This window comes from Bacillus sp. UNC125MFCrub1.1 (assembly GCF_000701305.1).
GTDB classification, from domain to species: domain Bacteria; phylum Bacillota; class Bacilli; order Bacillales; family Bacillaceae; genus Bacillus; species Bacillus altitudinis.
The window spans coordinates 1,117,451-1,175,121 of sequence record NZ_KL370769.1 but is presented as its reverse complement, the minus strand read 5'-3'; the positions used below and the strand labels follow the sequence as shown (position 1 = coordinate 1,175,121).

57 protein-coding genes (2 of these 57 running past the window's edge) are annotated in these 57,671 nt (G+C 40.5%); 37 read left to right on the top strand and 20 right to left on the bottom strand.

Features of this window, described 5'->3' with window-relative positions; all coding sequences use genetic code 11:
• The 3 genes in view from N521_RS18720 to N521_RS18710 are tightly spaced (at most 17 nt apart) and all read left to right on the top strand, a layout consistent with a single transcriptional unit that may run on beyond the window.
• On the top strand, window positions 1-31 hold the end of the coding sequence (locus N521_RS18720) for a DHA2 family efflux MFS transporter permease subunit (RefSeq protein ID WP_035392594.1). The gene continues 1,589 nt to the left of window position 1, outside the view; 31 of the gene's 1,620 nt are visible here — the last part of the coding sequence; its start codon lies beyond the left edge, outside the window; the stop codon is at window positions 29-31.
• 17 nt (window positions 32-48) lie between these two features.
• Window positions 49-573, top strand: a complete 525-nt coding sequence (locus N521_RS18715; RefSeq protein ID WP_017366904.1) for a flavodoxin family protein — start codon at window positions 49-51, stop codon at window positions 571-573.
• A 13-nt stretch (window positions 574-586) separates the two neighbouring features.
• Window positions 587-946 carry a hypothetical protein gene (locus N521_RS18710; RefSeq protein WP_017360371.1) on the top strand — a complete coding sequence of 120 codons (360 nt, stop codon included), beginning with the start codon at window positions 587-589 and terminating at the stop codon, window positions 944-946.
• 112 nt (window positions 947-1,058) lie between these two features.
• On the opposite strand, the gene cspB is transcribed toward N521_RS18710, so the two are convergent.
• Together cspB and N521_RS18700 are read right to left on the bottom strand one after the other, a co-directional pair.
• Window positions 1,059-1,259 carry a cold shock-like protein CspB gene (gene cspB, locus N521_RS18705; RefSeq protein ID WP_008349061.1) on the bottom strand — a complete coding sequence of 67 codons (201 nt, stop codon included), beginning with the start codon at window positions 1,257-1,259 and terminating at the stop codon, window positions 1,059-1,061.
• Between the two features lie 211 nt (window positions 1,260-1,470).
• Window positions 1,471-2,562 carry a GGDEF domain-containing protein gene (locus tag N521_RS18700; RefSeq protein WP_007497045.1) on the bottom strand — a complete coding sequence of 364 codons (1,092 nt, stop codon included), beginning with the start codon at window positions 2,560-2,562 and terminating at the stop codon, window positions 1,471-1,473.
• A gap of 94 nt (window positions 2,563-2,656) precedes the next feature.
• Between N521_RS18700 and N521_RS18695 the strand changes: the two genes are divergently transcribed.
• Window positions 2,657-3,037, top strand: a complete 381-nt coding sequence (locus N521_RS18695; RefSeq protein ID WP_017366906.1) for a hypothetical protein — start codon at window positions 2,657-2,659, stop codon at window positions 3,035-3,037.
• A gap of 35 nt (window positions 3,038-3,072) precedes the next feature.
• Here the strand turns inward: N521_RS18695 and N521_RS18690 are convergent, their stop codons facing one another.
• Window positions 3,073-3,489 carry a hypothetical protein gene (locus N521_RS18690; protein ID WP_035392592.1) on the bottom strand — a complete coding sequence of 139 codons (417 nt, stop codon included), beginning with the start codon at window positions 3,487-3,489 and terminating at the stop codon, window positions 3,073-3,075.
• Window positions 3,490-3,642: 153 nt separating this feature from the next.
• On the opposite strand from N521_RS18690, the gene N521_RS18685 reads away from it, so the two are divergent.
• Window positions 3,643-4,149, top strand: coding sequence for a YhcN/YlaJ family sporulation lipoprotein (locus tag N521_RS18685; RefSeq protein ID WP_008349054.1), 507 nt, complete (start codon window positions 3,643-3,645; stop codon window positions 4,147-4,149).
• Between the two features lie 156 nt (window positions 4,150-4,305).
• A complete protein-coding gene (locus N521_RS18680; RefSeq protein WP_035392590.1) occupies window positions 4,306-5,181 on the top strand; it encodes a hypothetical protein in 876 nt (291 codons plus the stop codon).
• 28 nt (window positions 5,182-5,209) lie between these two features.
• On the opposite strand, the gene N521_RS18675 is transcribed toward N521_RS18680, so the two are convergent.
• A complete protein-coding gene (locus tag N521_RS18675) occupies window positions 5,210-5,854 on the bottom strand; it encodes a spore coat protein (RefSeq protein WP_035392588.1) in 645 nt (214 codons plus the stop codon).
• Window positions 5,855-5,997: 143 nt separating this feature from the next.
• Here N521_RS18675 and N521_RS18670 point away from each other — a divergent pair, with 143 nt between their 5' ends.
• From N521_RS18670 to N521_RS18660, 3 genes are all read left to right on the top strand, one after another.
• Window positions 5,998-9,360, top strand: a complete 3,363-nt coding sequence (locus tag N521_RS18670) for a CheR family methyltransferase (RefSeq protein ID WP_035392586.1) — start codon at window positions 5,998-6,000, stop codon at window positions 9,358-9,360.
• A gap of 82 nt (window positions 9,361-9,442) precedes the next feature.
• Window positions 9,443-12,349 carry a 5'-nucleotidase C-terminal domain-containing protein gene (locus N521_RS18665; protein WP_035392584.1) on the top strand — a complete coding sequence of 969 codons (2,907 nt, stop codon included), beginning with the start codon at window positions 9,443-9,445 and terminating at the stop codon, window positions 12,347-12,349.
• Between the two features lie 32 nt (window positions 12,350-12,381).
• A complete protein-coding gene (locus N521_RS18660) occupies window positions 12,382-12,948 on the top strand; it encodes a class D sortase (protein WP_025207002.1) in 567 nt (188 codons plus the stop codon).
• Between the two features lie 31 nt (window positions 12,949-12,979).
• Here the strand turns inward: N521_RS18660 and N521_RS18655 are convergent, their stop codons facing one another.
• Window positions 12,980-13,882, bottom strand: a complete 903-nt coding sequence (locus N521_RS18655; RefSeq protein ID WP_035392582.1) for an RluA family pseudouridine synthase — start codon at window positions 13,880-13,882, stop codon at window positions 12,980-12,982.
• 108 nt (window positions 13,883-13,990) lie between these two features.
• On the opposite strand from N521_RS18655, the gene N521_RS18650 reads away from it, so the two are divergent.
• From N521_RS18650 to N521_RS18640, 3 genes are all read left to right on the top strand, one after another.
• Entirely contained in the window at window positions 13,991-14,332 is a 342-nt protein-coding gene (locus tag N521_RS18650; RefSeq protein WP_035392580.1) for a DUF5365 family protein, read from the top strand.
• A gap of 307 nt (window positions 14,333-14,639) precedes the next feature.
• Window positions 14,640-15,305 (top strand): HAD family hydrolase, encoded by a 666-nt coding sequence (locus N521_RS18645; RefSeq protein WP_008349038.1) that lies wholly within the window; start codon window positions 14,640-14,642, stop codon window positions 15,303-15,305.
• A gap of 14 nt (window positions 15,306-15,319) precedes the next feature.
• Complete coding sequence (locus N521_RS18640; protein WP_007497061.1) at window positions 15,320-16,858, top strand: bifunctional GNAT family N-acetyltransferase/carbon-nitrogen hydrolase family protein; 1,539 nt, start codon at window positions 15,320-15,322, stop codon at window positions 16,856-16,858.
• A gap of 45 nt (window positions 16,859-16,903) precedes the next feature.
• Here N521_RS18640 and N521_RS18635 read toward each other — a convergent pair whose 3' ends face one another.
• Entirely contained in the window at window positions 16,904-17,320 is a 417-nt protein-coding gene (locus N521_RS18635) for a hypothetical protein (RefSeq protein WP_007497062.1), read from the bottom strand.
• A 166-nt stretch (window positions 17,321-17,486) separates the two neighbouring features.
• On the opposite strand from N521_RS18635, the gene N521_RS18630 reads away from it, so the two are divergent.
• The 11 genes from N521_RS18630 to N521_RS18580 all read left to right on the top strand — a co-directional run bounded on the left by N521_RS18630 (window position 17,487) and on the right by N521_RS18580 (window position 31,200).
• The gene (locus N521_RS18630; RefSeq protein WP_035392578.1) at window positions 17,487-17,903 is read left to right on the top strand and encodes a VOC family protein; all 417 of its coding nucleotides are present in this window, start codon (window positions 17,487-17,489) and stop codon (window positions 17,901-17,903) included.
• Window positions 17,904-17,986: 83 nt separating this feature from the next.
• Window positions 17,987-18,904: an AEC family transporter gene (locus tag N521_RS18625; protein ID WP_007497064.1), complete on the top strand. Its 918-nt coding sequence runs from the start codon at window positions 17,987-17,989 to the stop codon at window positions 18,902-18,904.
• A gap of 28 nt (window positions 18,905-18,932) precedes the next feature.
• On the top strand, window positions 18,933-20,525 hold the full coding sequence (locus tag N521_RS18620) for a PucR family transcriptional regulator (protein WP_035392576.1): 1,593 nt from the start codon (window positions 18,933-18,935) through the stop codon (window positions 20,523-20,525).
• A 242-nt stretch (window positions 20,526-20,767) separates the two neighbouring features.
• Entirely contained in the window at window positions 20,768-22,105 is a 1,338-nt protein-coding gene (locus tag N521_RS18615) for an aspartate aminotransferase family protein (protein ID WP_035392574.1), read from the top strand.
• A 359-nt stretch (window positions 22,106-22,464) separates the two neighbouring features.
• A complete protein-coding gene (locus N521_RS18610; protein WP_017360356.1) occupies window positions 22,465-23,022 on the top strand; it encodes a glycerol-3-phosphate responsive antiterminator in 558 nt (185 codons plus the stop codon).
• A gap of 215 nt (window positions 23,023-23,237) precedes the next feature.
• Complete coding sequence (locus N521_RS18605) at window positions 23,238-24,053, top strand: MIP/aquaporin family protein (protein WP_008349011.1); 816 nt, start codon at window positions 23,238-23,240, stop codon at window positions 24,051-24,053.
• 15 nt (window positions 24,054-24,068) lie between these two features.
• Window positions 24,069-25,565, top strand: a complete 1,497-nt coding sequence (gene glpK / locus N521_RS18600; protein WP_007497075.1) for a glycerol kinase GlpK — start codon at window positions 24,069-24,071, stop codon at window positions 25,563-25,565.
• Between the two features lie 139 nt (window positions 25,566-25,704).
• Complete coding sequence (gene glpD, locus N521_RS18595; protein WP_035392572.1) at window positions 25,705-27,366, top strand: glycerol-3-phosphate dehydrogenase; 1,662 nt, start codon at window positions 25,705-25,707, stop codon at window positions 27,364-27,366.
• 144 nt (window positions 27,367-27,510) lie between these two features.
• Entirely contained in the window at window positions 27,511-29,256 is a 1,746-nt protein-coding gene (locus tag N521_RS18590; RefSeq protein ID WP_035392569.1) for a phospho-sugar mutase, read from the top strand.
• Between the two features lie 151 nt (window positions 29,257-29,407).
• Entirely contained in the window at window positions 29,408-30,553 is a 1,146-nt protein-coding gene (locus N521_RS18585) for a GAF domain-containing sensor histidine kinase (protein WP_035392567.1), read from the top strand.
• Window positions 30,550-31,200 (top strand): response regulator, encoded by a 651-nt coding sequence (locus N521_RS18580; RefSeq protein ID WP_035392565.1) that lies wholly within the window; start codon window positions 30,550-30,552, stop codon window positions 31,198-31,200. The genes N521_RS18585 and N521_RS18580 overlap by 4 nt, the downstream gene beginning before the upstream one ends.
• Before the next feature lie 159 nt (window positions 31,201-31,359).
• Here N521_RS18580 and N521_RS18575 read toward each other — a convergent pair whose 3' ends face one another.
• Complete coding sequence (locus N521_RS18575; RefSeq protein WP_008349000.1) at window positions 31,360-31,608, bottom strand: YhdB family protein; 249 nt, start codon at window positions 31,606-31,608, stop codon at window positions 31,360-31,362.
• Between the two features lie 128 nt (window positions 31,609-31,736).
• Here N521_RS18575 and N521_RS18570 point away from each other — a divergent pair, with 128 nt between their 5' ends.
• Window positions 31,737-32,120 (top strand): YqzG/YhdC family protein, encoded by a 384-nt coding sequence (locus N521_RS18570; protein WP_008348999.1) that lies wholly within the window; start codon window positions 31,737-31,739, stop codon window positions 32,118-32,120.
• 45 nt (window positions 32,121-32,165) lie between these two features.
• Here N521_RS18570 and N521_RS18565 read toward each other — a convergent pair whose 3' ends face one another.
• Together N521_RS18565 and N521_RS18560 are read right to left on the bottom strand one after the other, a co-directional pair.
• On the bottom strand, window positions 32,166-33,641 hold the full coding sequence (locus N521_RS18565) for a catalase (protein ID WP_008348997.1): 1,476 nt from the start codon (window positions 33,639-33,641) through the stop codon (window positions 32,166-32,168).
• 160 nt (window positions 33,642-33,801) lie between these two features.
• The gene (locus tag N521_RS18560) at window positions 33,802-34,233 is read right to left on the bottom strand and encodes an Rrf2 family transcriptional regulator (RefSeq protein WP_035392563.1); all 432 of its coding nucleotides are present in this window, start codon (window positions 34,231-34,233) and stop codon (window positions 33,802-33,804) included.
• Between the two features lie 183 nt (window positions 34,234-34,416).
• Between N521_RS18560 and N521_RS18555 the strand changes: the two genes are divergently transcribed.
• Window positions 34,417-35,616: a globin domain-containing protein gene (locus N521_RS18555; protein WP_035392561.1), complete on the top strand. Its 1,200-nt coding sequence runs from the start codon at window positions 34,417-34,419 to the stop codon at window positions 35,614-35,616.
• 67 nt (window positions 35,617-35,683) lie between these two features.
• The gene (locus tag N521_RS18550; RefSeq protein WP_374998525.1) at window positions 35,684-37,108 is read left to right on the top strand and encodes a SpoVR family protein; all 1,425 of its coding nucleotides are present in this window, start codon (window positions 35,684-35,686) and stop codon (window positions 37,106-37,108) included.
• Window positions 37,109-37,158: 50 nt separating this feature from the next.
• Here the strand turns inward: N521_RS18550 and N521_RS18545 are convergent, their stop codons facing one another.
• On the bottom strand, window positions 37,159-38,523 hold the full coding sequence (locus N521_RS18545) for an alkaline phosphatase (protein ID WP_035392556.1): 1,365 nt from the start codon (window positions 38,521-38,523) through the stop codon (window positions 37,159-37,161).
• A 354-nt stretch (window positions 38,524-38,877) separates the two neighbouring features.
• On the opposite strand from N521_RS18545, the gene N521_RS18540 reads away from it, so the two are divergent.
• Window positions 38,878-39,708, top strand: coding sequence for a C40 family peptidase (locus N521_RS18540; protein ID WP_035392554.1), 831 nt, complete (start codon window positions 38,878-38,880; stop codon window positions 39,706-39,708).
• Window positions 39,709-40,164: 456 nt separating this feature from the next.
• The gene (locus N521_RS18535; RefSeq protein WP_024719963.1) at window positions 40,165-41,565 is read left to right on the top strand and encodes a branched-chain amino acid transporter BcaP; all 1,401 of its coding nucleotides are present in this window, start codon (window positions 40,165-40,167) and stop codon (window positions 41,563-41,565) included.
• Window positions 41,566-41,804: 239 nt separating this feature from the next.
• Here the strand turns inward: N521_RS18535 and N521_RS18530 are convergent, their stop codons facing one another.
• The 3 genes from N521_RS18530 to N521_RS18520 are packed head-to-tail and all read right to left on the bottom strand — an operon-like array spanning window position 41,805 to window position 43,625.
• Complete coding sequence (locus N521_RS18530) at window positions 41,805-42,095, bottom strand: hypothetical protein (RefSeq protein ID WP_008348984.1); 291 nt, start codon at window positions 42,093-42,095, stop codon at window positions 41,805-41,807.
• Window positions 42,083-43,141 (bottom strand): anti-sigma factor, encoded by a 1,059-nt coding sequence (locus N521_RS18525; RefSeq protein ID WP_024719964.1) that lies wholly within the window; start codon window positions 43,139-43,141, stop codon window positions 42,083-42,085. The genes N521_RS18530 and N521_RS18525 overlap by 13 nt, the downstream gene beginning before the upstream one ends.
• The gene (locus N521_RS18520) at window positions 43,134-43,625 is read right to left on the bottom strand and encodes a sigma-70 family RNA polymerase sigma factor (protein ID WP_008348979.1); all 492 of its coding nucleotides are present in this window, start codon (window positions 43,623-43,625) and stop codon (window positions 43,134-43,136) included. Before N521_RS18520 ends, N521_RS18525 begins: the two co-directional genes overlap by 8 nt.
• 386 nt (window positions 43,626-44,011) lie before the next feature.
• Between N521_RS18520 and N521_RS18515 the strand changes: the two genes are divergently transcribed.
• Entirely contained in the window at window positions 44,012-44,614 is a 603-nt protein-coding gene (locus N521_RS18515) for a lysophospholipid acyltransferase family protein (protein ID WP_017360344.1), read from the top strand.
• A gap of 39 nt (window positions 44,615-44,653) precedes the next feature.
• Here the strand turns inward: N521_RS18515 and N521_RS18510 are convergent, their stop codons facing one another.
• Both N521_RS18510 and N521_RS19500 read right to left on the bottom strand, forming a co-directional pair.
• Window positions 44,654-45,985 carry a hemolysin family protein gene (locus N521_RS18510; protein WP_007497105.1) on the bottom strand — a complete coding sequence of 444 codons (1,332 nt, stop codon included), beginning with the start codon at window positions 45,983-45,985 and terminating at the stop codon, window positions 44,654-44,656.
• Window positions 45,986-46,043: 58 nt separating this feature from the next.
• Window positions 46,044-46,484 carry a MerR family transcriptional regulator gene (locus N521_RS19500; RefSeq protein WP_076821966.1) on the bottom strand — a complete coding sequence of 147 codons (441 nt, stop codon included), beginning with the start codon at window positions 46,482-46,484 and terminating at the stop codon, window positions 46,044-46,046.
• 335 nt (window positions 46,485-46,819) lie between these two features.
• Here N521_RS19500 and N521_RS18500 point away from each other — a divergent pair, with 335 nt between their 5' ends.
• Both N521_RS18500 and N521_RS18495 read left to right on the top strand, forming a co-directional pair.
• Window positions 46,820-48,202 carry a hemolysin family protein gene (locus tag N521_RS18500; RefSeq protein WP_017360343.1) on the top strand — a complete coding sequence of 461 codons (1,383 nt, stop codon included), beginning with the start codon at window positions 46,820-46,822 and terminating at the stop codon, window positions 48,200-48,202.
• Between the two features lie 89 nt (window positions 48,203-48,291).
• Window positions 48,292-48,684 carry a hypothetical protein gene (locus tag N521_RS18495; protein WP_017360342.1) on the top strand — a complete coding sequence of 131 codons (393 nt, stop codon included), beginning with the start codon at window positions 48,292-48,294 and terminating at the stop codon, window positions 48,682-48,684.
• On the opposite strand, the gene N521_RS18490 is transcribed toward N521_RS18495, so the two are convergent.
• Genes N521_RS18490 through N521_RS18480 form a run of 3 tightly spaced genes read right to left on the bottom strand, consistent with a single transcriptional unit; the run spans window position 48,681 to window position 50,164 of the window.
• Window positions 48,681-49,046, bottom strand: a complete 366-nt coding sequence (locus N521_RS18490; RefSeq protein WP_017360341.1) for a CrcB family protein — start codon at window positions 49,044-49,046, stop codon at window positions 48,681-48,683. The genes N521_RS18495 and N521_RS18490 overlap by 4 nt on opposite strands.
• Window positions 49,047-49,448 carry a fluoride efflux transporter CrcB gene (gene crcB / locus N521_RS18485; RefSeq protein ID WP_017360340.1) on the bottom strand — a complete coding sequence of 134 codons (402 nt, stop codon included), beginning with the start codon at window positions 49,446-49,448 and terminating at the stop codon, window positions 49,047-49,049.
• Window positions 49,448-50,164 (bottom strand): glycerophosphodiester phosphodiesterase, encoded by a 717-nt coding sequence (locus N521_RS18480; RefSeq protein ID WP_035392551.1) that lies wholly within the window; start codon window positions 50,162-50,164, stop codon window positions 49,448-49,450. Before N521_RS18480 ends, crcB begins: the two co-directional genes overlap by 1 nt.
• Before the next feature lie 306 nt (window positions 50,165-50,470).
• Between N521_RS18480 and N521_RS19585 the strand changes: the two genes are divergently transcribed.
• The 3 genes from N521_RS19585 to N521_RS18470 all read left to right on the top strand — a co-directional run bounded on the left by N521_RS19585 (window position 50,471) and on the right by N521_RS18470 (window position 52,586).
• Complete coding sequence (locus N521_RS19585; protein WP_017360338.1) at window positions 50,471-50,572, top strand: YhdX family protein; 102 nt, start codon at window positions 50,471-50,473, stop codon at window positions 50,570-50,572.
• A gap of 164 nt (window positions 50,573-50,736) precedes the next feature.
• On the top strand, window positions 50,737-51,825 hold the full coding sequence (locus N521_RS18475; RefSeq protein ID WP_017360337.1) for a mechanosensitive ion channel family protein: 1,089 nt from the start codon (window positions 50,737-50,739) through the stop codon (window positions 51,823-51,825).
• Between the two features lie 29 nt (window positions 51,826-51,854).
• Entirely contained in the window at window positions 51,855-52,586 is a 732-nt protein-coding gene (locus N521_RS18470; protein ID WP_026050067.1) for an NAD-dependent protein deacylase, read from the top strand.
• A 38-nt stretch (window positions 52,587-52,624) separates the two neighbouring features.
• Here the strand turns inward: N521_RS18470 and N521_RS18465 are convergent, their stop codons facing one another.
• A complete protein-coding gene (locus tag N521_RS18465) occupies window positions 52,625-53,479 on the bottom strand; it encodes a polysaccharide deacetylase family protein (RefSeq protein ID WP_035392549.1) in 855 nt (284 codons plus the stop codon).
• Between the two features lie 295 nt (window positions 53,480-53,774).
• On the opposite strand from N521_RS18465, the gene dat reads away from it, so the two are divergent.
• Window positions 53,775-54,629: a D-amino-acid transaminase gene (gene dat / locus N521_RS18460; RefSeq protein ID WP_035392546.1), complete on the top strand. Its 855-nt coding sequence runs from the start codon at window positions 53,775-53,777 to the stop codon at window positions 54,627-54,629.
• A gap of 47 nt (window positions 54,630-54,676) precedes the next feature.
• Here the strand turns inward: dat and N521_RS18455 are convergent, their stop codons facing one another.
• The gene (locus N521_RS18455) at window positions 54,677-55,183 is read right to left on the bottom strand and encodes a universal stress protein (RefSeq protein ID WP_035392544.1); all 507 of its coding nucleotides are present in this window, start codon (window positions 55,181-55,183) and stop codon (window positions 54,677-54,679) included.
• A gap of 559 nt (window positions 55,184-55,742) precedes the next feature.
• Between N521_RS18455 and N521_RS18450 the strand changes: the two genes are divergently transcribed.
• Both N521_RS18450 and N521_RS18445 read left to right on the top strand, forming a co-directional pair.
• A complete protein-coding gene (locus tag N521_RS18450) occupies window positions 55,743-57,500 on the top strand; it encodes a multidrug ABC transporter ATP-binding protein BmrC (protein WP_035392543.1) in 1,758 nt (585 codons plus the stop codon).
• Window positions 57,497-57,671: the beginning of an ABC transporter ATP-binding protein gene (locus N521_RS18445; protein WP_008348945.1), read on the top strand. The gene runs 1,841 nt beyond the window's last position; only the first 175 of its 2,016 coding nucleotides appear in the window; the start codon lies at window positions 57,497-57,499; its stop codon lies beyond the right edge, outside the window. The genes N521_RS18450 and N521_RS18445 overlap by 4 nt, the downstream gene beginning before the upstream one ends.

The window sequence follows — 57,671 nt, the reverse complement described above, 5'->3', positions numbered from 1 at the left end:
ACCTAAGGAAGCAAACCAAGATGCAAGATAAGTGTGGAGGGACCGTACATGAAAATTTATGTCGTATACGATAGTGAAGGTGACCATACAAAAGCACTTGCAGAAGCGATTGCAGCTGGCGCAGGTGAAACAGAGCAAGCTGAAGTGTTCATTGATCATGTGAAAGATGCGGATATCCGCAAGCTTGATCAAATGGATGCAATCATTTGGGGCTGCCCTGGTCACTTTGGTACCATTAGTTCTGGATTAAAGACATGGATTGACCGTCTTGGGTATTTATGGGCAGAAGGAAAACTTATCGATAAAGTCGGTGCCGTTTTCTGTACCACTGCAACAACACATGGCGGATTAGAAATGACGATGCATAATTTGATTACGCCAATGTTCCATCAAGGGATGCTTGTGGTCGGCCTTCCTGGAAATGTTCCAGAAAATGCGTTATACGGCTCTTATTATGGAGCAGGTGTGACGTGCCCGATTGATTCTGATGAAGTGATTTCTACAGAAGGCATTGAGCTAGGGAAAGCATTAGGAAGACGTGTAGCATCAGTCACTGCGTCATTTAAGCGATAAGGAGAGGGTTCTTTTGGCGACGATTATTGTAGCGTTAGTAGCTGCTGTTCTAGTCATTATCGGATTAGTAGCGTTCAATGTCAGACACGCTTCGGCCGAGAAGGAAGAGATCAAAGAAGATGTATCGAATCATCCTGACGTGCCGCATAGCGAGCCAGAAGTTGCGGCGAGACCTGTAGAGCCTGAAGTGGAAGAAAAAGCGTCAGAGCCTTCTCAGACAGATGATGCTCCGTCAGGTGATGATTTCTATAGACAGGCGCTTCAAAAGTTTAAGCAGCCAGAACCACCTGTCAAAGAAGAAGAACCAGAGACGAAAATGAATGATGATATGTATCGTTCCGCTTTACAGAAACTAAAGCAGAAGGACAAATAAAAAGAGAACCTCTCGTCAGGTTCTCTTTTTTTATTACACAAAAAAACCGCCGGCATAAGCCGAGCGGTTTTCCTTCACTCTATAAAGTGCTAAAAGAGCAGATGCTCTTAAATTACGCTTTGTTAACGTTAGCAGCTTGTGGTCCACGGTTACCTTCAACGATTTCGAAAGAAACTGATTGACCTTCTTCTAAAGTTTTGAAGCCTTCGCCTTGGATAGCAGAGAAGTGAACGAATACATCGTCTTGACCTTCTACTTCGATGAATCCGAAACCTTTTTCAGAGTTGAACCATTTTACTTTACCTTCTAACATGAAATTTCCTCCTAAAGCGATCTTAACGCTTAAATTCACTATTCTTGCTCTTACACAAACTTCAAAGACGAAAACTCTTTCAAAACTTTCTTCTTAAAGATGATACGAACAAAAATAATTACCTTTACTTTACCAGTGTTTGCGGGAAAAAACAACTGTTATACGAAAACTTTTTTAAAAATAATTAGCGCTAACAAATTGAGGAAAAAGCCTATGTTAAGTGTTCTCTTTTTCGTCCAGAAAAGCTCACTTTGTTTCTGCCTGACTGCTTCGCTTTATAGAGCTCCTGGTCTGCAATAATCGGTAATTGTTTCATGTTTTCACTTGTTCCTGCATCATAAGCACATCCAATTGACACCGTAATGTGAATCGATGTTCCGTTTTGTAAATAAATTGGCTGATCCGCCATTTTTTTTCGTAAACGTTCCGCAATTTGCCATGTTTTTTCAACGGAACAATTCGGTAAAAGCACAGCAAATTCTTCACCGCCGATCCGCCCAATATAATCAGAGCTTCTTGTGTTCTTAATCAGCCTTGTTCCGATTTCTTTTAAAACGATATCTCCCTCATGATGTCCATACTGATCATTGATGGTTTTGAAATAATCGATGTCTAGGTAAATCAAGGACATTTGATGGATAGGTTGCTTTAAGTTCAGCGAAAAAGCATCACTTAATATTTCATCGAATTTCCGTTTATTTAAAACACCAGTTAAAAAGTCATAATGAGCTTGGAATTTATACAAATTTAACATCTGATACGCTTTTGTTTGATGCTCAATGACATAAAAGTTAAATAAACCGGCAATATACGAGAATATCCAATAGGCAGTATGCAGTTCAAATGATCTTTCATTGACGATGATGATAAATAAAATCGTCGCAATGACGTTGCTCATGGTAATAGATAACAGCATTTTTACGACGTGATTGATATGACGCTCAGCAATTAAAAAGGAAGCTGTGGCGATAAATATCATGGAAAAAATATTAATGAAAGAAGCGACATTGGCTTCGATTAATAATCGGCCAATAATGATCACACAGGCTGCAATGAACGTTTGTGCAATGCCTCCATAAAATGCCGTTAAAATAAGGGGGATATGTCTTAAATCGATGATGGCTGGTCCTGCTTTAATAGAGAAAAACATTAAGAGGACACCGAGTAACCCAGAAATCATTCCTTTAAAAATTTGTCTGAGCAAGGTGTCTTCCTTTTTTAAAAAATTCTCTTTAAACACAAGCATCAATAAATAATGGAAAGTGACAAGAATTGTTAAATTAATAAAGAGGTCTCTTAGCAAAATAAAATCACCTTTTTAAAATTACTAAAATTTGTTGCAAAAGAAAAGGGGAAACAAGATAATTAATAAAAATTTCACTTATGAGGGGTTTAAAATGAGGAGAAAACAATTTCCAGATCGAACAGACTGGCTTTCTTTTTTTGAGACGTGGCCTGATGAAGGATTTGAACGAGATATGCCCATTGAATATCAAGATCTAACGTTTCGGTTTGAGAATGAGGAAGAACGATTTGTGGTGACGATGTCTCTTGGAGTACAAGAATTTTCTTTGAAGGCTATTCGTAAAAAGGACGCATCCGTTTTAGGAGTATATGCCTTTAAAACTGTGCGACATGTAGAAATAAAAAAGGATCGGCAGCATGAAAAAGAGCTGTTGATACTATTAGATGGTGTGGAACGGTTTGTTATCACGATCGAAATCACCTTCTTGCCTTCCTTCTGCATCATGGTGAAAGAGCATTTTTCAGGAGAATAAACAGGAGCCTTTCTGAAAAAAGGCTCCTGTTTTAGTTATTTGTGCTCGATGTCATTGAGCACTTGCTGAATGGATTCATCATCCATTACATTCATGACACTTTCATCAATGTGAAGAGACTGGGCGTAAGACTCTCTCGGCGGTTGATGAGTTTGGTATGTTTTTGATGATGTTTGATGCTGATTTGTATCATTTGGCTGGACAGCGGTGAATGCCTGCTTGATCATTTGACCTACTTCAGCCGTGCCTTTTGAGTCTTTACGTGAATGCGAATGGGACTCATGGCGAGATGGCTCATGATGGTGTTGATCTTTGCCTTTCATCATTGAGGACAAATTCATTTGAGTCATGCTGCTTAGTCTTCTCCGTAATAGTGGTGAAAATAATGCAATGATGGCTGTTGATGCTGCGATCATTGCACCAGTACTCATACCTTTTCTCTTTTTAAACAAACGAATCCCTCCATTTGATCGTGATGATACTTCTTCATCATGTTTAGGATGACCAATCAAGGCTGATTTATGAATTCATTGCCGAAATAGAGGATGTGTGCATAAAAAGTCTGCTGGATGAAAAACCTATGAGCAAAAGGAGGGAATCAATTGATGAATAAGAAATGGATGCTATCTTTATTACTCGTTCCAACATTGATCACTGCTGGGTGTGGAATGAACAACCAGGGCGATGAACGAAGAGGAACAATGAAACGACAGTATGAAAATGTCACATATAAGAACGACAACATGAGACAGGATCAACCAAATGTGCAGACACCTCAGAAGGTGAAAGTGGCAGATAAGGCATCAGAGCTTGTTGCCAACATGTCTGAAGTGAAAACAGCGAACGTACTTGTCACAGGGAAAAATGCATTTGTTGCTGTCGTGCTTGAAGGCAATAAAAGCGGAGATGTAACAGACGATTTGAAAAAGAAAATTTCTGACAAAGTCAAATCGACGGATCAACAAATTGATAATGTGTATGTATCTGCTAATCCAGACTTTGTCGATCGTATGGCAGGGTACGGAAAACGTATTAGAAGTGGAGAACCAATTTCAGGATTCTTCGACGAGTTTACTGAAACGGTTCGACGTGTCTTCCCTGAATCAAAATAGCTACGACAAAAGCCGTATGTCATATGCGGCTTTTTTGTTTGGAACCGCACCTTGCGCACCTGACTGCATAAAGTAAAAAATATATCACCTCTTGTTGATCTTTGTTTTTTCATAGAAAGAGAAAGAGGTTGCAGGATGAATTCAGGTGGGGAGTAAATGAAAGCAAAACCGTCATTAATTCATAAAAAACTTGTAAGCGGAATGATTGCAGCAGGTTTGATTTTTTATGCGTTCACTGCGTACTTGATTTATGTAGCGTTCCAGCTGGCAGAGCAATATCTAGAGCAGCATTCTTCGCCTAAAACGGTCTTAACGGAAGGACTCAATAAGCAAGTCTATGAACATATTCGAATCTACTATGCAGAGGATGAGGGCGCCTTTGTCGATCTGACCATAGAAGCGCTTGAGCAGGCAAAGAAGAGGACGATGTCAGTGTTTCAGTATGAAGCTGATAAACCGTTAGATATCATTTATTTTGATGATAAAGAGACGATTGAGCAATTTGCCGGTATCAAGCATATTACAGGTTTTTATTCTGATGTTGATCATATGATTGGATTATACCCAGATAAACGGGAAGAATTGTTGAAGAAAGAGACACTGCCTTTATACTTTTTCAACACGTTATTCATTCATGAGTATGCCCATTTTGTTTTCTATGAAAAGGTGCATGCATACAATGTATCTCCAGTCGTCTTTCCTCTTTGGTTCCATGAAGGAACAGCAGAATGGACGGCCTATGATGTGCTGAACGCCACGTCTGAACGGTTTGACGTCATTCCTTTTAAATCTCTTTATTCTGATCAAGACTGGCAAGAATCTCGCACGACGTATGAGACAGATGTTTATTTACAAAGCTACTATATGATCTATGAGCTTGTGGAGCTTTATGGACGAGATGTCATACATGAGATCATGGAGGAAACGGCGAAAACTAGTCGTTTTGATAGAGGGTTTGAACAAGCGACAGGACAACGTCTCACAGATTTTGAAGAGCAATTTAAACTGAATTATCAAAGAAAAAACGGCTGACCTGTAAATAGGTTAGCCGTTTTTTTGTTTAATGAAGCGGTTTTTGCTGGTTGGCTTTGCTTGGCGGCATCTGCACTTGTCCCTGCATAGGGGCAAATGTAGACGTCATCGCCTGCATATCTTGAGCTGTAAGCTGCGGAACTTGATAATAGCTATGTTTGTTTTGATATAAGAAAATTTCATACGCCATTTCAATAAAGTTCGGGATTTGCGCTGCAAGCACACGTCGTACCACAGGGTTTGTGACCTCTAATGCAGTCATTGAGAGTAATCCAGCATGAGATTTCATAAGACCAAGCATATGCCCTGTAATTCCCGCATCTTTTACATCCTGTAATGATTGATTTGGCTTCTTAGGTTGAGATGGTTTTATTCCGTATGTCACCTGTGTCTGTTCTTTCATCATATAAGTAGATGTTTCTTCACTAGGCTTTTGACCAGTAGAAAAACAATCTACCGTGACGTTGTACTGGGACAATACAAATTGATATTGTCGATCTAACATGTCGGATAATGCGGGATCTTGGGTAAATTGCCGAAAGATCATGTATTGATCCAAAATATTAATGGTCCCTGCCAATACCTCATGTAAATCAAATAACTCATGCCCGCCATGATTGAATTGGGGCTGCTGGGCATGTCCTTGAACGTTTGTCTGCTGATCGTTTTGCATAAAGAATCCTCCTTCTGTTTATACAGTCTGTTTTAATGTGAGGAAGTTTTCCTCCTTTCATGCAAAAACATTATTTACAATTAGAGGGTTTTCTTCCTTTTTGTCGAAAAAATGTATCAGACGAATGAACATGGGGGTACCAGATGCAGGACAAAATCATTAATCGTTTGATAGAAGACGAACATGTGCAGGCACCAGTGATTGGCATCGGTGTTTCGCCGTTTGAACAGCATCATCTTGAGGCTTTTTTTCAATCATTTCCGCATGAATTAAATGCCTCTTTTATTGTTGTGCAAAATCATGTGACAGGCGATTGTGTAACTGATTTGGAAGCACTTGTTTTACCGATTGGCTACAGGGCAAAGCCGATTAAGCATGGTGAGAAAGTCATGAAAAATACGATTTATGTTTGTCCGCAGCATGCAGCTGTGACATTGACAGAAGACAAACGGCTACACATAACAGAGCAGCATCCTACAAACAAGGCGTGTGCTGTAAATTCGTTGTTTCAGTCACTTGCCAATGTGCAAAAGGAAGAGGCCTATGCGATCTTTTTTCAAAAAGGCTATTGTGTAGGAAGTGGTTTGCTTCAAATCGTTGAGCAAGGCGGTACAGCCATATCGTGCAGTGAGACAAATAGTGGGTTTGATCGTATGTATCATCAAACATTTCAAGACCCTTCTGCACTTGCGTCATATATAGCCAACATCATCAACGTTCCGCATACAGATGTTGCAGACCCTGTTTTGATCAGAATGATTGAACGTCTTGAAATGCATAAAGGAATTGCTTTTTCAACCTATGAGAAGCGCAGGCTGCTCTCTGTCATTCAAAAAAGAATGAGGAGTGCGAACCAATCGATCTCCTTATTGTCCGAGTACGATCGTTTATTAGAGAGAGAACCAGATGAGCTTGATCGCCTGCATGTACAGCTTTTAAGCGGAACGACTTCCTTTTTTAGAGATATGGAAGCCTTTCGAGTATGTGAACATCACATCATTCCGTCGATCATTGAAAACACAATGAAAAATGGGAAATCTCGATGCCGCATTTGGATTGCAGGATGTTCTACAGGTGAAGAAGCCTATTCTTTTGCGATGTTATTTTTAGAAGAAATGAAACGAAGACAAGTGTCCATTGAACTTCAAGTGTTTGCAACAGACATCAACCGGAAAGCCATCCAAATTGCAAGCAAAGGTGTTTATTCGCTTGAGTCTATGGCACGGATGCCAGAAAAATGGAGGGCGCGATATTTCGAAAAAAAAGGTGACGCTTTTATTGTGAAGCAGTCGCTTAGAAAACATATTGTCTTTGCTCCTCACAATTTATTGATCGATTCACCTTTTATCCACCTCGATTTTATCAGTTGCCGAAATGTTCTGATGTACTTCCAGCCAGAAGTACAAAAACGAGTCTTATCTCGATTCCAATATGCACTAAAGGATCAAGGGATGTTGATATTAGGACCGAATGAAAAGGTACCCAATATCCCTCGTTTATTTCATTTGTTAAATGAAAAGTGGAACATTTACACCCACTCAAACGTTCCTAAATACAATGCAGGTCATACGGAGTTAAAAGAACGAGCTGTCCAATATATGAAAGAAGTAGAGCAGGAGTATGATGCATGTTTCATCATAGACGATTGCGAGAAAATCCTCGCGATATCAAACGGTGCCTATTCTTTCTTAGCGCCTGCAGAAGTCTCAGATGAATTATGTGAATATGTAACCCCTGATTATATGAAAGAGATACTAAGTCAAAGCTTTCAAAAGGTATGGACTGAAGAGACTGAGGTTGTTTTTCAACATGTCCTCATTTCGGAAAATGGAAGAAAGCAGTATGCAGATTTTACAGTGAAACATTTTGATCGCCGTTTTAAAGGAGTATACGTCATTCTCATTCGGAAGAGTGAGAGAGGAAAAAATCAAAAGAACGGCAGGGACAAAGGGATGTTAGAGCAGAATTCGGTTTATCAACAGCGAATTGTCGATTTAGAAAACGAGCTCAATGAGGTCAAACAAAAGGAGCAAGAAGCAAGGGCTCAATTAAAAGAAAAAAACAAGCAAATAGAAGTGCGCGAGAAAACAAACGAGCATTTTATTAATATCATCAACAACTTGAAGGTGACAAGAGAAGAACTGTACCGGCCGTCTGTGAAGCCAGAACTTGCCACGTTGTTTGTGGACCGGGAAATGAATATTCGCTATCACACTCCTACAGCTACCTCTTTATTCACTTCAGCTCAAACCCGGCACCAGCAAACGTTTCAGTCGATGGTCAAGAAGTTATCGAAGGAAATGCTCTATCATGATATTCAATCTGTCATTTCAAATAGGCGCGTGATCGAACGTGAAATTGAAACAAACGAAGGAGAACAATTCACGGTTCATATGACGCCTTTCTATGATCAAGATCGCGAGGGAGCAGTGATGACCTGGATCAAAATGACCGAAATGACGAAATTGAAGCAGGCTCTTCATCTTGCGGTGACAGCACTTGATAACAGCCATATTCATATTGTGGTTGCAACAGGAGAAGGTGTCATTCAGTGTGTCAACCAGCGCTTTTGTCAGTTTGTACAGCAGCATGAATATGACTTGATCGGAAAAGATATTTTTTCTGTCTATTATGCGTTGTGTCAATGTGATGATCTAGCGAAACAATGGGACGTGTGTTTAAGAGAGGGCAGCTGGACAGGTGAGTTGTATTTTCAGGACTTATCAGGGCGTGAGCGATGGGAAAGAGTCTCTTTACACCGAATCGATGACCCTGACAAAATGCAGTCTACTGTCATGCGGATTTCGGAGGATATTACAAGTCAAAAACAGTCTGAGAAAATGCTGATGAAGTCTGAAATGCTGTCAGCAGTTGGACAGCTTGCAGCTGGTATTGCCCATGAGATACGTAACCCACTTACGTCGTTAAAAGGCTTTTTACAGCTAATGATTCAAAGTAAAAAGTATCAGAAGGATTATGCCGATGTGATGATGTCAGAGTTTAATCGGCTTGAGTCTATTATTAACGAATTCCTTGTGCTCTCTAGAAGCAAATCTGTTAAATTTGAACCGGTGAATGTGAATCTTCTGCTCGAAGAAGTCATTATGGTCGTTGAATCTCAGGCGGTCTTAAAAGGAGTGTCGATTCAAAAGAATCTGGCGCCCTCTCTGCCACATATTCAAGGCATTCCAAATGAACTAAAACAAGTGTTCCTTAACATTCTTAAAAATGGAATTGAAGCGATGGATGGAGTAACAGGTGTGATCCAAGTGACTTCATTATTGAAAAACGACCAAATGATGCTGATATTTGAAGACCAAGGAAAGGGCATACCAGAAGACGAGATTGGGAAATTAGGTGAACCTTTTTACACAACGAAAGAAAAAGGCACGGGTCTTGGATTAATGATGACCATTAAGATTATTGAAAGCCATGGCGGTACCATTCGTTTTGAGAGCAAAAGCTTTGAAGGGACACGTGTGATTATTACGTTTCCAAGTAATTGAGATAAGTTTTACACGAAATCCATCCAGTCTCAATATTTGCTTTGTACACTAGAAGAGATGAAGTTCAAAGGGGAGAAATCTAATGAAACGTATACAATCCATTCGAATGGTCTGTTGTTTGATTTTGGTGATATTTAGCCTGCAATCTTTACTGCCTAGTATGATGACAGCTGAGCCGTTTAGTGTTTCTGAGAAGAAGGACACTTTGTGGAAACAAACAAAGCCGATGAACATAAAAAAAGCTCGCAAACTGATAGGAGAAACGGTGACGGTGAGCGGTATCGTAACAGCAGATCAATCCGCTATAGGGAATGGGAAACTATCAACATATATTCAAGACAAAACAGCTGGTCTCAATATTTATTCTGCGCAGCCTAAAAACTTCCCAGAACTAAAAGCTGGCATGAAGGTCACGGTGACAGGCAAGATCACGACTTATAAAGGGCTCATTGAAATTGTGCCAGATCAAGACCATCTGAAGATTGATGCTGTGAATCAACCATTGCCTTCGCCAAAGAGAGTTTCAGTGAAACAATTGGAAACGGATCAGGCAGGTAAATATGAAGGAAGATTAGTGAAGATAAAAGGCTATGTAGAACAAGCGCCAGATCAGCCAGCTGGCGGTGGATACAATGTGGTCATCATCGATAAAAAATATCATAGCACAGTCCTTAGAGTCATGGTTGATACGGGTGCCATTGAACAAGTGAAGACCGGAAAATGGTATGAGTTTACTGGCGTTTTAAGCAGATACGATACGTTGCAAGTACTTCCAAGACACAAAACCGATGTCAAATTGCTGAAGCACCAGCCAAAGCCGCCAAAAATCAAAAAAGAATATGAGGCAACGGTAGATCGTGTTGTGGATGGAGATACCATTCATTTGAAGAAGCCTGTGCTCGGCACAACAAAGGTACGCTTCGTGAATATGGACACACCAGAAACCTACCACAAGCCAAAAAATGAATTAGATCAAAACCAGCTGCGTTTTGGACAAAAAGCGACGGATTATTTAAAAACCCTTCTTTCAAGTGGTGATCGAGTCACATTAAAGATTGGCCCGGAAGCAAAGGATGGATATGGACGTCTTTTAGCTCAAGTCAAAACCAAAAAAGGGCTGAATACGAACCTAGAGCTTGTGAAAAAAGGATATGCCCCTACTTATTTCATTTGGCCTGTTGGAGATGAAAAAGAGTATCAGATGTTCCAGCAAGCAGTGAAAGATGCCAAGGAAAAAGGGCTTGGTATTTGGAATAAAGAAGATCCTCTGCTAGAACAGCCGTTTGAATTTAGAGCACGTGAGCAGAAAAAAGGGCTCACACGTTATGTTGGTGATTCATCTGCAAAAACCTACGTATCACCTGACAGCTGGAATGAGATCGATGTGGATAAACGTATCTTTTTTGCTTCTAAAGAAGAAGCAGAGCAGGCTGGATATCAGGCGTCAGAATCATCCAGTGAAGTCCCATTAACCATTTTAAGCATGAATGATTTGCATGGTAAAATTGATCAGCAATATGAGCTGGAGGTAAAAGGTGATGGCAGTAAAGGAACGTATGGACGGATGGATTATGTGGCGGCTTATATGAAACAAAAGCAGGCTGCGCAAAAAAATACGATAACAGTTCATGCAGGAGATATGATAGGCGGAAGCTCGCCAATATCTTCTCTTTTACAAGATGAACCAACCGTCGAACTAATGGAGAACATCGGCTTTGATGTTGGGACAGTTGGCAACCATGAGTTTGATGAAGGTGTGGATGAACTATTGCGCATCTTAAAAGGTGGAGATCACCCGAAAGGCACAAAAGGATACGATGGGCAGAATTTCCCGCTTGTTTGTGCAAACTGTGAATACAAGGATACTGGCAAACCACTTTTACCAGCCTATGAAATCATGGATGTCGAAGGAATTCCTGTAGCTTTTATCGGGGTTGTGACAACATCAGCGGCAGGTATGGTCATGCCAGAAGGAATTAAAGACATTCAATTTACTGATGAAGTCAAAGCTGTCAATGAAGCAGCGAAGGAATTAAAGCAAAAAGGGATTAAAGCGATAGCGGTTCTGGCTCATATGACCGCCTCTCAAAATGGTGATACCATTACTGGAGAAAGCGCAAGGCTCGCCAAAGAAGGTGATGACGAAATTGATGTCATTTTCGCTGGCCATAATCACGAAGTGGTCAATGGAGAAGTGAATGGAAAATTAATTGTCCAAGCCTTTGAATATGGAAAGGCGATTGGAGAAGTCAATGTCACACTTGACAGGAAAACAAAGGATATTGTCAAAAAGAGTGCAAACATCCAGTATGTAGACCAGGCTGGTATTGAAAAGGATCAGGAAGCAGCGGACATTTTAGCCCATTACGGAAAAGAAGTGGAGCCGATTATTAGTGAGGTTGTTGGAGAAGCTGGCGTCAAGATGGAAGGTGGCTATTCCAATGATGGTGATACACCACTTGGCAACCTCATTGCGGATGGCATGAGATATTCAATGAAAAGTGACTTTGCCATGATGAATGGCGGCGGGATCAGACAAAATCTCGAAAAAGGACCGATTACTTGGGGAGACCTCTTTAATATTCAGCCATTTGGAAATGTGTTAGTGAAGCTGGACATCAAGGGGAAAGATTTAGTTGATATCATTGAAGCTCAAATATCTCCTCAATTTGGACCAGATTATAGCATTTCAGGCTTTTCTTATTCGTACGATCCGTTAACATATAAAGTAGTCGACTTAAAACTGTCTGATGGTTCTTCCGTTGATTTCGATAAAACGTATACACTCACAGTGAACAACTTCATGGCGACTGCCACTGGAAGTAAGTATGCACCGATTGGGCGGCTAGGGAAAAATCCGGAAACAGGCCCAGAAGATTTAGAAGCAACGGTCGCTTTTGTAAAGAGCTTCGAGGGAGCTTCTATTGTGTATCAAAAAGAGGGCCGAATTCAACAAGCGAAACAAGAAGAAAAGGCAGCAGCAAGCTAAAGAATCATCAGCAAAGACAAAGGAGTTAACGCATGAAAAAATGGCTTGCAGTGATTGTCATGTCAGCGGGAATTGTGGTGCTTGGCTGGGGAATCTGGCAAATCGCTTCTACTCACTTACAAACAGCACATTCGTTAGAGGAAGCAAAGAAGGTCGTAGAAACTGATCAAGGGATGACAAAGGAAAAATTTTCACCTGAAATGGGGAAAGCCTCTGGCATCCTGACCATTCCGAAATTAAAAGCCGATTTGCCGATTGTTGAAGGGACAGATGCGGACGACCTTGCCAAAGGCGTCGGTCATTATAAAGGCAGTTATTACCCTGATCAAAATGGACAAATCGTTTTGTCGGGACACAGGGATACGGTCTTCCGCCGGACTGGTGAACTGGATATTGGGGATCAGCTGAAAATCACTGTACCGTATGGTGAGTTTGTTTATGAAATCACGCATACGAAAATTGTGGATCAGCATGATACATCCATTATTACCTTACAAAATAAAAAAGAAGAGCTTGTGTTAACCACATGCTATCCATTTCATTTTGTCGGCAACGCACCAGAGCGGTACATTATTTATGCGAAAAGAGCATCTGTCTAACGTCAAAAGAGCCTGGATCAGGCTCTTTTTTCTACATATTGTCCATTAATTCAGCCATATCAGGTGGGAGCGGTGCTTCTATCGTCAGCTTTTCACCTGTGAATGGATGGTTCATGTCTACTTGTTTGGCATGAAGGGCGCATCTGTTTATCAGGTCACGCTTCCCGCCATATAATGTATCGCCAGCTAAAGGATGCCCGAGACTGCTAAGATGGACCCGAATTTGATGCGTTCTGCCTGTTTCTAATCGCAACTTAACGGCCGTCACCTGTAAACGTTTATTGAGATGGAAGACCTCATAATGAGTCTTGGCGCTTTGACCAGTAGGAGAAACCCTCCTTCTGACAGCATGGTGTTTATCACGTCCAATGGCTGCTTGGATCGTTCCTTTCTTTTTCTTAAACAGTCCTTGTGCGATGGCAAGATACGTTCTGTTAATTGCTTTTTTTGAAAGCATTTGATCGAGTACAGCATGTGCCAACCTGTGTTTGGCAAAAATGACGGTGCCACTTGTGTCTTGATCCAGCCTATGTATATGTCTGACCCGCTTTTCTTCTCCATTTGCTTGAAAATGGAAAGCGACTAGATTCGCCAGCGTACCTGTTTGTCCTTTTTCATTTGGATGCGTCGGTCTTCCAGCAGGCTTTTGGACAACTAATAAATGCTCGTCTTCAAAGAGTACCTCTAATTCACCGTATTCTGGCGTCACATCACTTTCTTCCGTCTCAAATAAATCAATGATAATCTGATCACCTGTACTCACTTTTGCAGCATGGTGGGCAGGTTTTTGATTGAGACGGACTTTTTGGTGCTCCATCCAAAAATGGATAATCGGTTTAGAGGCAGACACTTCGTCTTTTAAAAATTGACTTAAGGAAATGCCATTTTGCTGCTCACCTACTTTTAGGGAGAGCGTGTGTCCTTTTATGATCATGATATTCGTCCTCTCTTTGGGTATATATAGGAAACACTTACCTTAGCGAATGCCTTTTTTTCTGTGCTATTCTGAATGGAGTAATAACGACAGAGAGGTAGATGCCACGTGAGATTAATGAAAGCTGCGACAGACCTTCAAGAGCAGGCAATTGAAGAAGTATCAAAGGAAATTGAAGATCTTTTATCCCATTCTGTCAATGGAGAAGAGCAGGAAAAACAATCCCCGCTTACATTCATTGATGGTGTGTATAACGGGACAATGGATGATGCTTTTCGTATCTTATCAGGTCTTCAGCTATTACATACCATTATTTTAAAGCCGAAGCGACATATCACAAAACGAGATCGTGAGTTATTTGAACTCAACCGTGAACAAGTTAATGCGTGCGGCTTTTCTTTCCCGTTTGATTTAGATGATTTTGCAGGCCGTCACCTTCAAAATGCGTAAAAGTTGGTGTGAACTTCCTTGTTAACTTACAAGGTCGTCGCACATACTATTTTTAAGGGAACGGAGAAACCTTCAAGATCTGTAATACCAATTCCGCTCTTTTTCAACAATGTCTATTCTCCACGAATCGGAGCGCTTGGATCTCTTGCAGAAAGAATCGAACATGACAGGAGCCTGACAAAACGATGCAGGCTCCTTTTATACATAATCATTTTAGCAGACATTCATTTTTGAAAGTCAATTTTATTCACGATATGATAGCAGTATGGAAGATATTTCAGACTTTCGGAAAAAAGGAGTGGCCTCTTTGGTAAAGGCGATTATATTTGATTTTGATGGATTAATTTTAGATACAGAAACACATGAATATGAGGTTCTGCAGGAAATGTTTGCGGAGCATGAATCGGAGCTGCCTCTGTCTGTATGGGGAAATGTGATTGGAACGCAGGCAGGTTTTAAGCCTTTTAAATATTTGGAAGAGCAGTTAGGAAAGACATTAGATCATGAGGCACTCACAGAAGACCGGCGTTCACGTTTTCAAAAGAGAATGAAGGACGAAGCAGCAAGACCTGGTGTAGAAGCTTATTTAGAAGCGGCAAAGGAGCTTGGAATTAAGATTGGACTCGCTTCCAGCTCAGATTATAAATGGGTGTCTGATCACCTCAAACAAATTGGACTTTTCGATTACTTTGAATGTATCCGCACGTCAGACGATGTGGAAGAAGTGAAGCCTCACCCAGAACTTTATTTGCAAACCGCACAATGCTTAGGCGTTGAGCCAAAGGATTGCGTGGCATTTGAAGACTCTGTGAATGGGTCAATCGCTGCCAAACGAGCGGGTATGAAATGTGTCATCGTGCCAAATAAAGTGACGAGCACACTGCAGTTTGAAGAATATGACGCGAGATTAGAATCCATGGCTGAAATCGAATTGCTCCAGCTATTCCATCAGCTTGAAAAAGAGGATCAGTAAGGGGGCAATACATCATGGCAGAAAAACTAGATTTAACGCGATTTGAAAAAAGAATGGTGATTCGAAATATTAGAGAAGAAGATATCGACCGAATCATTGCATTGCAAGAGGTATGCTTTCCAGGCATGGACCCTTGGAAAAAAGAGCACCTTGAAAGCCACCTTGAACATTTCCCAGAAGGCCAGTTTTGTGCGGAATTCGAGGGAGAAATTATTGGCTCATGTTCAAGTTTATTAATTAACTTTGATGAATACGATGATCGTCACACATGGCAGGACATCACAGATGATGGATATATCACAAACCATAATCCAGATGGGATGAATATGTACGGAATTGAAGTAATGGTCAGTCCTGAGTACCGCCGGATGAAAATCGGTCATCGTTTATACGAAGCAAGAAAAGACTTAGCGAGAAGATTAAATTTAAAAAGCATCATTATTGGCGGACGTATCCCGAATTATCATAAATATCAAGAGGAAATGACGCCTCGCCAATATGTAGAGCAAGTTATGCTGCACCAAATTTATGATCCTGTGCTATCTTTTCAGCTGTTAAATGAATTTAGCCTGATGCGGATCAATCCGAATTACTTGCCGGATGATAAAGCTTCCAGCACGTACGCAACGCTAATGGAATGGAACAATGTCGATTATCGCCCGCAATCGAAAAGATATTATAAATCGGCGTTCCCAGTACGTATTTGTGTCATTCAATATGCAATGAAGCAAATTCATTCCTTTGAAGAGTTTATGAATCAAGTGGAGTATTACGTGGATGTGGCATCAGATGCGTCAGCTGACTTTGCCGTTTTCCCGGAAATCTTTACAACGCAGCTTATGTCATATTTAGAAGAGAGATCACCAAGTCTAGCAGTGCAGCGGATCACAGAATATACTGAGGACTACATCAATTTGTTTACAGATCTCTCGGTCAAGTACAACATTAATATCATTGGTGGTTCTCATTTCGTTGAAGAGGAAGGGAAAATCTATAATATCGCCTATTTATTTAGACGTGATGGAACGATTGAAAAGCAATATAAGCTGCATATCACGCCGAATGAAAGAAAATGGTGGGGGATTTCAGCTGGTGACCAAGTCCGGGTATTTGATACGGACTGCGGTAAAATTGCGATCCAAATTTGCTACGATATTGAATTCCCTGAGCTTGCTCGAATTGCAGCTGACAAAGGAGCGAAAATTATATTCACTCCATTCTGTACAGAAGACCGTCAAGGCTATTTACGTGTGCGTTACTGTGCGCAGGCGAGAGCGGTTGAAAATCAGATATATACGGTCATTTCTGGAACGGTCGGAAACCTTCCGCAAACAGAAAACATGGATGTCCAATATGCACAATCAGCCATCTTTGCACCATCTGATTTTGAATTCGCAAGAGATGGCATTGTAGGAGAATGCAACCCGAATATTGAAATGGTGGTTGTCGGTGATGTCGACTTAGAAATATTAAGAAGGCAGCGTCAAGATGGGACGGTTCGTCAGCTGAAAGACCGAAGAAGAGACGTGTACCATATCGAATATAAGAAATAACCAAAACAAGCGCCCCGCAGTTATGCGAGGCGCTTTTCTGTATGTTTACATTTTCTTTAATGCCACTGTAGCAAAATGGGCAATGCTTTTGGCAGCTAAAAATGGAACGTCTGATTTAACAAGAGATTGATAAATCGTTTTTTCTACTTGTTTCCATGTAAGATCAGACTCTTCTAAAAGATTTTTTAAATCAGGTCCTACATGCTGGTTGAAAAACTGTTCAAATTGTTCACGTTTTTCTTGTCCGGCAATCACTTCTAGTTTTTGTAGCCATTTTTCTTGTTTTTGGAAAGATTGTTCAATGTTTTGTTTAATGGTGTCTGTTGTTGAAGGAAGCTGAAAATCACTTTCTGCTGTCACCTGCTTCGTTTGAATAGATGCAGCATCAGCTGTTTGTGTAATAGGTGAAGCGAATAAAAGGACAGTGGTGGAGAGCATCAAAGATTTTGCGATTGTTTTCATTAAGAAAACCTCCTAGTTCATTTAGTATTGTGCACGAGATTTATTATACATTTTTGTTAAAATAAGGTAATGAGACTTACCTCTTATTTTTTCATGCGACAAAGGGATGCCAAATGAAAAGACGAATATACTGAATGGAAATGATGTTTTACAAAGGGAGAGGGATATGGGGCGACAATCTAAACATCTGTATATCAATTTGCCGGTTAAGCATGTGAATGAGTCAAAGGCTTTCTTTGAACAGCTAGGTTTTGACTTTCAACAAGAACTGACGAATGAACATGCTGCTTGTTTTGTGATGAATGAGACGATCACAGTCATGCTGTTATCACTTAAGCATTTCCAATCCATTTCAGAGAAGGAATTGGTAGATGCTAGAAATGGCGCAGAGGTCATTATCTCTTTACAGGTCGAGAAGAGGGAAGAGGTTGATGAGCTTGTAGAGCGTGCGATCGCAGCTGGTGGTTCACCGTTTAAGGAAAAACAAGACCATGATTTCATGTATGGCTGGAGCTTTCAGGATCGTGATGGTCATTTATGGGAAGTGTTTTATATGGATGAGGAGAGAAGCGACCTTTCATAAGGGTGCTTCTTTTTTATTGATGATCAGTGGTATGATAAGAGGGTAAAAAAGAAGGAATTCATCTAGAGAAAAGTAGGTGCTGCATGGAGTTTTTACTTGTCTTAATGCCAGTGTTCGGCATATTCCTTATAGGGTATATTGGGCAGAAGACAATTGGTTTTGATATACATACGCTCTCATCAATGTCTTTATATTTAATGTCACCATTTCTTGCATTTGAAACCTTTTATCAAAATAAAGTATCGATGGACTATGTGTACTTATCAATATTTGTCGTAGGGCTTTGTCTTTCACTTGTTTTATGTGTCTTCATTTTATCTCGAATTTACGGGTATTCGAATGAAACGTATTGTGCCATGATTTTGTCATCAGCATTTATGAATAATGGAAATTACGGCACGCCTGTTGTCCTTCTTGTTTTTGGAGCAGCTGGTTTAGATATTGCGATTGTGCTAATGGTCCTTCAACAGCTCGTCATGAGTACGATCGGCATGTATTATGCAGCAAAAGGTGGAGAGGACGCGGGAGACTTGAAGGTCGTTCTAAAAAAAGTGCTGCGTATGCCGGTTGCTTATGGGGCTCTTCTTGGTCTATTATTTCAGCTCATTGACCTTTCATTACCTAAAGAGCTTATGACAGGTGTTCAGCTGGTCGGGGATGCAGCGATACCAACGATTATGCTGATTTTAGGTATGCAGCTCGCAGTGATTTCTTTTAAACAAGTGGATTATCGTAATATTTCCTATGCGGTGCTGCTGAAGCTGTTTATCTCACCACTCATCGCATTCGGCTTTACGCTTATTTTACCGGTAGATGATTTGGTGAAACAAATTATGATTTTAGTTGCAGCGATGCCGACTGCGGCGAATACCACGTTGATGGCTGTGCAATTTCGAACGAAACCTGAGTTTGTCTCAAGCACGACGTTTCTCAGTACGATTTTAAGTATTGTGACTTTACCTGTTTTATTATGGATTTTATCCATGCACCCTCTGGGATAGGGGACGGCAAACAAAGGGGGACTTATGAATGAATGTAGATGTTCATTTTCAAGTAAGTGATGTGTTAAAAACGAAGCATTTTACGCATGCGAAAGTGTTAGCTGGGGAAAAGGGATTGTTTCGGCAGGTAAAATGGGTACATGTACTTGAAGTGCCTGCTGTAGAGGATTTGTTAAACGGAGGCGAGCTGATCTTAACGACGGCCGCAGGCTTCCATGATCAATTGGAAGTCTTTCAGGCGTTTTTAAGACAGTTGATTGACTCAGGTGCGGCTGGCTTGTGTATTGAATTTGTACCGCTCCGGTTTGATGTGCCAGAAGAACTGATTATTTATGCAGAAGAACGTGATTTTCCGCTTATTCTGTTTACAAAAGAAGTGAAGTTCGTCAATATTACACAGCATCTCCATACGATGATGATTGAACGTCAGTATCAGATGATGGCGGATTTAGAAACACTGTCGTCCAAGTTGAATGAGCTTTTATTGACCCCTCATCCGCAGATGGATATTTTGGATCAAGTGTATCAGCACGTGAGAGGGATTCTTTTGTTGATCCCTATTCAAGGTGAACCGATTATTTTATGTGATTCTTCCAAACAAACAGAAGAGCTTGTGATGAATTATTTGCAGTATGCTTCATTACCAAAAGGATATGAAGTGACGCAAAAACAAGTCCTTGCACTCAAACAAACCTTTGCAGACCTCGTCCTCATTCATCAATCGAACACGCTCTCGGAATTTGAACTGCTTGTGATGGATAAAGGAGCAAATGCCCTTGCCCAGCAAACATTAAGAGAGCTGTATACAGAAGAGCTGAAGAAGACAAAAGAGAATGAATGGCTGCAAAAATGGTTTCATGAAGAGCATACAGAAAGAGAAATCATAGAACACCTTGAGGAAACAGAAGGACTGAAAAAACCGACCGGCTGTGTGGTGATGCTCTTTCAAAAAAACCACCAAATAGAAGAAATCGCAGGGAATCTTTATTTTCTTGTCTCTTGCCGTTCTATTTTTCAGCGTGCTGGTTTCTATTTGATTGTGTACGAGCATCAAGGACAAACCTTATTTATTTTATTGAATACAAGAAAAGTTGAGGACTGGAAAGAGCGTGCAGAAAAAGCGGCAAACGACATCACGCAATTATATGACCGTGAGAAGCCCGGCGAGGCAGTCATCAATTATGGAATCGGTTCATATTGTGAGCAATTTCAGCACATGAGAAAAAGTTTTCAAGCAGCGAAAGAAGTGCTGCATTTAAAGAAAGTGATGCCGCAACGGATAAAAAGCCCATTTTATCAAGATTTACATATGCTTCGGTTGATGCCTGTCATGAAAGAAAGCGGGTTATTAGAATGCATGGTGAAAGAGTATTTAGAGCCGGTGATTTTATATGATAAACAAAATAGCGGCAGGCTCTATCAGACGCTGAATATCTTTTTACAGACAAACGGTTCTAAAAAAGAAACCGCAAGCCAGCTCTATATTGTGAGGCAGACGCTTTATCACAGATTGGATAAGCTTCATGCTTTACTTGGTGGGGATATGATGCAAGCGCCAAAACGTCAAGCGCTTGAATTTGCGATCCTTGCTTATGAATTTTTACAGGGGAATCGCCATTAACGGTATATGTTAGATTTTGCCGAGGGATCAAGTAGAGTGTCTCATGGTTCTTTTCAATCAGTTGACGATCTGTCTAATGTAATGTGTCTGGCCCCTTTTTTATAATGAGAGTAACGACACGGGCGGTCTTGTTTCAGTTTCATATGCCTCACTTTTTATCCATATAATGAATGGAGAGGTCATATGCAGGACCGGTTTAAGCTTCTTTGATGATGAAAACGGATACATGGGGGCGTGGGAAGATGAAAACACATAACGCACAAAATCTTCAGGCGAAAGATGATCAGTTCATTTGGCATCATATGAAAGGGACAAACAAAGAAAATGAAAGTATGGTGATTCATGAGGCAGAAGGCGCATGGGTGACAGATATTCATGGAAATCGCTATTTAGACGGGATGTCAGGACTATGGTGTGTCAATGCCGGATATGGACGTAAAGAGCTTGCAGAAGCGGCGTATAAGCAATTAAATACGATGCCTTACTACCCACTGACACAAAGCCATGTGCCAGCGATTCAGCTGGCTGAGAAGCTCAATGAATGGCTAGGCGGGGACTATGTGATTTTCTTTTCTAACAGTGGTTCTGAAGCGAATGAAGCGGCATTTAAGATTGCCAAACAATATCATGCGCAAAAGGGAGAGAGTACACGCACAAAATTTATTTCCCGATATCGATCGTATCATGGCAACACAGCAGCAGCTCTAGCCGCAACGGGTCAAGCGCAGCGTAAGTACAAATATGAACCGTTAGGGCAGGGGTTTATCCATGTCGCACCACCTGATATGTACCGGCATCCTGAAGATCAAGAGAGCTTGGCAAGTGCTGCTGCAATAGATCAGGCCATGACGTGGGAACTAAGTGAGACGATAGCTGGGGTCATTATGGAGCCGATCATTACGGGCGGAGGTATCCTAATGCCGCCAAAAGGGTATTTGAAGAAGGTCAAAGATATCTGTGAAGCCCATGGAGCGCTTCTCATTGTAGATGAAGTCATCTGCGGATTTGGCCGGACAGGAAAGCGGTTTGGATTTATGCATGAGGAAGTGAAGCCAGATATCATCACCATGGCAAAAGGGATCACAAGTGGATATTTACCGCTATCTGCAACGTGCGTGAAACGAGACATTTATGAAGCGTATGCAGGAGAAGATACGTATGACAGGCTACGGCATGTGAATACATTTGGCGGTCACCCTGCTTCCTGTGCGGTTGCGCTTGCTAACTTAGAGATCATGGAAAACGAGCAATTAGTGGAGCGGTCACGCACGCTTGGCCAAGACATGCTCGAACGTTTGCAAGAGTTAAAAGAGCATCCATTTGTCGGTGATGTGAGAGGAAAAGGCCTGCTGTTTGGAATTGAGCTTGTGCAGGATCAGGCGTCAAAAAAGCCAGCTGATCCAAGTGTAGTCGGTCAATTGATTGCAGAATGTAAAAAGCGGGGATTGATCATCGGGAAAAATGGCGATACAGTGGCTGGCTATAATAACGTGGCACAGCTAGCACCACCGCTAAATATCACTGATGAAGACGCCTCATTCATTATTCATACTTTAAAAGAAAGCATGGCACAATTATAGCAGAGATTTCTCTGCTTCAGATTGTTGACAAAGGGCTAAAATGAACTTGATTTTAGCCCTTTGTCTTCTTTTCAGCGTGATAGAAAACCTTTCCAGCCCTAGGAAGGGTGAGTACTGGCGCGGAGCGAATTTGACATTCGTGAGCACCAGCACGCAGGAATTACAAAGAATGCGAGGGTTTGCCTACACGCTGTAGCAGAGAGGTTTCTCTGCTTTTTTCTATGCCCTGAAAGGATCAGGTTTTGATCGATCTGCTAGGCTGAATGGTCAATGGGCACACTAGGTGTATTGAAAAAAACATGCGATTCTATTACTGTAAGGAGAAGATAGAACCAATACACACGAGAAGGAGACGGCATATGAGTTTTCATGATCAACCCATTCTACCTGCTGTTCGCAATATGAAGCAATTTGAGGAATTTTTAAAAAGTCCATTTACATATGGGGTCTTACTAGATGTCCACTTAGGGCGGCTTAAGGGCATCATGAATGAGGCGAATGCGCATCATAAAAAAATGTTTGTCCATGTCGATCTCATTCACGGAATCAAACATGATGAGTACGGAACGGAATTTATTTGTCAGGAAATGAAACCAGCTGGCATTATTTCTACTAGGTCTTCTGTCATAGTAAAAGCCAAGCAGAAAAAGGTATATGCCATCCAGCGAATGTTTTTACTTGATACAAGTGCGATGGAAAAAAGCATGGAGTTTGTCGGGAAACATCGTCCAGATTTTATTGAAGTATTGCCGGGTGTCGTGCCAGATTTAATTACAGAAGTGCGCGAAAGAGCTGGAATACCAATATTTGCAGGAGGATTTATTCGAACAAAAGAAGATGTAGAAAGGGCGCTTGCAGCAGGGGCGACAGCTGTCACCACATCGAATACAGAGCTTTGGAAAGCGTTCCAAAAGTGAAAAAGATAAAATGTGAAAATTGATTGACAACGTTTTCATCCTCTGTTACTATAGCACTAAGTTAATATCATGTGATGGAGAAACGGAGATCCACAACGACGCTTTACTAGGTGACAAATGACCCTGATGTAAAGTATGTTTGTTGTGGATCTTTTTTCTTTATCTTTTCTACACATTTATAGGGGATGGCAACTGAACCAGAGGAGGAATTTTTCATGACACCATTTTGGGGTGAAGTCGTTGGTACAATGCTTCTGATTATTTTCGGAGGCGGTGTGTGTGCGGCAGTCAGTTTAAAGAAATCGCTCGCTTATCAGTCCGGCTGGATTGTAATCGCTTTCGGATGGGGATTTGCAGTAGCGATTGCAGCTTATGCCACTGGAGGAATCAGCGGTGCACATTTAAACCCCGCGCTGACAATAGGTCTTGCATTAGAAGGAAGTTTTCCTTGGGCTGATGTTCCAATGTATATTGTCGGTCAAATGCTTGGCGCATTACTCGGAGCTATTATTGTCTTCTTACATTACTTACCACACTGGAAAGCGACAGACGATCCAGGTGCAAAACTAGGCGTATTCTCAACTGGTCCTGCGATTCCGCATACTTTTGCAAACGTGCTCAGTGAAGTCATTGGTACATTTGTATTGGTGGTAGGAATTTTAGCGATTGGTGCAAATAAATTTGCAGACGGAGTCAATCCGCTGATTGTTGGTTTCTTAATTGTCGCAATTGGTCTTTCATTAGGTGGTACAACTGGTTACGCAATTAACCCTGCACGTGATTTAGGTCCAAGAATCGCACATGCCATTCTGCCGATTCCAGGTAAAGGTCCATCAAATTGGAAATATGCTTGGGTTCCTGTTGTTGGTCCAATTTTGGGCGGTGCATTTGGCGGTGTTTTCTATAATGCAGCCTTTAAAGCGAACGTCACACCAGCCTTTTGGATTGTAAGCGTTATTTTAGTTGTGGTATTGTTAGGACTCTATGTTTCTACGAAAAACCAGACAAATGCTGTCAATGAAAGTATGTAAGGGGAGGAAAACACCATGGCAAAAGAAAAATATATTCTCGCATTAGATCAAGGGACAACAAGCTCAAGAGCGATCTTATTTGATCAAGAAGGTAAAATTGCACATACAGCTCAGAAGGAATTCAATCAATATTTTCCGAACCCAGGCTGGGTAGAACACAATGCAAATGAAATTTGGAGCTCTGTTCTATCAGTTATTTCAACTGCTTTAATCGAATCAGGAATTGAAGCAGATCAAATCGCCGGTATCGGAATTACGAACCAGCGTGAGACAGCTGTCGTTTGGGATAAACATACAGGCGCACCCGTTTACAATGCAATTGTTTGGCAGTCTAGACAAACATCGGGTATATGTGATGAGCTAAAAGCGCAAGGACACGATGAAACGTTTAGAAATAAAACCGGTCTTCTGATTGATGCTTATTTCTCAGGCACTAAAGTGAAATGGATTTTAGACAATGTAGAAGGTGCTCGTGAGAAAGCAGAAAATGGTGACTTGCTGTTTGGCACAATTGATACATGGCTCATTTGGAAAATGACTGGCGGTCAATCACACGTGACAGATTATTCAAATGCATCAAGAACGTTAATGTTCAATATTTACGATCTGAAATGGGATGAAGAACTACTTGATATCTTAGGTGTTCCAGCTTCCATGCTGCCAGACGTCAAACCATCATCACACATTTATGGTGAAACAACAGACTATCACTTCTTCGGTAAAAATATTCCAATTGCAGGAGCGGCAGGAGATCAGCAGTCTGCGTTATTCGGTCAGGCTTGCTTTGAAGAAGGAATGGCGAAGAACACATATGGTACAGGATGTTTCATGTTGATGAATACAGGGGAAAAAGCAATTAAGTCGGATCATGGATTGTTAACGACGATTGCATGGGGCATTGACGGCAAAGTTGAATATGCTTTAGAAGGAAGTATTTTCGTTGCTGGCTCAGCGATCCAGTGGCTGCGTGATGGACTTAGAATGTTTAAAGACTCAAAAGACAGTGAAGCTTATGCTGAGCGCGTTGAGTCAACAGACGGCGTATATGTCGTACCAGCATTCGTTGGTTTAGGCACACCATATTGGGATAGTGATGTCCGAGGCGCTGTATTCGGTTTAACACGCGGTACTTCTAAAGAGCACTTTGTTCGTGCAACGTTAGAATCACTTGCTTATCAAACGAAAGATGTTTTAGATGCGATGGAAAAAGATTCAAACATCTCACTTAAAACATTGCGCGTCGATGGCGGGGCTGTAAAGAATGATTTCTTAATGGGCTTCCAAAGTGATTTGCTCGATGTACCAGTAGAACGTCCAGAAATTAATGAAACGACGGCACTCGGTGCGGCCTATCTTGCGGGAATAGCAGTTGGCTTCTGGAACGACCGTTCAGACATTGCAAAACAATGGAACCTTGACAAGCGCTTTGAACCTAAAATGGAAGAAGACAGCCGTGACTCGTTATACAGCGGGTGGAAAAAGGCTGTAAAAGCAGCTCAAGCTTTCAAATAAACAAAAAGTATGGTATACTTCAAGTAAGTTAATAGAACGGTTGGAGAACTGGAGAGACCGCAAGCACCGAAGTGTAGAAATACGCTTTGGGTGTTTGCGGTCTCTTTTTCTTTACCGTACAACATGGGAGGAACAAGAGATGACTTTTTCTAGCTTAGAAAGAGAACAAATGCTTCAGGACATGACAAAAAAACCATATGATGTGTTTATCATTGGTGGGGGTATTACTGGCGCTGGTACAGCACTTGATGCGGCTTCACGCGGAATGCGTGTCGGTCTTGCGGAAATGCAGGATTTCGCAGCGGGTACGTCTAGCCGCTCAACGAAACTAGTGCACGGTGGACTTCGTTATTTAAAACAATTTGAAGTGAAAATGGTCGCAGAGGTCGGTAAAGAGCGTGCCATCGTATACGAAAACGGTCCTCATGTGACAACGCCAGAATGGATGCTTCTTCCGATGCATAAAGGCGGGACATTCGGTAAGTTTTCAACTTCAATCGGACTTAGAGTATATGACTTTTTAGCTGGCGTTAAGCATAGTGAACGCAGAAGTATGCTAAGTGCAAAAGAGACACTTGCAAAAGAACCACTTGTGAAAAAGGATGGCTTAAAAGGCGGGGGCTACTATGTTGAATACCGTACAGATGATGCACGCCTGACAATTGAAGTCATGAAAGAGGCTGTGAAATTCGGGGCAGAAGCGGTCAACTATGCGAAAGTAAAAGAATTTATTTATGATAAAGGCAAAGTTGTCGGTGTTGTCATTGAAGATGTCACAACACAGAAAACATACGATGTATATGCGAAAAAAATCGTCAATGCGACAGGTCCATGGGTCGATCAGCTAAGAGACAAGGACCACTCAAAAGAGGGGAAACATTTACAGCATACAAAAGGAATTCACTTAGTATTTGATCAATCTGTTTTCCCATTAAAACAAGCAATCTACTTTGACACACCTGATAAACGAATGGTCTTTGCGATTCCAAGAGAAGGAAAAACGTACGTGGGAACAACAGATACCGTTTACAAAAAACAGCTGGAACATCCGCGTATGACAAAAGCAGATCGTGATTACGTGATCAAAGCCATTCAATATATGTTCCCAGATCTTAACATTACAGAGAAAGACGTTGAATCTAACTGGGCTGGTCTTCGTCCACTCATTCATGAAGAAGGGAAAGATCCTTCAGAAATTTCTCGTAAAGATGAGGTATGGACATCATCTTCAGGCTTAATCACGATTGCCGGCGGTAAATTAACAGGTTACCGTAAAATGGCTGAACACATTGTGAATCTTGTACGTGATGGACTGAAAGAGGAAACTGGAAAAGATTTCGGACCATGTAAAACGAAACATATGCCAATTTCAGGTGGGCATGTAGGCGGTTCGAAAAATATGGCATCCTTTGTTCAAGCGAAAACGGCAGAAGGAGCATCCGTTGGTTTGACAGAACCGATTGCACAAAAATTAGCTGAGAAATATGGCTCAAACGTCAGCAATGTCTTCAAGCGTGTAGAGCAGCTTCAAGGGGAAGCAGAAAAACGAAACATTCCCGCATATGTGTTGGCTGAACTTGTCTATGCGATCGAAGAAGAATTGGCTGTAACACCTGTCGATTTCTTCTTGAGAAGAACAGGCAGCCTATTATTTAATATCAATTGGGCAAAAACGTATGCACAGCCTGTTGTTGACTATATGGCAGATCGTTTTGGCTGGGATGAAGCGACAAAACAGAAACATCAAACTGAATTAGACCGACTATTCCATGAAGCAGTCGTACCGCTTGATGCTGAATAAGTAAAAAGCCGATCGTGTATCGGCTTTTTTTATTTTGTTCATCGTTTTTTCATATGTTCATGATATAACATGACATGAAGGATAATTCCATATAAAATAACAGTAGATGTTATTTTATTGATGATAAGAGCTGGGAGGACGACCATGAGTTGGAATACGAATTATGAGCGTTGGATCAATGAGAAGCACCTGGATACTGAACTAAGGGAATGGCTGGAGGCACATCAAGATGATCATCAAGCGCTTGAAGACTGCTTCTACAAAAACCTTGAGTTTGGTACTGGAGGAATGCGCGGAGAAATTGGTGCTGGAACGAACCGAATGAATGTTTACACTGTTCGAAAAGCATCTGCTGGTCTTGCTGCGTATATTGCAGCACATGGAGAGGATGCAAAAAAAAGAGGCGTCGCCATTGCCTATGATTCACGCCATAAATCTCCTGAATTTGCGATGGAAGCGGCCAAAACACTTGCTTCACATGGCATTCAAACATACGTATTTGACGAACTGCGTCCGACACCAGAACTCTCTTTTGCAGTTCGAGAACTGAATGCCTTTGCAGGGATTGTTGTGACAGCAAGTCACAATCCGCCAGAATATAATGGCTATAAAGTTTATGGAGAAGATGGAGGCCAAATGCCCCCATTTGAAGCAGATCAAGTCATTAAAGAAGTAGATGCCATCGAAAATGAATTAGCCATTTCAGTGGAATCAGAAGAAGTATTGAAGCAAAATGGTTTGATCCGCATGATTGGTGAAGAAATCGATCAAGCGTATATGGAAAAATTAAAAACCATTCGTGTGCACCCTAAGCTTGCAAAAGAAGTCGATGTCAAAGTGGTGTTTACCCCGCTTCACGGGACGGCGAATAAACCTGTCCGAAACGGACTTCAGGCCTTTGGTTATAAGCATGTGACGGTTGTACCTGAACAGGAAAAACCAGATCCGCAATTCTCGACGGTTACGTCTCCAAATCCAGAGGAGCATGCCGCTTTTGAATACGCCATCAAGCTTGGCGAAAAGCAAAATGCTGATATGTTGATTGCGACAGATCCAGATGCAGATCGATTAGGTATCGCTGTGAAAAATCATGATGGTGAATTTACCGTTTTGACGGGCAACCAAACAGGCGCATTACTGCTGCATTATTTATTATCTGAAAAACAAAAACTAGGTCAGCTGCCGCCTCGCCCCGTTGTAATGAAAACGATTGTGACAAGTGAGCTTGGGCGTGCTGTTGCCTCAGCATTTGGAGCTGACACGATTGATACGCTCACTGGCTTTAAATTTATCGGAGAAAAAATCAAGCAGTTTGAAGAAAGCGGAGAATACACGTTTCAATTCGGCTATGAAGAAAGCTACGGCTATTTGATCGGTGATTTTGCACGAGATAAAGATGCAGTTCAAGCGGCGTTATTAGCAGTTGAGGTCGCAGCCTTTTATAAGAAACAAGGGAAGTCATTATACGATGCGCTTGTTGATATTTTTAAGGAATTTGGATTTTACAGAGAAGGGTTAAAGTCATTAACCTTAAAGGGGAAAGTAGGAGCAGAGCAGATTTCTGCTATTCTTCATACCTTTAGATCAAACCCGCCAGCTTCTATCGCTGGTCAGCGCATTACGATCATTGAGGATTATCAATCAAGTCAAAGGCACCTTGTGGCTGAAAAGAAAGAAGAAACGATTCATCTGCCGGCATCAAACGTCCTGAAATATTTCCTTGAAGATGGCTCATGGTTTTGTTTACGACCTTCTGGTACGGAGCCTAAAGTCAAATTTTATATTGCAGTCAAAGGCACATCGTTAACAGACAGCGAAGAAAAGCTGAAACACTTATCAGAAGAAGTCATGAAAGTCGTCTATGACATTGTGGAAGAAACAGCTAAATAAAACATCACAAAGCCATCATGTCATGCATGATGGCTTTTTCTCAGTCAAAAGGATGAGAAAAAATCATCCTTTTTGAGAAAGAGCCGCACAGATGCTCATGGTATAATCAACATATTGATCAGAGAGGCAGTAAAAGCCGGGGGTACACACGATGGGAGATTACCAAGAAAAAGTCAAAACATTAAAAACGTTAAAAGAAATTGCTGAAAAGCTAAATGAAGGGATGGAAATGAAGGAAACGCTTCATGAAGTGCTTCATATGCTTATGGAAGTGACAGGCTTTCAAACAGCATGGATTTATTTTATAGAAAAAGACGGATCGTATGAACTAATGGCAGAAGTATGTTTACCTGAAGCGCTGGCAAAGCATCAAAAAGAGCTCATGTGTCAAAACGATTGCTATTGCATCAATCGATACACAAAAGGTTCACTCCAATCAGCGACCAATATCATCAATTGTAAACGGATTGAAACGGCGATTGAGCAAAAGCTTGGAGATACAGAAGGAATTACCCATCATGCAACCGTTCCTCTCCAAGCATGTAAGCGTACGTTTGGCTTATTAAATGTGGCGGCAAAAGGGAAGGTCACATTTACACAGGAGGAGCTGAATCTGCTTGAAAGTATTGCACTGCAAATTGGTACGGCTATTCAGCGTATGAAGCTTGTGCAAAATGAGCAGCAGCATGCACTGCTAGAAGAACGAAACCGGCTTGCGCAGGATTTACATGATTCTGTGAATCAAATGCTGTTTTCCGTGAGTTTGACTGCAAAGGCAGCGCGTCAAATGACAAGTGATCAAAAATTAGGTGAAATGATTGATTTTATTCAGCATTTATCACAAGATGCCCTCATTGAAATGCGCTCACTCATCTGGCAGTTAAGACCAAAAGGACTTGAAAAAGGATTTACGACAGCGATTGAAGAGTATGCACAGCTTTTAGGTCTAAATTGTTCATTGTCTTTATCAGGCTGTATGGAAATAGATCATTCAAAGCACGAGACCTTATTTCGCGTATGCCAAGAAGCTCTCAATAATTGCCAAAAGCATGCGGGTGTTGAGAAAGTAGAGGTCAAACTGGAGCAATCAGGAGACACGTTTGGTATGAAAATCATCGATCAGGGAAAGGGATTTCAGTATGATGAACAAATGAGTCTTCCTTCATTTGGGCTGAAAGGGATGGCTGATCGTATCCGAAGAGCAGGCGGTACATTTTGCATCAATTCTGAGCTAGGTAAGGGAACGACGATTGATGTGAAAGTACCATTTTCTCAAGAAAGGAAGGGATTGTCATGAGGGTAGTTATTGCAGATGATCATCATATTGTCAGAAAAGGGCTGGTCTTTTTCTTGCAAACTCAGCCAGATGTAGACATCGTCGGTGAGGCATCCAATGGGGAAGAGGCACTGCAGGTAGTTAGGCAAACAAAGCCTGACATTGTCTTGATGGATCTCTCTATGCCTGTAATGAATGGAATTGAGGCGACAAAGCAAATGACGCTGGATATGCCGGATGTCCGCATTGTCATTCTGACAAGCTATGCAGATAAGGACTATGTGATCCCTGCTATCCAAGCGGGAGCGAAGGCTTATCAGCTCAAGGATGTAGCACCTGAAAAGCTTCTCACGACAATGATTGAGGTGCAAAATGGTACGTATCAATTAGACGGTCATATTACGACGTTTCTCGTCCAGCATCTAACTGAACCTAAAGAGCAGAAATGGGCATTGATGAACGAACTGACCAATAGAGAACGTGATGTCTTATTTGAAATCGCAAAAGGGAAAAGTAACAAAGAAATTGCCTCATCGCTTTTTATTTCTGAAAAGACTGTGAAAACTCACGTGTCTCATGTGTTATCAAAGTTAGAGCTGGCAGATCGAACTCAGGCCGCTCTCTATGCAGTAGATTATCGAAAAAATCAGCCGAAAGAGCTGTTGTAAACAGTCATGGTGGACATTCCAAAAGACTTCATGAGTATTCTCTCGTGAAGTCTTTTCTTCTTTATGAAAGGCGGTTAGTAAAAGGCTGAAAAGAAAACAAAGAGCTAAAATAAAGTTCATTTTAGCCCTTTGTCAACAATCGAAAATCAACCTTTTCCTTTATGTGTACATTGGTTCAGCATATGCTTCAGCAACGGCAGCTTCTGAAGCATGGTCGATATACTGCAGGAGTCCATATAAACATTTTTCAACATCTGCATCGTTCCGGTTAAATTGATACGCATGTAAGAAATGCTCAATACGTTTCGAGAGCAAATCATCTTGCGTACGGACCATAAGAATAAGTAAATTATCCCATTGCGAGCGATGCGTATAATAAAGTGCCTTATCATAATCTGCCACATTCATTAAACCTTCTCCTTTCCCTTGAGAAGTCCTCATTAGTTTGCTCGGATCAGGTCGACTTTTTCAGGGGAAAAGTTGGTGTCTGCATAAACTGGGTACCGGGAATTATAGGCTGAATAAATGCTTGATGTATGAAAAAGAACCAACCAGCAAAACCTAAACAAAATAGACATGAAAGTGAGAATATTGATATTATGCACCCGAAATTATGGATGCTTTTTGCAGCAGGAATTGTTTTATTTGGCAGTCTCATGGTTCATCCATCTTCACAAGCAGCTGTGCAGCCGGCAGAGAATTGGGAAAGACTTGCGTATACTGCCTTGCAAGATGAATATGAAGGCGCCGCTTTAAACGATTATCATTACATTGGACGTACACAAGTGAATGAAGATCAAACAAAAGATGTGTTTCGCGTGACCGTGAAGGAAGGCTCCACACGATTTGCAGCACATGCAGAAATTTATTTTCATCCAGTGACGGGTCATTTGATTAGTATTAACATATTTCGGTTATAAAAAAGCACCTCTTTTAAAAAGAGGTGCTCCAGCTGAAAAGAAGATTTATTTCATGCTTCCTTGAAGATATGAACGAATATCCACACCGAGTGAATCCGCTAAACGCTGTCCATAATCTTCATCTGCACGATAGAAGTTGCAGATCGCAAGTAATTTCGTTTTTTCATTTACGCCTTTCAAGTCAGCTGTCAGGTTTTTGATCAATGCTTGTTTCTCTTCTTCAGAGTAGCTTCGATATTTTTCTCCAGCTTGTTTGAAATCATTTGGTTTTTCAATTTTTTGTCTCACCATACGGTCACCGTGAAGAACGGGTTCACTTTCTTTGTAGTGAGGGTTTTCTTTTGGCTGATCGTCATAACGGTTTGGTTCATAGTTAATATGACCGCTTGGACGAGTTGTTGTCATAAAGCCATCCTGTTGGTTATTGTGTACAGGCGCATAAGGACAGTTCACTGGGATGCGCATGTAGTTTGCACCTAGGCGGTGACGCTGCGTGTCAGGATAAGAGAACAGTCGGCCTTGAAGCAGTTTGTCTTCAGATGCTTCAATTCCTGGTACTAGGGCACTTGGCGTGAAAGCAGCTTGCTCTGTTTCAGCAAAGAAATTTTCTGGATTGCGGTTCAGTGTCATGCGGCCCACTTTTTGCAGCGGATAATCTTCCTCGCTCCACGTCTTCGTCGGATCACATGGATCATAATCTAGTTCATCATAATCACTGAGCGGCATAAGCTGAACGTAAAGATCCCATGCTGGATAATTTCCTTTTTCAATACGATCATACAAGTCTCTTGTCGCATGCTGGAAGTCGTTTGCTTGAATTTCTGCAGCTTCTTCCATTGATAAATTGCGAATGCCTTCTGATGGTCTCCAGTGATATTTCACATATTTTGTTTCTCCGTATTTGTTTACCCATCTAAACGTATGAACACCAGAACCGCGCATTTCAGCGTAGTTCGCAGGAATACCTTCGTCAGAGAATAGCCATGTGAGCATGTGAGTGGATTCAGGTGTTAACGTCATAAAATCCCAATAACGGTCAGGATCTTGAATGTTGGTTACAGGATCTGGCTTGAGAGAGTGAACCATGTCAGGGAATTTGAGTGCATCACGAATGAAGAAGATCGGCAAGTTGTTCCCAACTAGATCATAGTTGCCTTCTTCTGTATAAAATTTGACAGCGAAACCACGAGGGTCACGTAATGTTTCAGGTGAACCTTTAGGGTGAATAACCGTTGAGAAACGGACAAAAACGTCTGTTTGTTTTCCTTCTTCACTTAAGAAGGCTGCTCTTGTATGTTTCTCCATGCTATTTTCTACTTCAAACACACCATAAGCGCCGGCGCCCCTTGCATGAACAACACGCTCTGGAATACGTTCACGGTCAAAGTGTGCAAGTTTTTCAATCAAATGGTAATCATCAAGAAATGAAGGCCCTCTGTGACCAGCAGTTCTTGAGTTTTGATTATCGCCAACTGGCACGCCTTGATTCGTCGTCAAATTTTTATGATTAGAATTTGTCATTCTTTTTCTCCTCCTGTAAACAAAAAATGGTTTCTAGCAATCTATATACCCTAATTATATTGAATCAAACATGATAGTCAATATTTATTTATAATAATTTTAAATAAATTATTATTACAAGGAGGTAAAGAAAAAGACGAAAGAAATAAATTCTTTCGCCTTAGAGCAGAAGCTCTCTTAGAGCATCTTTGTTTTGTGTTAAATCACTTAATGTGTATTGGTCAAGAACGTTTAAATAAGCAGTGAGTGCTTCATGAAGTACGTGCTTTAATGAACAAATCGGGGAGATAATACAGCTGTTTTTCTTCGGATCAAAGCATTCCACCATGACTAAATCATCCTCTGTATATCGGACAACCTCACCAATATTAATGCTTTCTGGGCTTTTCCCCAGCCTAATTCCACCATTTCTTCCGCGGATCGTTTCTACATAACCACGTTTTCCTAGATGGTAAATGACCTTTGTCAGGTGATTTTTCGAAATGCCATAAATATCGGCAATCTGCTGAATATTTGACAGTTCATTGTTTTCTCTCGAAGCTAAATAAATGAGTACCCTTAATGAGAAATCTGTATAATTCGTAAGTTTCATTTGGACGACCTCTAAACCTAATAGAGTTTTGTATCATCGTAACACATTTTAGACAAAAACTGTTCGAGAATGTATTAAATGTGACAACATTTAAAACATGTATTATAAATATTGCTTTTATACGTTGTCTTCCATTACGATAAAGATGTATTTAAAATACATCTTTTGAAAGAAGGAATAACGATGTTATCCACAGATCAAATGAATGCCATTAAACAATCAGCCCCTCTTCTAAAAGCTGAGGGAACAAAACTTGTGACAGTTTTTTATCAAAATATGATCAGACAGCATCCAGAGCTACTCAATCAGTTTAATAAAACAAATCTCATGAATGGAAGCCAGCCAGAGGCGCTTGCCGCAACACTCTATCAAGCTGCACTGCACATTGATCGCTTGGCAGACTTGTTACCTACTGTGAAACAAATTGCCCATAAGCATGTCAGTGTCATGGTGAAAAAAGAGCAGTACCCAATCGTCGGATATCACCTTCTTGAAGCAATGAAAGAGGTATTTGGGTTATCAGAGGAAGATGACACATTGTTGGCTTGGAAGGCTGCATATGACATCATTGCGAATATATTCATCACCATTGAGGCAGAAATGATGGCTGAAAATGTGAAACAAACGGGTGGATGGGCAGATGTCAAACCGTTTATTCTGAAGAAAAAGAAACAAGAATCTCCATCACTCATTTCCTTTTATTTCGTACCAGAGGATGAATCTGAGCTACCAATGTATGAAGCTGGTCAATACATTACGGTGCAGGTAGATATGCCGGGTGAAGCCTATGTATGCAGCAGACAATACAGTTTATCAGATCAATATCACCCATCTTACTATCGCATCACCGTGAAACGAGATGGGCATGTCTCCACATTCCTGCATGATGAAATGAGAGAAGGCGATATTCTTCACGTGAGTATGCCGCAGGGAATGTTCTGCTTGCAAGATGACACAAAAGAACCCGTTTATTTGATTAGTGCCGGTTCTGGTGTCACACCAATGATTGGTTTAGTGAAAACAGCGTCGCATAACAATCAGCCATTCACGATGATTCATGCAGACAGACTAGAGGATGTAACCGCTTTCGAACAAGAGTTTGAACACGTTCTCACTTCATCTCCAGAGGGGCGTATTATCCTTTGTAACGAACAATTTGAAAAGAGTGGAAAGAGTGATCTGGTTGAGAAGGTGGCTACGCGGATTGACCGACCTTTCCTTCAATCAGTGATTGGTGAAGGAAAAGGCCAATTTTATGTTTGCGGTTCTCCAGCATTTACTCAAGAGATGATCCTTATTCTAAAAGCGATGGACATCCCAGAAGAGAATATCCATTTTGAAGCGTTCGGCGGGCAGTCCATGAAAGAAATGGAAGTCGTCTAAACAACTGGCTGAACATCATGTTTTTTTAGGTACGCTCATATAGTAGGGATAAGTCCGATGAGGAGGGATGGTTTCCTTGAGCGTATCTGAAAAGCGTCTTTTACAACGAGCCATTGATGAAATTACAGAAATTGCAGAAGGATTTGGTCTGGATTTTTATCCGATGAGGTATGAAATCTGTCCCGCGGAGATTATTTATACATTCGGTGCATATGGCATGCCAACACGATTTAGCCACTGGAGCTTTGGAAAGCAATTTCACAAAATGAAGCTTCATTATGATTTAGGATTAAGCAAAATTTATGAGCTGGTGATTAATTCAAATCCTTGCTATGCCTTTCTCCTTGATAACAATTCGCTTGTTCAAAATAAACTAATTGTGGCTCATGTCTTGGCACACTGCGATTTCTTTAAAAACAACTGCCGTTTCCAAAACACAAAACGAGATATGGTGGAAAGTATGTCAGCGGCAGCAGAGCGAATTAAAGAATATGAACATATCCACGGTACAAAAGAAGTCGAGTCCTTTTTAGATGCTGTATTGGCATTGCAGGAGCATATTGATCCGTCGCTTGTTCGTTCAAAATTAAGCTGGAATCTCGACGATGAAGATGAATATGAAGAGGACAAACCAAAACGTCAAACGCCATATGATGATTTGTGGGGAATGGATGAACCGAAAACACGTGAGAAAAAGAAAACGATCAAGCAATTCCCCCCAAATCCAGAAAAAGATATTTTGCTCTTTATCGAGGCACACTCCCGGGAGCTAGAGCCTTGGCAGCGGGATGTGCTGACGATGCTGAGAGAGGAAATGCTCTATTTTTGGCCACAGCTAGAAACGAAAATCATGAATGAAGGCTGGGCATCGTATTGGCACCAGCGGATTATGCGTGAACTTGATTTAGATTCAAGTGAATCGATTGAATTTGCAAAATTAAATGCAGGTGTCGTGCAGCCATCTAAGACAGGAATCAATCCTTACTATTTAGGGCTGAAGATTTTTGAAGATATTGAAGAGCGCTACGATCATCCATGCGAGGAATTAAAAAAAGCAGGAGTGACGGAAGGGTCCGGTCGCAGCAAAATGTTTGAAGTGCGAGAAATTGAATCAGACATTTCTTTTATTCGAAATTACTTAACGAAAGACCTTGTGATGAGGGAAGATTTGTACTTGTTTCAAAAGCAGGGGAGAGACTATAAAGTCATTGATAAAGAATGGAAGGCAGTCCGTGATCAGCTAGTCAGCATGAGGGTCAATGGCGGCTTTCCGTATTTGACAGTCATTGATGGCGACTATTTAAAAAACAACGAACTCTATATTAAACATTGGTATGAAGGCATTGAGCTTGATCTCAAATACTTAGAAAAGGTGCTTCCATATTTGTATCAGCTATGGGGAAGAAGTGTGCACATCGAGTCAGTTCTTGAAGGAAAAGAAGTGATGTTTTCATACGATGGAAAAGGGGTTCATAGGAAGTATCTCACTTAATGATCAAAAAAGATGTCTACGACTAGACATCTTTTTTTGTGATTAGCACTTTATTGGTTTTTCAGCAGTTTGAAAATGTGTTTCGCTTGATCTGTATTTTCCATAAGCCCTTTTAGCTGCTCACTTGTTGGTCCATAAGCATAAAATGGTACTTCATCCCCTGTATGACCCGATGTGGTCCAGCCTGTATGAGACCTCGTATTGATGACTTTTTCGATGGCATCATCGATTTGAACAGGATCTTTTGTTTCAGCCGCCTTTTGAATAGAGGCGATTTCCTCTTTTGTGAAATCAAGGTCGATGTATTGTTGAAGCGCAGTCTCGACCGTCATACCCCCTACAATTTTGTTTGCAATGAAATCAGGTGTCTTTTTTGCTGCTTTGACAGGCTGATAATCCCAGCTGCCCGAGCCGTCTGCTCCGAAGGAAAGGCCGCCAGTTGAATGATCTGCGGTCGTGATGACTAATGTGTTTTTATCCTTTTTTGCGAAACGAATGGCTTCTTCAAATGCTTTTTCAAAATCCTTCATCTCACTCATCGCACTGACAATATCGTGGTCATGTCCAGCCCAGTCAATTTGACTGCCTTCAACCATGAGGAAAAATCCTTTTTTGTTTTTAGACAGCTGTTTGATGGCTGAGGATGTCATGTCTTGCAAGGAAGGGGTCGTTTTATCACGATCAATTGCTTTATCGAGACCACCGTCAGCAAAAATGCCTAACAATTTTTGCTGTTTGTTTTTTTGTAAGTCAGCTTTATTGGTTACGTAACGATAGCCTGCTTTTTGAAATTCTTTCGTCAAATCACGATCTTTGCGGACAAAATCGATCAGTCCTCCGCCAAGCATGACATCGACTGTATGCTGTTTGCCAATTTTCTCATCGAAGAAATCATCAGCAATGGCTGCTGTGTTTTTTCTAGACACATCGTGGGCGGCATACGCAGCAGGTGTCGCATTGGTTAATTCAGATGTGACGACGAGACCAGTAGACTTTCCTTTGCGTTTTGCTTCTTCTAATACTGTTTTTAGTTTTTTGCCATTTTTGTTTACACCAATGGCGTTGTTGTATGTCTTTTGACCAGTTGCCATGGCTGTACCAGCTGCTGCTGAATCAGTAATGTTACTTTTAGAATCATCAGGGTATGTTTTATGCATGCCAGTGAGGTAAGGGTCAAACGCTGTTTGCTTGGAAAGATCACCGTTGTGTTTAAATGAGCGGTAAGTTGAAAGGTAAGGTGTTCCCATGCCATCTCCAATGAGCACGATCACATTTTGTACGTCATTTTTTGGTTTCTTTTTAGCCTCAGCTTTGTCAGCCTGTCCAAATTCAATTCCTGAAAAAATACCAATCGATAACACAGATGCGGCTGCGATTGCAGCTATTTTCGTTTTCGAGCTTTTCAACACACTCATTCATTTTGCCTCCTCATTGTTTATGTATCGCTCTCACGTTTACAATGGTAGAGCAGAAGTGTGGATTCCAAATGACAGCACCGTAAAGTTCACTTTAAAATTGTAAAGGTCCACTTTACATAGAATGAACCAAAAAGAGAAATGAATGTATGATTTATCTATGACAAGATGCATTTGTTTTGTCATGATTGTGTAATAAAAATGAAATAAAAAGAACCCTAAAAAAAAATAATTTTTGCCGAATTAATAAGCATAATGTCGTAGGAAGTCAAGACTATTTCTTCTGGTATTCGATCCTTATAATAGAAAGTAGATAAAAATTCGGATCACGATAGATACATACAGGAGGAACAAATGAAAAAACAATTGATCACAGCTGCAAGTGCAGTTCTACTTGGGACGACATTATTTGCCGGAGCTGCCTCAGCACAATCAGTAAAGGTTCAAAAAGGTGACTCTCTTTCTGTTCTAGCGAAAAAATACAAAACAACCGTGAGTAAGATTAAATCAGACAATAAACTGAAATCTAACACGATTTATGTTGGACAAAACTTAAAAGTGAATGGTACTTCTTCAAAAAAGGTAACGAAAACATCAAAAACAACAACAAAAGTAAAAGCGTCTTCAACGACAGCCACTCATAAAGTTGTCAAAGGTGATACTTTATCTAAAATCGGCAAAAAATATGGAATGACAGTGAAAGAGCTGAAATCGTTAAATAAACTCAAAACAGATCTGATTAAAATTGGACAAAAGCTGAAAGTGAAAAAGACATCCAAAGTGAAACCAACACCTGTCAAAGAAAAAACAGTTGCTACTTCTTCTTTAAACACGTCTAAACTCGTAGCAGATGCGAAAGCACAAAACGGTACACCATATAAATGGGGTGGAACGACACCGAAAGGCTTTGATTGCAGCGGTTTTATGTGGTATATCATTAACAAACAAACAAAGATTTCAAGACAAACAACTGAAGGTTTTTGGGGATCAATGAAAAGCGTCTCAACACCTAAAGTTGGAGATTTTGTCTTCTTTACAACCTATAAATCTGGCCCATCTCACATGGGTGTCTACCTTGGGAACAACAAGTTTATCCACGCTGCTTCTGATGGTGTGACGATCAGCGATATGACTTCAAGCTATTGGAAGCCAATTTACCTTGGCGCAAAGACATTTGTAAACTAATAATGGATCTTAAGAGACTGCTTACTAGGCAGTCTCTTTTTTTGTATATCGTTTGCGCAGCTCAATCAGTCCTTTATCATAGCTCTCTATGAGTCTAAAGGCTTTTAAATAAGCAAAAGTGGAGACGAGTTATCAAAAGAATAATTTTATTTTCACTTTATAAAAATTATATCAAAAAAGTATAATTTTGTATGTTGTATAATAAATAGAAGAGGCCAAGCTATGATTTGAATAAAGATTGAAGAAAATCTACCATGAATATTGACAAGTATTTTGTTGGTAAATGAGAATTTTCACTCTGTTTTGAAAAAAAGTGTTTTCATTTTTTAATTTTCATATATAATAATTTTACGCCACCAATTTATTGCGCTAAATTAAATCTAAATATTCAGAAAATAAAGTGAATTACGAAGTGGTGGCGTCTTTAGACGGATACTAAGTTTTGGGAGTGATGGTATGAGCAATTCGTTGTTTAGAAAGAAGAGCATTTCAGAGCTAATTGCGGCAACACAAGGGGAAAAAGCGTTAAGAAAGGAATTAGGTTCATTTGACTTAACGATGCTTGGTATTGGAGCGATTATCGGTACAGGGATATTTGTTCTGACAGGTACAGGCGCCGTCACAGCAGGACCAGGACTTGTTTTATCATTTGTGATTGCAGGTCTTGCATGTTTATTTGCGGCATTGTCATATGCGGAATTCGCTTCCACAGTGCCAGTATCAGGATCTGTTTATACATTTACGTACGCATCTATGGGAGAATTTTTAGCGTTTATCATTGGCTGGGATTTGATATTAGAATATATGCTAGCCGCTAGTGCCGTTTCAGCAGGCTGGTCAGGCTACTTTGTGTCGTTTTTAAATGGGATAGGGATTCATATACCGGTTGAATTAACAGCAGCACCAGGTGGTTTAAAGGGTCAAGTGACATATTTTAATCTTCCTGCATTTATTATTTTAATGATCATCACCTTCTTGCTGTACTTCGGTATTAAAGAATCAAAACGAGTCAACAACATTATGGTCATTATGAAAATTGCGGTGATTCTGCTCTTTATTTTAGTCGCTGTGAAATATGTAAAACCTGAAAACTGGACACCATTCGTTCCTTTTGGAACTTCAGGCGTGTTAAGTGCAGCAGCTCTCGTATTCTTTGCATTTATCGGATTTGATGCAGTTGCTTCTGCGGCAGAGGAAACAAAAAATCCATCCCGCAACTTGCCAAGAGGAATCATCACTTCCTTATTGATTTGTACCATGTTGTATGTGGTAGTCAGTGCCATCATGACAGGCATTGTTCCATTTATGAACTTTGAGGGAGTATCCCATCCAGTGTCTCTTGTTTTACAAGTAGCCGGTCAAAATTGGGTGGCGGGTATTGTAGATGTTGGGGCGATTTTAGGGATGACCACGGTCATGCTTGTCATGCTGTACGGCCAAACACGTGTCATGTTTGCCATGTCTCGTGATGGCTTGGTACCAAAGGTTCTTTCAAAGGTTCATCCAAAACATAAAACACCTTATATCAATACTCTTTTCTTTGGAACATTGTCAGCATTAATGGGTGGATTCATTCCGCTTGATGAGCTGGCAAGTCTAGTGAACATCGGAACACTTTCAGCTTTCATTTTGATTTCAGTTGCTGTCATTGTCATGAGAAAAACACAGCCTGATTTACCGAGAGCATTCAGATGCCCCGCAGTGCCGCTCATTCCAATCTTGGCTATTCTATCTTGCGGACTGCTCATTTATAAGCTTGGCACCATCACATTTGTTCGTTTCTTAATCTGGCTTGCCATTGGGCTTGTTGTCTATTTCTTATATTCAAGAAAGCACTCCGAATTAAACAAAAAATAAGAGTGTACAGAAAAAGCCAGTATGACTGGCTCAGCGTGTAGACAAACCTTCGCATTCTTTGTCAGTTCTGCGCGCTGGTGCTCACGAATGTCAAATTCGCTCCGCTCCAGTACTCGTCCTTCATAGACTGCAAAGGTTTTCAGGTCACGCTGAAAAGAAGACAAAGGGCTAAAATAAACAACATTTTAGCCCTTTGTCAACAATCTGAAAGCCAGTCAAGTATGACTGGCTTTTTAGTATTAAAAACCTAATTGAAGATCGACATCAATGGAGACGATCGCATAGACACAAACGATGACAAAAATATTCAGAACGACGCCTAGGAAACCTGGTCCAGTGCGGCCTTTTTTAATGAACAGTTCAATCACACCGAATGGAACTGCGGCCATTGCAAAAGGAAGCATTTGAAACGAATAAAATGTCACATTGCTGATAATGGCGAGGTTCAGCATGAGCAGCGATAAAATAGCGGTGCCGACCGAAATCCAGCCAAACACATTATGCTCTTTAAAAATTCTTACCAATTCCATAATTCCACCTCGCTCACTTTGGCCGTTTTAATGCGTTTTGTCTTCACAAATTTCTCTATTTCTTTAGAAGGACCTGTGACAACAGAACCGTAAACCGTGACACCATTTTGATTGATATAGCGTATTCGGTTAGAGAGGTCAAGTTCAGGTCTGCCAGAGATCGTTTTTGCCCAGGATGGATGCTGGTTGACATAGGCGAGGGCATCTTTGAACTGATCAACCTCTGTTTTTGATGTGTGCTGAAGCTCTTTTAAAAATTCAGAGTCTTTCCCGGGAAAACCGATTGGACGCTGATTTCCACTTAATGAATCTTCTGTTTTGATCGCATTCCAAAGCACTTTCATATCATATTTTTTAGCAAATGAATACACGTCTTTCGGTGTGTATGCTTTGTCATAGGATACATACACTTCACTCACTGTTCCTTCAGGTAGCTTGTCTAGAGTAGTGAGTGTTTGTTTTTTAGATGTATCTGCCTGAGACGAAGGGTGCGTAAAGAAATCCTCCGTATTACGTGCGCTGTCGCCATAATAAGAGATCGTAGGCTGCTTTAATTTATCGAAAAACATTTCGATTTGTTCACTGCCGATGGCTTCTGTTTTATTGCCAATTTGTTTTTGCAGCTTAAGTTCTGTGTTCATACCAAATAGTTTGACTTGCCCTTTTAAATCCTTCATATCAATGGCGACATTCGGTTTTGTTAGGGCGACTGTTACAGCGGCCGTTTCCATAAAATGATTGCCTTTACTGTCTGCTCCGCCAACGCCGTAGTATAGATAACTACCTAGTGTACAAAGCGGTAAAATAATCAATGTAGATATAACAGCAAGCACAGAAATACGTAAATAGGACTTTCTTTTTCCGTATTGTAAAATGGCTTTTTGTTTTTCAGGACTGATGGAGAAGTCTGTCCAATCTGAGTCATTCAGTTCTTGGCTTAAGCGTTTTTCATTTTCTTCCAGCTCTTCTTCAAACGCCATCATTTCTTCCTCGTTCATCTCGCCATTATTATATTGTTCCCATCGCTTATTAAACTCTTCATTCATCATTAACACCTCTGTTATATAGTGCTTTTAGGCGCTGCCTTGCACGAAATAAAACACTTTTAAAATTTGCTTCAGTAATATTCATGACCTTGGATGCTTCTTTGTAATTTAGTTCTTTTAAATAATACAATGTCAACGCTTCCTTGTAGTTATCTGGAAGTTGCTCCAAATACATGTTGAGAACTTCTTTTATTTCAATCTGTTCAGCAGGACTTTGTACAGACGTTTGTAAAAGGCCGCCAATGAGATCATCCGATATGGTCACTTCTTTTTTATGTTTCCTGACATAATCAATAAAAGCATTTCGTGCCACCTGAAATAACCAAGGTTTCACTTTGCTATGGTCGTAGGAATGAATATGTATATAAGCACGCATAAAGGTTTCCTGCAATAAGTCCTCTGCCAAATGTTTGTCTTTTGTCATGGAGAGCAGAAACCTGTAAACATCGTTCATATACATTTGATAAATTTCATCGATCGTCACTGATTTTTCTCCCCTCTATGTTATACACGCATAAGAAAGGCATAAAGTTGCACGAAACTTCTCATAGGCCGTACATTACTCATCTCTTTCGCCGAATCAAAATCATTTCTCCTTATCATAGCGAAATTTGCATCATTTATAAAGTGTTTTCAATAGAACAAATCAGGAAAAAAACTCAAAAAACGACAATTTTGGACACATTTCTTCCTCTATTCTCTCCTAAAAACACATACTTGAATACAGAAGGAGCGGTCATCTTAAGTGAAAAGATGATTTTAGTGAACCGTCTCTATTTTATCAACAGGAGAAAATTTTTAGTACCAGGTAATAAAAAATTTGTTATAATAGAAACAAATCCTTCATTCTTCAAACAAAGGAAGTGCACTATGTATAAATTTTCAGGCTATACCGTCAAAGCATTTTTTGCTCTCCGAGGCGGAATCAAAGTATATCAAAAAGAGAATCTGCCAACAGACCGGGGGTTTGTCATTGCTTGTACGCATGAGGGTTTTGTGGATGTTCTTGCATTAGGCGCAGGAATTCTTCCGTTTGAGATCCACTACATGGCGAAAAAAGAATTGTTTGCAAATAAATGGATCGGCGGATTTTTAAAGAAGATTCATGCTTTTCCAGTTGATCGAGAGAATCCTGGGCCAAGCAGTATTAAAACGCCCATTAAATTATTAAAAGAGGGGAAAATCGTTGGAATTTTTCCAAGCGGAACACGTACAACAGAAGATGTTCCTTTAAAAAGAGGGGCCGTTACGATTGCGCAGCTCGGCAAATCACCAATCGTTCCAGCAGCGTACAAAGGACCTTCTAATGCAAAAAGCCTTTTTAAGAAGGGGAAAATGCGCTTAATTATTGGTGAACCGATTGAGCTGTCTGAATTTGATCATCTGCCGCCAAAAGAAAGATTAGGTGCGATGACAGAAGTATTAAACACAAGAATCAAAGAACTTGAAGCTAAGTTAATCGAAAAGGGATAAAGAAAACGACCACTTGCTAAGGCAAGGGTCGTTTTTTTCTTAAGAAGCGCCTTCTTCAGCTGCTTCTAATAGTTGTTCGTTTAGTTTTTTGACTTCGATGTATGCCACATGGTGTCCATCGACTTCATTAATGATAAATTCATAGCCTTGTTCACGAATCGCGTCATTTTTCTCGACTTCATATTTTTGTGTAAGGAACCAGCCGCCGATTGTGTCGACTTCTTCGTTATCAAGCTGAATACCTAGTAGCAGGTTAACTTGATCTACAAGGACCTTTCCATCAAAGATGTAGTGGTCTTCTCCCAATTTACGCACTTCGTTGATTTCATCAATATCGAATTCATCACGAATCTCACCGACGATTTCTTCAAGGATGTCTTCAACTGTTACAAGTCCTGCTGTACCGCCATATTCATCTGATAAAATGGCCATGTGTACTCGCTCACGCTGCATTTTAAGCAGTAGATCATGAACAGGAACCGTTTCAATTACATGAATAATTGGGTTTACAAAATGTTCGATCGTATCACTTGTGGAACATTCACCACTAATACATGCAGTGAGTACTTCTTTAATATTCACAACACCGATAATGTTGTCTTTATCGCCATCTTCAATTGGATAACGTGTATATTTCTCGACCTTGGTCACTTTCAGCATTTCCTCAATCGTAATATCATGCGGGAAGCTGACAACTTCGGTACGAGGAATCATAATTTCTTTCGCCAGACGGTCATCAAATTCAAAAATTTTATTCACATATTTGAATTCAGACTGGTTAATCTCGCCGCTTTTATAGCTCTCTGATAAAATAATCCGCAATTCTTCTTCAGAGTGCGCCATGTCATGCTCAGAAACTTGTTGAAGACCAAATGCTTTTGTTAACAAACGAGCAGATCCATTTAATACCCAGATAAAAGGGAACATCACTTTGTAAAAAATCATAAGCGGTCTAGCAAATAGAAGGGACACTTGCTCAGCCTTTTGAATGGCGAGTGTTTTTGGTGCAAGCTCTCCAACCACGACGTGTAAAAACGTCATAATACTAAACGCAATAATAAAAGTGACAATATGACTGGCTGATTGAGGAATCGACAGCTCTACAAATAGTGGAGCAAGCATGTGCGCAATTGTTTCTTCCCCTAACCAACCAATCCCAAGGGCGGTAATGGTAATACCGAGCTGACAGGCCGACAGATACTCATCAAGGTGAGTCGTGACGTGCTTGACAGCAACTGCTGTTTTATTACCTTCTGCAATTAATTGATCAATTCTTGAGCTTCTTAAGCGAATGATCGCAAACTCCGATGCAACGAAAAACGCGGTTAAAGCTATAAGTAAAGCAACTATGAGTAAATTCACTATGTCCAATTAAGGCCTTCGTTCTGACTTTGAGAACGAAGGTAACACCTCCTGTTTAGTAAAAATTTTAACTTAACAGCAGTAAAAATGATTGGACAGCCGTCATTTTTTCAGGAGTAAGCTGCTCTTTTAGTTTTTCACGTTGTTCTGGCTGAAGCTGCTTACAACGTGCCAAAATGCGGTCCATATGCTCATTCATCCGATCGATATCAGAGGTTAAATGGACAAGTTCGTCATGTTCTTCCTTTTGAGAAGGGAATTGTTCATCTAATCTGGATTTGATGTCAGAAAGAGCCAATCTCTGCTGTTTGCAAAGAACGATTAATTGTAATCGTTTTAAAGCATGTTCATCGTAATAACGATAATTAGAGCAAGATCTAACAGGCGCAAGCAACCCTAGATTCGTATAATAATCTACAGTTCGTTTCGTCACCTGTGCAATCTGTGCTAGTTCACCAATACGATACTTTTTCTCAGCCCCATCTGAACATCTCCTCCTAACCGTCACGTTATAGTTTATGAAAATAGTTTAATATAATTCGAGTCTGAAATACAAGATAATTGTTCAGATTTCCTGCCAATATGAAGAAACAAAGGGCATTTCCATCAATTTAGGTTGTCATCTCTAAAATACTGTAGCGATACAGGAATTTTCAGATTATTTATGGTAAGATAAAATGAATACCGTTTCATATATATGTAGAGAGACGGATTTTACGTGAACCGGAGGTGGTTAAGTGGGGCCCTCAAAGTAGTCTTATTTAATCAGTTAACCGTTTTGCAAAAGACAACATCATCAATCAGGAGGTGACTCCTTGTTCTTCTAAGAAAGAGCAAGGTTAAATGGACGATATTGTTAATCTGAGTATAGTCGGAGTTTTGATTGCTTTAACAGCTTTCTTTGTTGCATCTGAATTTGCCATTGTAAAGGTGAGAAGTTCAAGAATTAATCAGCTTGTTGCCGAAGGGTCCAAAAAGGCTATCATGGCGAAAAAGGTGACATCAAGGCTAGATGAATATTTGTCAGCCTGCCAGCTCGGTATTACAGTGACATCCCTTGGTTTAGGGTGGATCGGTAAACCGGCAGTAAAAGAACTTTTAGTTCGAGGTTTTGGTTTGACAAACATTCCTGATTCAGCAATCAGCCTGATCTCAGCAACACTTGCGTTCTCTATTATTACCTTTTTGCATGTAGTTGTTGGCGAGCTTGCACCAAAAACACTTGCCATACAAAAGGCAGAAAAAATGACGCTTTGGCTGTCAGGACCGCTGCATGCATTTTATATCCTTATGTACCCTTTTATTTATGTGTTGAACGGGTCAGCCCGTGTACTAACGAAAATGATGGGCATCGATATGGGGTCTGAAAAAGAACATTCCCATTCCGAAGAGGAATTAAAGATTTTATTATCTGAAAGCTTAAAAAATGGGGAAATCAACTCATCAGAGTATAATTATATGAACAAGATATTCGATTTTGATAATCGAATCGCAAGAGAAATTATGATACCGCGAAGAGAAATTTGTGCGATTCCAGAAGATATGCCGTTAGACGAAATACTGGCGATCATGACAAAGGAAAAGTACACACGCTTCCCAGTGTTTTCAGGGGATAAAGACCATGTCATTGGCATGCTCAACAAAAAGCAGCTCTTTGCAGATATTGTGTATCAAGGAGAAAAAGATCAACTGAAGCTTCAAGATTATATTTATCCAGTGATTGAAGTGATTGACACGATTCCAATTCAAGAGCTTCTCGTCAAAATGCAGCGCGATCGAATGCATATGGCGATTTTAACGGATGAATATGGCGGGACATCTGGACTTGTCACAACGGAGGATATTTTAGAAGAGATTGTTGGAGACATTCGAGATGAATTCGATGAAGATGAGCAGCCGGTCATTCAAAAGAGAGCGGAGCATCATTATATATTAGATGGAAAAGTGAGATTAGAGGAAGTTCAAGATTTGATCGAAATGTCATATCATGATGAAGAAATTGATACGATAGGCGGGCTAATCTTAAATGAGAACATTGATATCCGAGAAGGACAATCCATTTATCTTGATGATATTCGGATGAAGGTCTTGGAGATGGATGGACGCTATGTGAAAAAGATCGACCTGAAAAAAGGCGTCACATCATCAGAAAAAGAAAATACACGAACAGGGCTTGATATAAAAGAGCCACTGTTAGTAAATGAAATGACCTTGAGCGAAAAATAAGCTCAAGGTTTTTTTAGGTATTTAGCCTCTTTTTTAAGAATGTATGTTCGTATATAATAAGAACAAACGTTCGTAAAAGGAGGATGGACATGCTCTGGTATGAAACAGCAAGTATCACGGAGAAAAAAACCTCAATGAAACGTATTGAGTTTCATTTAAAAAATTTCAAGAACTATCAAGCGGCCATTTTAAATATTGAAAGACAGCTTGAAAAGCGAAGTTCTCTCCAACATCATCATATGGCACGTCAAAAATTAGAAGAGCAGAAAAGTCAGTATGAACTGATTGTTGCTTGTATTGAAACGGCTTTAAAAGAATTGGATGAAATAGAGCAGCAGCTCATTGATTATAAGTATTTTCGAGATTGGCGCATGGCAAAATGTGCAATCGAAATCGGCTATAGTGAGAAGACACTATTTTTAATGAAGCGCCAGCTGATGGATCAACTGCTCATCAGCCTAGCTGCCATCACAGATATTTAAAACAGAAGTTGTCCTATTTGATAAAACGCCGCAAAAAGGCATAAAGAGCCGATAATTGTCACAAGTAAATAGGCAGCAAGCTTTCCTATTTGGCGCTGCATTAGCATCGTCGCAGATTCTACACTAAACGTAGAGAATGTGGTAAAGCCGCCAAAAAAACCGGTTCCTATGATCACTAGCAGTGGATGATTGGACGTTACAGCGCCTGTGAGAAAACCTAAACCGGCTGCACCTAATAAATTAATGAAAATAATACTGTACGGGAAAAGGGCATGGGATGGAGTTTTCTGGATTGTTTGGCTGATGAAGAAACGACATGCACTGCCGATCCCTCCAGCTACAGCTGTATAAAAAACAATCATTTATTTGCTTCCTTTCTGCTGCTTATTTTGATGAAAGAGCCGTTCTGCAAGGATCAGGCCAGCTAAAGCAGCGGCTACTCCAGCAATGACTGAGAGCAGAATGTACATCATACTTAAATTGAACTGCCCTGCCTGTAACAGAAGAACTGTCTCTTTAGAAAAGGTGGACATGGTCGTAAACCCGCCGCAAAACCCTGTTCCAATCAAAGCAGCAAGATATTTTTTCCCTTTCTGAAATAGAAAGTATCCTGTCGCAAAACCAAGAAGTAGGCTGCCGGAAATGTTTTCAATCATCGTTGCATAGGGGAATGTCTGGCTGATGACGGTTTGGCTTAGTTCATATCTGCAAAGTGTACCAATCAATCCACCGATAAAAACGGCGAAATAAGTTTTCATCTGCATCATTTCTCCTTTTGAAAAAATAGCGGGTTATCCGTTACCACACCATCAATTGGGTATTTTTTGATTCGATCCGCTGTTTTTTGATCTTTTACAGTCCATATGAATACTTCCATTCCGAATGAATGAATACGATCTATCCACCATTTATTGATCATCGTTTTCTTCATATTAAGACAATTTGCAAACGAGCTGTATGTCGTTAACTTTCGTTTCGTTAGTTTAAATGCATCAGGCTTTATAATCAAAGCTGTGCGAAGAGAAGGGGCGAACGCTTTGATTCTTTGCAGTGCATGAACATCAAAAGATTGAATGATGATATGACGAGAATAGGCAAACCGATTGATGATGCGGGCAACTGCCTTTTCGATTCCTATCTGCCGTTTTGGGTGTTTGATCTCGATTAATATTCCAATCCGCTGACTGTATCTTTCAAGAATTTCTTGTAATGTTGGAATTCGTTCATTCGTATACTGTTGGTCAAACCAGCTTCCTGCGTCCAGTTTTTTCAACTGATCAAGTGTATAGCTTTTGACTAAGCCGTTTCCGTTCGTCGTTCGCTCAACGGTATCATCATGGATGACGACGATGTGCTGATCCATTGTCATTTGTACGTCTAATTCAATATAATCTGCTCCTTGCTCGACAGCTACATCAAACGCAGCGATTGTATTTTCTGGGGCGGCGCTTGATGACCCTCTATGTGCGATAATATACACTTGCTCCAGCTCCCTGACATAAGTTCTGGTCTTATCATATCAAATGCTTTGGTGTTTTTCCTTCTTTACTATATGGAGAAGAAGAGCGCCGTATTATCATGGAACCTCATGTACCGAAAAAGCTTGATGTATCATTTTGAAAAGTTTACAGGAATAGAGCAAGCTTTGATTGAGTAAACCTGAATTACATCAATTTTTCTTCGATCAATTTTGTCCAAATCGTCAGCGTTCGTCAAAATATTAGTGCTTTCGTCATGTTGACTGAAAATTCTGATGTTTTATAATGATGAAAAGGAGGCGAGATGATTGGGTAAAGGGAGAATTAGAGTGGAAGAACGTATTAAGGCCGAAACGGATGCTGAAATGTTTAAAGCGACTCTCCTTGATCAGGCTCAGAAGAAAAAGTAGTTTGCTGCCCGTCGATATGTCTCAAGCCAAAATTTCATAATTGAACATCATGCCTCGGGATAGGTCCCGAGGCTTTTTATATAGAGGTCAGACATTTAAGAGAGGACATAAACGAAGGTTATATTATAAACTAGAGAGGATTGTTTTAAAGGAGAGAGACAGAGATGTTTACACAAAAATGGATGGATACATATTTTACAGTCGATATTGCGATCCAAATAGGCATTAGCCTTTGTATTTTATTGCTTTTTTTATTACTTCGAAAAGTATTTACGAAATACTTGTTTCACCTGCTCTTTAAGCTGACAAACCGGTCTAAAACCGAAGTCATTAACCAAATTGTCGTGGCGTTTGAAAAACCTGCGAGACTGTTTTTTGTGGCACTAGGTTTATATTTTGCGTTAAGACAAGCCCCATACTTTGAGCACCATATGGATGTCATTGTCAAATTGTATAGATCCTCTATTATTTTGATGCTGACGTGGGGACTTTGTAATCTAACCGCAGCTTCTTCTTTCTTATTTCAAAAAGTGAATTCAAAATTTGAATTAGAGATGGATGATATTTTAGCGCCATTTTTATCAAAGGTTCTTCGTTTTATTATTATTGCACTGAGTATTAGCGTCATTGCACAAGAGTTTAATTATGATGTGAACGGACTTGTGGCAGGGCTTGGTCTAGGTGGTCTTGCTTTTGCGCTCGCTGCACAGGATACAGTGGCGAACTTTTTTGGAGGAATTGTGATTATTACAGAGAAGCCTTTTACAATGGGCGATTTTGTAGAGACTCCAAGTGTACTTGGGACTGTAGAGGACATTACCTTCCGAAGTACAAAATTTAGAACACCTGCTGAAGCGGTGGTGACCGTGCCAAATTCGACCCTTTCAAAGGAGCCGATCACAAATTGGACGAGAATGAATAAACGTCAAATTACGTTCTCCGTTCGCGTATCTTACAATACACCGAAAGAAAACATTGATAAGTGCATCAAACGTCTGAAGCAAATGCTTTATGAGCATGATGGGGTTCATAAGGAAACGATTATGGTGAATTTCGATGTGCTGGCAGACAGCTATTTAAACTTATTCTTTAACTTTTATACAAACACAACGGCTTGGTCTGAAAACCTGGATATTAAGCAGGATATTAACTATCGCATTATTGATATCTTCCATGAAGAAGGGGTAGAATTTGCTTTCCCTGGACAGACCATTTATATGAAACAAAAAGGTGAGAAACAGCTCGGTGAATAAAGGAGGAATGGTGGTTGGATCAAACAAAAGTGGCAGCGCTAAGAGAGAGATTATCAAAGGCCTCACATATTACAGTCCTTTCAGGTGCTGGGATGAGCACAGAATCGGGAATTCCTGATTTTAGATCAACGGGTGGACTATGGACAGAAGATACCTCTCGCATGGAGGCAATGAGCCGGTCCTACTTTTTATCACATCCGCATCAATTTTGGCCGAAATTCAAAGAATTGTTTCAAATGAAGATGAGTGGAGAGTACGAGCCAAATGCTGGACATGCTTTTTTAGCCAATTTAGAAAAGCAAGGAAAACGCGTGGATATTTTCACGCAAAATATCGATGGTCTGCATAAAAAAGCGGGAAGCCAGCATGTGTATGAACTGCATGGTTCCATTCAAACAGCTACATGTCCATCATGCGGGTCAACATACGAACTGCCTTATTTATTACAAGAAGAGGTGCCGGTTTGTGAGCGGATTTCATCAGACGGCCGCACATGTGGACGAGTACTTAAAACAGATGTTGTCCTTTTTGGAGACATGGTGAAGCACTTTGATCAAGTGGAGAAATCGCTCCAGCAAACGGACATGCTGCTCGTCATGGGAACTTCCTTAGAAGTGGCACCAGCACGATATATTCCAGAAGATGCTGCTCATCATCCTTCCATCTTTAAGGTCATGATGAATTTAAGTGAAACGGAATTCGATCCGCTGTTTGATCTTGTCTTTCACGAACGAATTGGCGAGCTTGTGAATGCTTTATAAATCATAAAAAACCCGCATCCAACAGGTGCGGGTTTTCTTTATTGCTGTAGTGGCTTCATTGTTTCATCAAGGACTTCAAACGTGTAGCCCTTCGCCTTTAATTGTGTGATCAGACTGTTTAAGTATTTTGCGGTAGCTGGCTGATCATGCATTAAGATGATTTTTGGCTCTTTCGGGTACTTGGTTTCAAGCACTTGCAGCTGATTTAATACTTCTGGTACATATTTTGAGCTTTTATATTTCCAGTCAAGACTGTCAATGGTCCAGTCCCAGTATACAAAGCCTTTTTGTTTTAAACGTGTTTTTTGCTGGTCTGTTAAGTTTGGAGAACTGCCATAAGGTGTTCTCACAAGATGTGTATATTCACCAGTAACAGAAGCCAATATACGTTGATCTTCTTTCATCTCATTTACAGGAGAATCACTTTTTTGATAAAAGCGTTTCACATCATGTGTGATGCCATGAAGTCCTAATTGATGACCTTCTTGATGAAGTCTTTTCACAGCTGCTGGGTGTTCTTTGATTTGCGGCCCGAGCATAAAGAATGTGGCCTTCACTTGCTGTGATTTTAGCACATCTAACAGCTGATTTGATGTAGCAGAGGGGCCATCATCAAAGGTCAAAAAGATCGTTTGATCCGTTACATGTTTGTTTGGATTGATCTTAAAATGTGCATCTAATGTTTTTGGCGAATCATCTTTTGCTTTCAGACTTGTACTTGTGTCTCGAAATAGACTGCTCGCAGACACTTCATTCGGTTGATCTGCTGCCTGCATATTGGTTTTAGATATATCCCAAATGAAAAAAAGAATCAATGTCAGAATGACTAGACCAATTGCCTTTGAGAGCAGCATCGTGTTTGAAGGTGTCTGTTTTTTCGTAACCCGTTGCATTACAATCGCTCCAATAAATCAGTAGTTTGTGTCGAATCATGTAGTGGATTCTGTCTTTTTTCGCTGTTTTTTGTCGTGCTCATATGGAGTAAGTATACAGGAAAAAAGAGCCTATGAATATAGAAGATGCTAAAAAATTGGAATCTTTTTGGTTATGAATCTATATTTGTTACAATAGAAGGTTATCCAGTCAAATGGATATGAAATAATTCTGAATAATCATTGAAACGTTTACATTTATCCGCTAAGATAGCATCAGATTCAACCATTAAGCGAAGCGAAGGGGAGATTCCATATGAAAGTATTGTACAATGGGGATTTTATTGAAAAAAAAGATGCACATGTTGATATTGAAGACAGAGGCTATCAATTTGGCGACGGAGTCTATGAGGTCATCCGCGTATATAATGGAACTTTGTTTACATTAAAAGAGCATACTGAGCGTCTATTCAAGAGTGCAAAGGAAATCGGCATTCATCTGCAAGGTACAGTATCCGATATGGAAGAGAATTTGAAGAAGCTAGTCGCAGATAATCAAGTGATTGATGGTGGCGTGTATATTCAAGTCACGCGAGGCGTCGCACCTCGTAAACATCAATATGGTGCACTTACCCCTCAGATTACGGCATATACATTTCAAGTGAAAAAGCCTATTCAAGAGCAGACAGCTGGTGCGAAAGCTCTATTGTCTGAAGATCTTCGCTGGTTAAGATGTGATATTAAAAGCTTAAACCTTTTATATAACGTCATGGAAAAGCAGAAAGCGTCTGAAGCTGGTGCGTTTGAAGCGATTTTAATAAGAGACGGCTTTGTGACAGAGGGAACGTCCTCGAATGTGTATGCCGTCATTGACGGTGTCATTCGTACACACCCAGCAAATAACCTGATTTTAAACGGCATTACACGTAGAAAGCTGCTAGAGGTTTGTCAGGAAGAAGGATGTCGTGTGGAAGAAACCCGCATGAGTAAAGACGAACTTTTGCATGCACAGGAAATTTTCATCAGTTCAACGACAGCTGAAGTGATTCCAATTGTAGAGATAGATGGTCAGCCAGTTGGGGAAGGTGTTCCAGGAGAGATCACGAAGCGTGTACAGGAAGGGTTCCAGAAGAAAATTGAGCATGAAAGCGAAGCATCTATTTCTTCGTAAAAAGAAAAAGGCTGTAAACCAATGTTTACAGCCTTTTGTGATGACATTTATTTCACGATCAGTACAGGTATATCTGATTTGGACGATAACTTTTCACTCACACTGCCAAAGAGCATTTTTTTCAATCTGCTTTGGTCACGTGCTCCCATGACGATGAGGTCTGCTGAAATCTTTTCAGCGTATTCGATAATCGCTTCTGCAGGCTCCCCTTCAACAATTTCAATCGCAGCTTCAAACTGCTCTTCATTTAACAGCATTCTTGCTTCTGCAACGACCTCTTCTGTATGATCTTCAAAAATCAAGGGACTTTGCTGTTCATCATGAGGTACATACACAGGGGGTGTTTGAAGGTCTGCCATGCCGCCTCCGATATAAGCGCCGCCAGTCATTGGGCGAGGTGCATCAAAAACCTGTCTGCTGGATTTCCCATCATGAGCGTAGGCAACGGTCAGCTTGGCATGCAACGTTTTGGCTAAAGCGATTGCCTTCTTTAATGCTTTCTTACTGTCTTCATGTCCATCAAACGCAACGACCATCCGATCAGCTTGAAACAATGTCCTCATTCCTTTCAAAAGGAGTCTATACGTTCATGGTATACCCGATATCTGAAAAAGATACACATAAAGGGTGTGAACTTTTTGTTAGAAAATTTCATTTATTGAAAAATATTTATTGACAAAATAGTGACAGCCACTATAAGATAAAAAAAGATTCAAGAGCCAAAAGGAGGAAATGTCATGTGCAACATCATTGGAAGAATGAAATCAAACTGCATGAATGGGTTGATTCACGTGACAATTACACCTTCATTGGTCATTGAAAAGGGACTCGTATGTTCCAATTGATCGGATGAATCAAGGCGTATGTTGCGTATTTGTCAACATGCGCCTTTTTATCATGTATAAAAGAGGCGTACCAGTCAGCTGGTTGCCTCTTTTTTTGTTGTATACATTTCGTATATCGAAATAATGGAATGCATCAACAACTAAATGAAGAGGAGTGAAAGCATGTGAACATGCCAAAGGCAAGACAAATGACAAAAGCTCAAGAAACGAAACAAGGTGACAATCAGGAAAATATAGAAAGCGGCTAGCTTTAAAAGGAGAGACAAACATGTTTTCAGTATTTGTGAAATTAGGCTGGTTCTTTAAACAAGAGTGGAGGCGCTATACAATCGCCATTACGCTGCTGCTCATTGTGAATGTGCTTGAAATGCTGCCACCGAGGTATCTAGGTCAAGCAGTTGATGACATTCGGTCTGGTCAATTTACAACATCCAGTATTCTGTTTTACGTAACCATTTTTTGCTTACTTGGTGTCAGTGTCTATGCGCTCACCTATTTTTGGATGTATCAGTTATTTGGTGGCGCGAATGTCATGGAGCGTGTAATGCGCGGAAAATTAATGCGCCACTTACTTAAGATGACACCCACCTTTTATGAAAAGAAAAAAACCGGAAATTTAATGGCGTTAGGTACAAATGATTTGAATGCTGTGGCTTTAACAACAGGCTTTGGCGTTTTAACATTAGTCGATTCCACTGCTTACATGCTCATGATCTTTTTTACGATGGGGCTGACGATCAGCTGGAAATTAACTTTAATGGCCATTATTCCAATGCCACTGATGGCGATTTTGATAGCGTTTTATGGCAGTAAAATTCATGAACGCTTTACTGTCGCTCAAGATGCATTTGGTGATATGAATGATCGTGTATTAGAATCAGTTGCCGGCGTTCGGGTGATTCGGTCTTTTGTACAGGAAAAACAAGATGTGAATCGCTTTCGAGAAATGACAGACGATGTCTTTCAAAAAAATATGCGTGTGGCGATCATTGATTCATTGTTTGAGCCGACGGTGAAATTGCTTGTGGGGATCAGTTATTTAATCGGTATCGGTTACGGCGCATATCTTGTGTTCCAAAGTGATTTAACCATTGGTGAGCTTGTCGCATTTAACGTCTATCTGGGGATGATGATCTGGCCAATGTTTGCCATTGGTGAATTGATTAATATCATGCAAAGAGGAAATGCTTCATTAGACCGGTTGAATCATACACTCAGTTATCAACCGGATGTAACTGACGCAGCCAAGCCAAAAAGATTACAAGAGCCTGGCGATATTCAATTTGAACATGTGACATTTAGATATCCAACTTCCTCTAAAGATAATCTAACGGATGTCTCCTTTACTGTACGAAAAGGGCAAACGATTGGTATTACAGGAAAAACGGGAAGCGGAAAAACAACGATTGTCAAACAGCTTCTTCGTCAGTATCCGACAGGTGATGGAAAGATCTTGTTTTCAGGTGTTCCAATTGAGGACATTGAATTGGATCAACTGTTCCAATGGATTGGCTATGTTCCGCAAGATCATGTCCTTTTCTCTAAAAGTGTAGAAGAGAATATGCGTTTCGGTCATAGAGACGCGAGAGAAGCTGAATTAGCACAAGCGATTAAAGATGCTTACTTTGAAAAGGATTTACGCCTTTTACCAGAAGGCTTGGAAACCATGGTTGGAGAAAAGGGAGTGGCGCTGTCAGGAGGACAGAAGCAGCGGATTTCCATTGCACGTGCTTTATTAATTGATCCAGACATTTTGATTTTGGATGACTCGTTATCTGCAGTTGATGCAAAAACAGAAACGGCTATTTTAGAGAATTTAAGACAAAATCGTCATGGAAAAACGACATTTATTACAACCCACCGTCTATCAGCTGTAGAGCATGCGGATCTCATTCTTGTCATGGAAGAAGGACGTATTGTTCAAAAGGGAACCCATCAAGCGCTTATTCAGCAAGATGGATGGTATAAAGAGCAATTTCTGCGTCAGCAGCTGACAAATCAGCTGGAAGGAGGGGATGAGGCATGACAACAGGGAGAAGACTTCTTGCCTATGCACTCCTATATAAAAAAGTATTGTCTGTTGCTTTGATCTTTCTGATCATTGCAGTTGGTGCTGAGTTGACAGGACCTTTCATTGGGAAAAAAATGATTGATGATCATATTTTAGGTGTAGAAAAACCGTATGTTGAGGTAAATG

Excerpts from the sequence above, each read along its gene's own strand:
- N521_RS18715 (WP_017366904.1), top strand. The coding sequence starts at position 49 with ATGAAAATTTATGTCGTATACGATAGTGAAGGTGACCATACAAAAGCA.
- cspB (WP_008349061.1), bottom strand. The coding sequence starts at position 1,259 with ATGTTAGAAGGTAAAGTAAAATGGTTCAACTCTGAAAAAGGTTTCGGA.
- N521_RS18695 (WP_017366906.1), top strand. The coding sequence starts at position 2,657 with ATGAGGAGAAAACAATTTCCAGATCGAACAGACTGGCTTTCTTTTTTT.
- N521_RS18685 (WP_008349054.1), top strand. The coding sequence starts at position 3,643 with ATGAATAAGAAATGGATGCTATCTTTATTACTCGTTCCAACATTGATC.
- N521_RS18680 (WP_035392590.1), top strand. The coding sequence starts at position 4,306 with ATGAAAGCAAAACCGTCATTAATTCATAAAAAACTTGTAAGCGGAATG.
- N521_RS18675 (WP_035392588.1), bottom strand. The coding sequence starts at position 5,854 with ATGCAAAACGATCAGCAGACAAACGTTCAAGGACATGCCCAGCAGCCC.
- N521_RS18670 (WP_035392586.1), top strand. The coding sequence starts at position 5,998 with ATGCAGGACAAAATCATTAATCGTTTGATAGAAGACGAACATGTGCAG.
- N521_RS18665 (WP_035392584.1), top strand. The coding sequence starts at position 9,443 with ATGAAACGTATACAATCCATTCGAATGGTCTGTTGTTTGATTTTGGTG.
- N521_RS18660 (WP_025207002.1), top strand. The coding sequence starts at position 12,382 with ATGAAAAAATGGCTTGCAGTGATTGTCATGTCAGCGGGAATTGTGGTG.
- N521_RS18655 (WP_035392582.1), bottom strand. The coding sequence starts at position 13,882 with ATGATCATAAAAGGACACACGCTCTCCCTAAAAGTAGGTGAGCAGCAA.
- N521_RS18640 (WP_007497061.1), top strand. The coding sequence starts at position 15,320 with ATGGCAGAAAAACTAGATTTAACGCGATTTGAAAAAAGAATGGTGATT.
- N521_RS18635 (WP_007497062.1), bottom strand. The coding sequence starts at position 17,320 with ATGAAAACAATCGCAAAATCTTTGATGCTCTCCACCACTGTCCTTTTA.
- N521_RS18630 (WP_035392578.1), top strand. The coding sequence starts at position 17,487 with ATGGGGCGACAATCTAAACATCTGTATATCAATTTGCCGGTTAAGCAT.
- N521_RS18625 (WP_007497064.1), top strand. The coding sequence starts at position 17,987 with ATGGAGTTTTTACTTGTCTTAATGCCAGTGTTCGGCATATTCCTTATA.
- N521_RS18620 (WP_035392576.1), top strand. The coding sequence starts at position 18,933 with ATGAATGTAGATGTTCATTTTCAAGTAAGTGATGTGTTAAAAACGAAG.
- N521_RS18615 (WP_035392574.1), top strand. The coding sequence starts at position 20,768 with ATGAAAACACATAACGCACAAAATCTTCAGGCGAAAGATGATCAGTTC.
- N521_RS18610 (WP_017360356.1), top strand. The coding sequence starts at position 22,465 with ATGAGTTTTCATGATCAACCCATTCTACCTGCTGTTCGCAATATGAAG.
- N521_RS18605 (WP_008349011.1), top strand. The coding sequence starts at position 23,238 with ATGACACCATTTTGGGGTGAAGTCGTTGGTACAATGCTTCTGATTATT.
- glpK (WP_007497075.1), top strand. The coding sequence starts at position 24,069 with ATGGCAAAAGAAAAATATATTCTCGCATTAGATCAAGGGACAACAAGC.
- glpD (WP_035392572.1), top strand. The coding sequence starts at position 25,705 with ATGACTTTTTCTAGCTTAGAAAGAGAACAAATGCTTCAGGACATGACA.
- N521_RS18590 (WP_035392569.1), top strand. The coding sequence starts at position 27,511 with ATGAGTTGGAATACGAATTATGAGCGTTGGATCAATGAGAAGCACCTG.
- N521_RS18585 (WP_035392567.1), top strand. The coding sequence starts at position 29,408 with ATGGGAGATTACCAAGAAAAAGTCAAAACATTAAAAACGTTAAAAGAA.
- N521_RS18580 (WP_035392565.1), top strand. The coding sequence starts at position 30,550 with ATGAGGGTAGTTATTGCAGATGATCATCATATTGTCAGAAAAGGGCTG.
- N521_RS18575 (WP_008349000.1), bottom strand. The coding sequence starts at position 31,608 with ATGAATGTGGCAGATTATGATAAGGCACTTTATTATACGCATCGCTCG.
- N521_RS18570 (WP_008348999.1), top strand. The coding sequence starts at position 31,737 with ATGAAAAAGAACCAACCAGCAAAACCTAAACAAAATAGACATGAAAGT.
- N521_RS18565 (WP_008348997.1), bottom strand. The coding sequence starts at position 33,641 with ATGACAAATTCTAATCATAAAAATTTGACGACGAATCAAGGCGTGCCA.
- N521_RS18560 (WP_035392563.1), bottom strand. The coding sequence starts at position 34,233 with ATGAAACTTACGAATTATACAGATTTCTCATTAAGGGTACTCATTTAT.
- N521_RS18555 (WP_035392561.1), top strand. The coding sequence starts at position 34,417 with ATGTTATCCACAGATCAAATGAATGCCATTAAACAATCAGCCCCTCTT.
- N521_RS18550 (WP_374998525.1), top strand. The coding sequence starts at position 35,684 with ATGGTTTCCTTGAGCGTATCTGAAAAGCGTCTTTTACAACGAGCCATT.
- N521_RS18545 (WP_035392556.1), bottom strand. The coding sequence starts at position 38,523 with ATGAGTGTGTTGAAAAGCTCGAAAACGAAAATAGCTGCAATCGCAGCC.
- N521_RS18540 (WP_035392554.1), top strand. The coding sequence starts at position 38,878 with ATGAAAAAACAATTGATCACAGCTGCAAGTGCAGTTCTACTTGGGACG.
- N521_RS18535 (WP_024719963.1), top strand. The coding sequence starts at position 40,165 with ATGAGCAATTCGTTGTTTAGAAAGAAGAGCATTTCAGAGCTAATTGCG.
- N521_RS18530 (WP_008348984.1), bottom strand. The coding sequence starts at position 42,095 with ATGGAATTGGTAAGAATTTTTAAAGAGCATAATGTGTTTGGCTGGATT.
- N521_RS18525 (WP_024719964.1), bottom strand. The coding sequence starts at position 43,141 with ATGAATGAAGAGTTTAATAAGCGATGGGAACAATATAATAATGGCGAG.
- N521_RS18515 (WP_017360344.1), top strand. The coding sequence starts at position 44,012 with ATGTATAAATTTTCAGGCTATACCGTCAAAGCATTTTTTGCTCTCCGA.
- N521_RS18500 (WP_017360343.1), top strand. The coding sequence starts at position 46,820 with ATGGACGATATTGTTAATCTGAGTATAGTCGGAGTTTTGATTGCTTTA.
- N521_RS18495 (WP_017360342.1), top strand. The coding sequence starts at position 48,292 with ATGCTCTGGTATGAAACAGCAAGTATCACGGAGAAAAAAACCTCAATG.
- N521_RS18490 (WP_017360341.1), bottom strand. The coding sequence starts at position 49,046 with ATGATTGTTTTTTATACAGCTGTAGCTGGAGGGATCGGCAGTGCATGT.
- crcB (WP_017360340.1), bottom strand. The coding sequence starts at position 49,448 with ATGCAGATGAAAACTTATTTCGCCGTTTTTATCGGTGGATTGATTGGT.
- N521_RS18475 (WP_017360337.1), top strand. The coding sequence starts at position 50,737 with ATGTTTACACAAAAATGGATGGATACATATTTTACAGTCGATATTGCG.
- N521_RS18465 (WP_035392549.1), bottom strand. The coding sequence starts at position 53,479 with ATGCAACGGGTTACGAAAAAACAGACACCTTCAAACACGATGCTGCTC.
- dat (WP_035392546.1), top strand. The coding sequence starts at position 53,775 with ATGAAAGTATTGTACAATGGGGATTTTATTGAAAAAAAAGATGCACAT.
- N521_RS18450 (WP_035392543.1), top strand. The coding sequence starts at position 55,743 with ATGTTTTCAGTATTTGTGAAATTAGGCTGGTTCTTTAAACAAGAGTGG.